Origin of the sequence: Pseudomonas oryzagri, from assembly GCF_020831405.1 — a bacterium.
GTDB classification, from domain to species: domain Bacteria; phylum Pseudomonadota; class Gammaproteobacteria; order Pseudomonadales; family Pseudomonadaceae; genus Geopseudomonas; species Geopseudomonas oryzagri.
The window spans coordinates 1-56211 of the sequence record NZ_JAJHPU010000002.1 but is presented as its reverse complement, the minus strand read 5'-3'; the positions used below and the strand labels follow the sequence as shown (position 1 = coordinate 56211).

Genomic DNA, 56211 nt, shown 5'->3' with positions numbered 1-56211 from the left:
TCGGGGAACACGCGCACCACCGCCTCGTTGAATACGAAGTCGGCGACCTGTCCCTGGGGACTGGCGTAGAGGCGGTCGGGGATCTGCTTCACGGCGCGCTTCCGGGATGGAAAGCCCGCCATTCTAGCGGAGTGCCGGGCTGCCTCGCAGCTCCTTCATTTCAGCTGGTCGGAAAGGTACTCGCCGGCGCCCTGCAGGGGACCGAGCGGGTTACGGTCGACCTGCATCTTGCGTATCTGCGGCTCGCCGTTGCTAACCTTGTGCACCAGCTTGTCGTCCACCATCACGAACACTGCGCGGAACGTCCAGCCCTTCAGCTCGCGGTTCTTGCGGAAGTTGAGCACGTCCGCCCAGAAGCTGCCGATGCGCTGGGTATCGGTCTGGTTGAATTCGAAGGCCAGGCCGGTGCAGCGCTCCTTGGCTTCGAGACAGGTCACCAGACTGTCCGGCAGATAGTCGATGGGAATGTTCGGCTGGACGAACATGGTGCGCACATCGAGGAACGACAGCATGCGCGCGTTGCCACCGGTCTGCGGGTCGAAGCCCATGGAGAACAGCTCGGGGCGGGTGGTTACGCCGGGTACCGCTTGGGAGAAGCGGCTCTCGGCATCCAGATAATCACGGAACGGCGACGAAATTTCCGCGCGCTGACTGGGGAGAAGGCTGCCACAACCGGCCAGCAAGACCAGCACGCTCATCATCAGATACCGCCCACAAAGGTCCATGATGTCCTCCTTCTGCTGTAGCCGGTGCTATTTGCTATAGGCGATTTACGGAGGAGTTGCCGTGCCGGAAGACGAACGGTGGAAAGCGCGGCACGAGGTCAGGGGGCTATTTGACGACCACCCGGCAGGTGAAGTTTTTCGCCGCTGCCACGCCGTTTTCCCAGGGGCGGCGGTAGTCCAGATCCAGTTGTCCCTCGCCGCTGGCGACCGCTCGAAAGCGCCAGGTCGACACCCCCGCACTGCCCACCACACCCGCTTCCTCCGGGGTGGAGTAGACCTCGGGACCGAGCAGATGGAGCACCGGTGCACCGCTCTCGCGCATCACCCAGCGAAAGCCGGTGGTGGGATTGCTGGGCAGGCGCAGGTTGAAGTCCTGGCCGGGGCGCAACTGCAGGGGATCGCAGTAGCGCGGTTGCTCCTCGAGGGTCAGGGTGCTCGGTGCCTGCTGCGCGCAGGCACCGAGCAGGACCAGGGCGGCGAGTGGCAGCAGGCGCAGAGGGGCAGGGAAGGGCATCGGCTGGCTCCGGCGGGCTATGAACGTTGGGCTATAGCCTAGCCGATGATTATGACTTTTCAGCCGCAGGGCGTGCCGCCGACGGCGGCACGGTTGCAGTTCGCAAGGCTTCAGGTGCCCGGGAACAACACCTTGGCCACGTCGGCGAAGCGCTGGGCGAAGTGCACGTTCAGACCTTCCCTGAGATAGCCCGGCAGTTCCTCGAAGTCGCCGCGGTTGGCTTCCGGGAGGATCAGCTCGGAGATCTTCTGCCGCCGCGCGGCGATCACCTTCTCGCGCACGCCGCCGATGGCCAGGACCTGGCCGGTGAGGGTCAGCTCGCCGGTCATCGCCACGTTCTTCTTCGGCGCCTGCTTGCGCGCCAGGGAGAGCAGCGCGCTGGCCATGGTGACACCGGCGCTGGGGCCGTCCTTGGGCGTGGCGCCCTCCGGCACGTGCAGGTGGACGAAGGCCTGGTCGAAGAAGGTCGGGTCGCCCTTGTACTTCTTCAGGTGCGAGCTGATATAGCTGTAGGCGATCTCCGCCGACTCCTTCATCACCTCGCCGAGCTGACCGGTCAGCTTGAAGCCGCGGTTGAGGGTGTGGATGCGTGTCGCCTCGATCGGCAGGGTGGCGCCGCCCATGCTGGTCCAGGCCAGGCCGGTGACCACGCCGACGCCCTCCAGATGCTTTTCCTTGCGGAACAGCGGCATGCCGAGGTAGCCCTCGAGATCCTTGGGACCGACCTTGACCGTCGCCTCGGGTTCCTCCAGCAGGCGGACCACCGCCTTGCGCACGATCTTGCCGAGTTGCTTCTCCAGCTGGCGCACGCCGGCCTCGCGGGCGTAGCCATCGATCACCGCCTTGAGCGCGCTGTCGCTGATCGTCAGGCGTAGCTTAGGCACCCCGGCCTTCTCCAGCTGGCGCGGCCACAGGTGCTTCCTGGCGATGGCCAACTTCTCCGCGGCGATGTAGCCGGACAGGCGGATCACCTCCATGCGGTCGAGCAAGGGACCTGGGATCGAGTCGAGGGTGTTGGCGGTGCACACGAACAGCACCTTGGACAGGTCCAGGCGCAGGTCCAGATAGTGGTCGAGGAAGGCGACGTTCTGCTCCGGATCGAGGGTTTCCAGTAGCGCCGAGGCGGGGTCGCCCTGGTAGCTGGCACCCATCTTGTCGATCTCGTCGAGCATGATCACCGGGTTCATCACCTCGACCTCCTTGAGCGCCTGCACCAGCTTGCCGGGCAGGGCGCCGATGTAGGTGCGCCGGTGGCCCTTGATCTCCGCCTCGTCGCGCATGCCGCCAACGCTGAAGCGGTAGAACGGCCGGCCGAGGGTTTCGGCGATCGACTTGCCGATACTGGTCTTGCCCACCCCGGGCGGGCCGACCAGCAGCACGATGGAGCCGGCGATCTCGCCTTTGAACGCGCCGACGGCGAGGAACTCGATGATCCGCTCCTTGATGTCCTCCATGCCGGCGTGGTGCTTGTCGAGCACCCTGCGCGCGCGCTTGAGGTCGAGCTTGTCCTTGCCCAGCACGCCCCAGGGCACGCTGGTCGCCCAGTCCAGGTAATTGCGGGTGACCGCGTATTCCGGCGAGCCGGGTTCGAGGACCGCCAGCTTGTTGAGCTCCTCGTCGATGCGCTTGCGCGCCTGCGCCGGCACCGTCTTGCCCTCCAGGCGCTTCTGGAACTCCTCGGCGTCGGCGCTGCGGTCGTCCTTGGTGATGCCCAGTTCGGTCTGGATCACCTTGAGCTGCTCGCGCAGGAAGAACTCGCGCTGGCGCTTGCCGATGGTGCTGTTCACCTCGGCGCTGATCTCGTTCTGCAGGCGCGCCACCTCCACCTCGCGACGCAGCAGCGGCAGCACCTTCTCCATGCGCTTGAGCACCGGCACGGTGTCCAGCACCGCCTGCAGGTCGCTGCCCGGCGCGGTGGTCAGCGCCGCGGCGAAGTCGGTCAGCGGCGAGGGATCGTTGGGGCTGAAGCGGTTCAGGTAGTTCTTCAGCTCCTCGCTGTACAGCGGGTTGAGTGGCAGCAGCTCCTTGATCCCGTTGATCAGCGCCATGCCGTAGGCCTTCACCTCGTCGCTGGGGTCGGAGGGCGTGCGCGGATAGTCGACTTCCACCAAGTACGGCGGCTTGCGGCTCAGCCAGCTGCGGATGCGCACCCGCGCCAGGCCTTGGGCGACGAACTGCAGGGTATCGCCCTGCTGGCTGGCATGGTGCACGCGCACCACGGTGCCGTGTTCGGGCAGGTTGTCCGGATCGAATTCCTCGGCGCTCTGCGGCGGATTCTCCACGTAGAACAACGCTACGCAGTGATGTGGCGTCTTGCCGACGCGGGCCAGGGTCTCCGCCCAGTGCTCCGGATTGATCACGATCGGCAGCACCTGGGCGGGGAAGAACGGACGATTGTGGACCGGCATGATGTACAGCTTGTCCGGCAGGGTCTGGCCCTGCAGGATCACTCCGGTGCTGCCGCCCTCGCCCTCTTCGACGACCTCGTGGGGAATTTCCTGCTCGCTCATGAATGAAGTTCCTGCACATTCGGGATTTCAGGCTACATGGGGCCGCAGACGGGCATTTCAACCATGCGTCGCATGCGCGCCGGGCGGGACTGGGCCCCTGGGACGAGCTTGAGTAAAATGCTCAATTACCTTGCCCTCCGGTCCGCCCGCCATGCTCGACATTCGCCTGGTGCGCCTGTCCGACCAGTCGCACACCCACACCCACGGCCACCACCAGATGGTGCTGTCGCTGTCCGGCCGCGCCGAATTCGAAGTGGCGGGCAAGGGCGGCGAGGTGTGCCGGATGCGCGCTTGCCTGCTGCCGGGCGATACCGCCCACGCCTTCGCCGGGGTCGGCGACAATCGCATGCTGATCCTCGATCTGGCCGACGCGGCCGCCTGCGACGACGCACCGGCGGCGGAGCGGGCGTTGCTCGGCGAGCTGTTCGACGTGCCGCGCTATCCGCTGCTGGATGCCGAGTTCCAGCATCTGCTCGCCTACGCCGGCGCCGAACTGGCGCGCTATGGCGACCAGCCCGAGCTCGCCCGGGCGCTCGGCGGCTTGCTGCTGCAGGCCCTGCACCTGCGCCTGCGTGGCGAGACGCGCAGCGTGCAGCGCACCCCACTCGACCGCGAGCGCATCGAGGCGCACATCGAGCGACATCTCGGCCGGCGCATCGGCGTCGCCGAGCTGGCCCAGGTCGCCTGCCTGAGCCCCAGCCACTTCCACCAGCAGTTCAAGGACTGCTTCGGCCTGACGCCGCACCAGTACCTGCTCAAGGCGCGTCTCGATCGCGCCAGCCGCCTGCTGCGCGACAGCCCGCTGCCCCTGGTGCGCATCGCCGAGGAGTGCGGCTTCTCCAGCCAGAGCGCGCTGACCACCGCCATGCGCCGCTACCTCGGCCTGACCCCGCGCGGCCTGCGGCGCAGCCACTGAGCCGCGACCAGCCGCTCCAGCCCTGATCCTCGTTGGCTGCCTGCGTTCCCGCGCAGGCGAGCGTCCTTCCCCACGCTACTGAGCACCCTGCACCTCGCTTGAGTCGAGCGCATGCAGCGTGGCGATTCGCCCTTGATTGTTACGTTATTACGTTTTAGATTCGCCACCCCGCGCCACCAGGGAGGCTGCGCGGCTGTCTGTTATCCGCCATTCCGGACGGACGCGAGGGAGCGTGTCGTCTCGCTCATTCGAGGTATGCATGAAAACGATCCGCCAACCGCTGGCCTGGGCTGTCGCCGTGGGTCTGGCGCCGGCTGCGCTGGGCAGCGAGGCTGCGCCGCTCGAACTCGACGCCAGCGTGGTGAGCGCCAGTGCGCTGGCCAGCAGCGTCCAGGAAATGACCGCCCCGGCCGCGATCCTGGAGGGCGACCAACTGGTCCTGCAGCGCGCCGCGACCCTCGGCGAGACGCTCGACGGCCTGCCCGGTGTGCAGGCGGCGAGCTTTGGCGCCGGTGCCAGCCGCCCGGTGATCCGCGGTCTGGACGGCGGGCGGGTGAAGGTGCTGAGCGACGGTATTGACGTGCTGGACGCGTCCACTGCCAGCCAGGACCATGCGGTGAGCATCGAGCCGCTGCTGGCCGAGCGTATCGAGGTGCTCAAGGGACCCGCGACCCTGCTGTACGGCGGCGGCGCCATCGGCGGCGTGGTCAATGTGATCGACAAGCGGGTGCCCACCCACGTGCCCGAGAAGGGCTACGAAGGCGAGCTGGAGCTGCGCGCCAACAGTGTGGCCAACGAGGGCGCGGGCCTGTTCGGCATCACCGCCGGAGCGGGCAACGTCGCCATGCGCGTCGAAGGCGTCAAGCGTCAGGCCGACGACTACGAGATCCCCCGCGCCGAGGGTATGCCCCGCAGCGACAAGCAGGTCGGTTCCCATAACGACACCGACAGCTACAGCCTGGGCGGCAGCTTTATCGGTGCGCGCGGCTATCTGGGCCTGGCCTGGAGTCGCCAGGAAAACCGCTACGGCCTGCCGGGCCACGAGCACGCCGACTGCCACCAGGACGAGGCGCTGTGGCACTGCGGCGAACACGGGCATGGAGAGGAGGAGCACGAAGACGAGGAGGGGGATGAGCACGAGGAGCATGGCGGGGCGGTGCCCTTCATCCGTCTCGAGCAGGACCGCTGGGACCTGCGCGGCGAGCTGGAGGATCCCCTGCCCGGCTTCGAGCTGGCACGCCTGCGCGCCGGTCACAGCGATTACCGCCACCGCGAGATCGAGGAGGAGGCGACTGCGGCGATCTACGACAACCAGGCCAGCGAAGCGCGGCTGGAGCTGACCCACCGGCCGTTCCATGGCTGGCATGGCGTGCTCGGCGGACAGACCAGCCGCCGCGACTTCGCCCGTTTCACGGCAGAAAACCCCATGCCACAGACGCTGACCGGCAACCACGCGCTGTTCCTCCTCGAGGAGTACGCGGTCGGCGCCTGGCGCTATGAGCTGGGCGCACGTCACGAGTGGCAGGACATCGAGGCCGACTCCGGAGCGCCGGATACCGACCACGCCGGCACCTCGCTGTCGGCGGGCGCGGTGTGGACCTTCGCCCCCGCCTACTCGCTGGGCCTGTCGCTATCCCGCGCGTAGCGCCTGCCCAGTGCCGAGGAGCTGTACGCCTTCGGCCCGCACGCCGCCAGTCGCACCATCGAGCTGGGCAACCCCGACCTCACGGAGGAAACCTCGCACAACCTGGAGGTCACCCTGCGCAAGTTCGCCGGCCCGACTACCTTTACCTTCAGCCTGTTCCGCAATCAGGTGGACGACTTCATCTACGCCGCCGACCTCGGCCTCGATACCGAAAGCGCCTTCCGGGTGGTCGAGTACCGCCAGGCCGACGCCGTACTCAGCGGCGGCGAGGCCGAGCTGCGCCACCAGTTCAGCGAGCGCTTTGCCGCCACCCTGTTCGGCGACCGCGTGCGCGGCAAGCTGCGCCACGGCGGCGACCTGCCGCGCATTCCTGCCGACCGCCTGGGCGTACGCCTCGAGCAGCGCTTCGGCGGAGCCCTGGATGGTCAGCTGGAGTTCTACCGGGTGCAGCGCCAGGACCAGTTGGCCGCCTTCGAGACCACGACCGCCGGCTACAACATGCTCGGCGCCGGCCTCAGCTACCACGGTCGCCTGAGCCAGGCCGACTATCAGCTGTATCTCAAGGCGGACAACCTGCTGGACGCCGAGGCGCGCCAGCACAGCTCACTGATCAAGGATGAGGTGCTACTGCCTGGGCGCAACCTCACCGTCGGATGGCGCCTCACGTTTTGATTGGTTGCACCTTGGCTGCATCTTGGTTGCACCTGTTCCGGAGTTTTTCGCAAAAACTCCGGAGTCTTTTGCAAGAAGCCGTCATCCGGGTGCCACTAGAGTCTGCCCACGTCTGCATGCATGGGCTAAACCATTATGTAGGCGGATTCTCTTCAAGGCAGTGGCGTGTCGCTACAGACCGGCTGCGGGCACTCAAGGGCGGGTGACCGCATGCTCGCCGGTCGGCGCTGGCCGCTGCCGAGTGCGTTTCGTCAGCGCAGACCGCTTCCGCTGTGCATCGGCACGGGAGCGGCGGCGTCTTTCCCGGCGCGGGGGAGCGAGCAGTGCGCGGCGCCAGTCCGCTCCTCGGGGCGGTTGACGTGCGCCTGTTCAGGAAAAGATGCGGCACCAGGGTGTGGGTGCGGCACGACAAAAACAATTGATGCAACCCGGGGAAAGGGCGTCATCCCTTTCCACAGCCGGATGGCACGGAGCCGCCGGTCCGCGGGTACCTGCTGCCACAGTGGGCGTGGCCACAAGCCGCTGCCTGGATAACAACATCGCTGGGATCCCCTCACATGAGCATGACCAACCCGACCCTGATCACCTTCGTGATCTACATCGCGGCCATGGTGCTGATCGGCTTCGCCGCCTATCGCTCCACCAACAACCTTTCCGACTACATCCTCGGCGGCCGCAGCCTCGGCAGCTTCGTCACCGCGCTGTCCGCCGGCGCCTCCGACATGAGCGGCTGGCTGCTGATGGGCCTGCCGGGCGCGGTCTACCTGTCCGGTCTGTCGGAGAGCTGGATCGCCATCGGCCTGATCGTCGGCGCCTACCTCAACTGGCTGTTCGTCGCCGGTCGCCTGCGTGTGCAGACCGAGCACAACGGCAACGCCCTGACCCTGCCGGACTACTTCACCAACCGCTTCGAGGACAACAGCCGCGTGCTGCGTATCCTCTCTGCGGTGGTGATCCTGGTGTTCTTCACCATCTACTGCGCTTCCGGCATCGTCGCCGGCGCGCGCCTGTTCGAAAGCACCTTCGGCATCTCCTACGAGACCGCGCTGTGGGCCGGCGCGGCGGCAACCATCTGCTACACCTTCGTCGGCGGCTTCCTCGCGGTGAGCTGGACCGACACCGTGCAGGCCAGCCTGATGATCTTCGCGCTGATCCTCACCCCGATCATCGTGATGGTCGCCACCGGCGGCATGGACCCGACCTTCGCCGCCATCGAGCTGAAGGACGCCGCCAACTTCGACATGCTCAAGGGTGCCAGCTTCGTCGGCGTGATCTCGTTGATGGCCTGGGGCCTGGGCTACTTCGGTCAGCCGCACATCCTCGCCCGCTTCATGGCCGCCGACTCGGTCAAGTCGATCCCCAACGCCCGTCGCATCTCCATGGCGTGGATGATCTTCTGCCTGGCCGGCGCGGTGGCCGTGGGCTTCTTCGGCATCGCCTACTTCTCCGCCCACCCGGACGTGGCCGGTGCGGTGAACCAGAACCACGAGCGCGTATTCATCGAGCTGGCCAAGATCTTGTTCAACCCGTGGATCGCCGGCGTGCTGCTGTCCGCCATCCTTGCCGCAGTGATGTCGACCCTCAGCTGCCAGCTGCTGGTGTGCTCCAGCGCCCTGACCGAGGACTTCTACAAGGCGTTCTTCCGCAAGAACGCCTCCCAGGTGGAACTGGTCTGGGTCGGCCGCGCCATGGTGCTGCTGGTCGCCGTGATCGCCATCGCCATCGCCGCCGATCCGGACAGCAAGGTGCTCGGCCTGGTGTCCTACGCCTGGGCCGGCTTCGGCGCCGCCTTCGGTCCGGTGGTGATCCTCTCCCTGCTGTGGAAGGGCATGACCCGCAACGGCGCGCTGGCCGGCATGCTGCTCGGCGCGGTCACCGTGGTGCTGTGGAAGAACTTCTTCGGCTGGACCGGCCTCTACGAGATCATCCCGGGCTTCATCCTCTGCACCCTGGGCATCCTGGTGTTCAGCCGCATCGGCAACGCGCCGTCGCCGGCCATGCTCAAGCGCTTCGACGAAGCCGAGCTGGAATACCGCAACGCCCACCTCTGATCCTCATCGGCCGGCGCGCCCCGTGGCGGCGCGCTCGGCAGCTCAACCAGGCACGGATCACTCCGTGTTTTACGGCTCGCGTTATGGCAAACGCGGGCCGTTTTTTTGCCCGCCATGCCGCTCCGCCCCCGTCCGTCCCTGCGCAGCCCCGCGATGTGCCAAGCAGTCCACACTCTGCTGTGACGCGCCCGGTTATCCTTCGCCGCGGCCATTATCCGGCCATCACCCGCCGGGAACCCGTCCCGCGTCTTCCTCCAACGCCCAGCCGGGAGCCTCCGCGAGCATGTCCATCACGCTACCCGTTCATAGCCTGGGATACGCGGCGCTGACGGTTGCCGGGCGAGTCCGCCCGCACAACGAGGACGCCATCCTCTGCTGCCCGTCGCTTCACCTGTGGGCGGTCGCCGACGGCATGGGCGGCCACCAGCGCGGCGAGGTGGCCAGCGCCCTGGCTGTGAAGACCCTGCGCAAGCTGAGCCAGCGCGGCGCCGGACTGGACGAGGCCGTCCACGGCGCCAATGCCGCCATCCTCGCCGCGGCGGCTGCCGACGAGGCTAGCTGCGGCATGGGCACCACCCTGGTGGCGGTGCGCTTCAGCGGCATGGATTTCGAGGTGGCTTGGGCCGGCGACAGCCGGGCCTACCGCATCGGCGCAACGGCCATCGAGCGGCTGACCCGCGACCACAGCCTGGTCCAGGCGCTGGTCGACGCCGGCCAGTTGACCGCCGAGCAGGCCAGCCGTCATCCGCGGCGCAATGTGGTGACCCAGTGCCTCGGTCGCGCCGAGGAAGAGCTGACGGTGGACCGGGTGCAGGGCACCCTGGGCCACGGCGAGCTGCTGCTGCTGTGCAGCGACGGCCTGACCGGCGAGCTTGACGATGCGCAGATCCAGCGGATCTGCCTTGACGCGGACACCCTCGACGCCCTGGTGAGCCAACTGGTCGAGGCAGCCAACCGCGAGGGCGGGCGGGACAACATCTCCTGCATCGTCCTCGGCCTCGCCGCCGCGCCGGTCGCCAGCGAGGCGCCGCGCGGCCTGTTCGACAAACTGTTCAAAACTGCCAAGACCTGACCGGCGCCGATCATGAGCGACAGTGCATTGCAAATTCCCGGCTACACCCTGCATGGCCCGCTGGGCCAGGGCGGCATGGCCGAAGTCCACCTCGCCACCCAGCAGTCGCTGCAGCGCAAGGTGGCGATCAAGATCCTCAGCAAGTCCGAGGACCAGGAGTTCATCCAGCGCTTCATCAAGGAAGGGCACCTGGTCGCGTCCTTGCACCACCCCTCGATCATCACCATCTACGACATCGACCAGCTCGCCGATGGTCGCCACTACCTGGCCATGGAATATCTGCCCGGCGGCGACCTGGCGCAGCACAAGGGCGAAGTGTTCGCCGCCGAGCGCGCCCTGGCCATCGTCCGCCAGATCGCCAGCGGCCTGGCGGTGGTCCACGACAAGGGCCTGGTGCACCGCGACGTCAAGCCGGCCAACATCCTGTTCCGCGGCGACGGCACCGCAGTGCTCACCGACTTCGGCGTGGCCAAGGACCTCGATCTCGACAGCGAGCTGACCCAGTTCGGCATCGCCGTCGGCAGCCCGGCCTACAGCAGTCCGGAGCAGGCGCAGTGCCAGCCGCTGGATGCGCGCAGCGACATCTACAGCCTGGGTGTGATCCTCCTGGAGCTGCTCACGGGCAGCAACCCGTTCCGCGCCAGCAACTACACGCAGACGGTGATGAACCACGTGCAGATGCCGACGCCCTTGCTGCCGACGCCGCTGGCCGCCTGCCAGGGCCTGCTGGCGCGCATGCTGGCCAAGGACCCCGAGCAACGCTTCGCCGACTGTCGCGCGCTGCTGGCGGCGCTGGAGCAGATCGAACTCGGCGATCCCGACGAGACCCGCATCGGCCCGGCCGTCGGCCTCAGCGCATCGCGTGTGGACGCGCTGCCGGCAGGGGGGGGCGAGAGCGCAGCCAAACCGCGCAAGGCGGTGTGGCCGATGGTGCTCAGCGTGCTGGCGCTACTGGTCACCCTGGCCGCCGGTGGCCTCTACTGGCAGCAGCAGAAGCGCATCGACGATCTGCTGGCCCAGGCCGAGCAGCGCCTTGCCGTCGGGCAACTGGTCGAGCCGGCGCAGGACAATGCCGAGTACTACTTCAACGAGGTGCTGCACATCGAAGAACGCAACCGCGCTGCCCTGGAGGGGCTGCAGCGGGTCACCGCGGCGCGCATCGCCGGCCTGCTCAGCGTCGGCGAGCAACGCCTGAGCGAGGGCCAGCTGCTAGAGCCGGCCGACGACAGTGCCGACCACTACTTCCGTGCCGCGCTGGCCCTGGACGGCCAGCATGCCGGTGCGCTCGACGGTCTGCGTCGTCTGCAGGAGGCGCGTATCGCCGGCCACCTGGCGCGTGCCGAGCAGAACCTCGCCGAGCAGCGGCTGCTGCAGCCCGAGGACGACAGCGCGGTGTTCCACTATCGGCAGGTCCTCGACCTGGAACCGGGCAACCAGGCGGCGCTGGACGGCCTGCAGCGGGTCGCCCTGCAGTACCGCGACATGGCCAGGGGCGCCTACCGGCGCGGCAACTTCCCCGAGGCCCTGGCCATGATCGAGCGCGGCCTGCAGGTGCAGCCGGACGACCCCGAGTTGCTCGCCATGCGCGACGAACACCAGGCGCTGCTCGCCGAGGCGCGCGCCGCGCAGGCCGCCCGGGCCAGCCGGCCGGCCCCGCAACGGTCGACCGGCAGCACCAGCCAGACGCAGGACAACAACCCGATCAAACGGGTGTGGAACAACCTTTTCGGTCAATGAGGGAGCCGCCCCGACCAGCGCGGCATACAGCACAGGACTCGTAGCCCCCATGCTCAAGTTGCACTTCAAGGACAGTCGACAGGCGCCCATCTGGCTGGTCGAAGAGCGCTTCGCCATCGGCCAGGATCGCCGCAACCAGCTGGTCCTCGGCGATCCCGGGATCAGCGCCTTCCATGCCGAGATCCTCCTCCAGGACGGTCGTCATTACCTGCGCGACTGCGACAGCGCGGGCGGCACCTTCGTCAACGACGAGCGCATCAGCGGCCAGTACCAGCTGCGCTCGCGCGATCGCGTGCGCCTGGGCAACGTCGAGCTGCTGCTGCTCGAACCCAGCAAGACGCCCAATGTGCGCCCCGACGCCACGGTGCGCTGGTTCCTCCAGGTCACCAGCGGCGAGCAGGTGGGCAAGAAGTTCCACCTCCAGCCGGGCGGCATCGGCTTCGGCCGCTCGCCCAAGAGCGAGCTGTGCTTCAGCGACCCGGAACTGTCGCGCCGCCACTGCGAGTTCTTCCTCAAGGACGACGTGCTGGAGGTCAAGGACCTGGCTTCGGCCAACGGGGTCTACGTCAACCACAAGAAGGTCGCCACCGCCGAGCTGCGTCCGGGCGACGAGGTGCGCATGGGCTCGGTGACCCTGCTGGTGATCGGCCCGCAGATCGACGGCCGCCCGGCGGTCGAAGAAGAGGAAGACAGCGACGCCACCCAGTTCGTCCGCGCCATCGACCTGCCCAAGCCGGTGGAAAAGCCGCAGACCGGCCGCGGCGGCGCCACCGCCAACCCGCTGCGCGCCGCCGCCCCGGCTGTGGCGGTGGCGGCCGCGGCGGACGAAGGCAACGCACTGAAGCGGGTGATCCTGATCGGCAGTGCCGTGCTGCTGGCGGTGGTGGGCGCGGCTCTGGTGTTGCTGCGTCACTGACAACGGCGGCGGGCGCCTGGGTTATCCTGCGCGCCCCTGTTCCGCTTCCCGGTCGAGTCCCCATGAGCCAAGCCCCGAAGAACCCCCTGCACGGCGTTACCCTCGAAGCCCTGCTCACCGAGCTGGTGGCCCACTATGGCTGGGACGGGCTGGCCCAGCGCGTCGACATCCGCTGCTTCAAGAGCGACCCCAGCATCAAGTCCAGCCTGACCTTCCTGCGCCGCACGCCCTGGGCGCGGGAGAAGGTCGAGGCGCTCTACGTCAAGCTGCAGCAGCGGCGCGGCTGATCACTCGCCGAGCACCACGCCCTCGCGACGCGGATCGGCGCCGCCGAACCAGCCCTGCGCGTTGCGCTGGATCGCCTGCAGACCGCTGGGCAACTCGCCTTCCTCGACCTCCTGGCCCAGCGCGCGCAGCGCCTCCAGGGTGCCCGTCGGGAAGCGCTCCTTCTCGAGCACCGTCGGCCCGTTGAAGTTGGTGAAATTGGGCAGGTCGATGGCGCGCTGGGCGTCCAGCCGCCATTGATAGAGACCGAGCAGGGTCTTGGCGTTGAAGTGGATGATCCCGGCGCCGCCCGGCGCGCCCAGGCTGGCCAGCAGGCTGCCGTTCCCCGCATCGAACACCAGGGTCGGACTCATGCTCGAGCGCGGCCGCTTGCCCGGCTCGACGCGGTTGGCCACCGGGCGGCCCTGGCCATCGCGCGGGGCGAGGGCGAAGTCGGTCAGCTGGTTGTTGAGCAGGAAGCCGCCCGGCAAACCGGTGCCGCCGTCGCTGAGCAGGCGGGCGCCGAAGGCCTGCTCGATACTGCTGGTCATCGCCAGCGCCTGGCCCTGGGCGTCGACGATGCTGATATGGCTGGTGCCGTACTCCTCCTGGGCGGCCTGCGGCGCCCAGGCCAGCGGCGTGCCGCCCGGCACTCCGGCGCTGGCGCTGCCCATGCTCTTCTCGCCGATCAGCGTGGCGCGCTGCTTGAGGTAGGCCGGGGCGAGCAGGCTGCGCCAGTCGCCGGCCGGCGGCGCCACGAAGTCCGGGTCGGCGATGTACTGGGCGCGGTCGGCGAAGGCCAGCTTGGCCGCCTCGCTGTAGCGGTGCAGGAACGCGGCGCTGGGGCGGCCGTTCTCCAACTCGTTATCCAGTGTGGGCAACTGCTCGAGCAGGCCGAGGATCTGCATCTGGGTCAGCTGGCCGGAGGAGGGCGGCGGGAAACCGCACACCCGGTACTGCGCCAGCCACAGCTGGCACAGCGCCTCACGGCGCAGCGGCCGGTAGCGTTGCAGATCGGCCAGCTGCAGGCGGCCGGGGCTGCGCGGGTCGCGGCGCACCCGGCTGACCAGATCCTCGGCGACCGCTCCGGTATAGAAGGCGGCGCTGCCCTGGCGGGCGATACGCCGCAGCACCTCGGCCAGCGCCGGGTTGCGCAGCCGTTCGCCGACCGCCAGTGGCGAGCCGTCGCTGTGGTAGTAGAAGGCGGCGGCGGCCGGATCGAGCCGCAGGTACTGGTCGGCGGCGAGCAGCTGGTGCAGGCGCGGGCTGACGGCGAAGCCCTGCTCGGCCAGGTCGATGGCCGGCACGAACAGCGCCGCCCAGGGCAGGCGGCCATGGGCGCGGTGCGCCGCTTCGAGCATCTTCAGCACGCCGGGCACGCCCACCGAGCGGCCGCCGAGCACCGCCTCCATGAACGGCACCGGCCGGCCGTCGCTGCCGAGGAACATCTGCTCGTCGGCGGCGGCCGGGGCGGTTTCGCGGCCGTCCCAGGCGTCCAGGCGCTGGCCGTCCCAATGCAGCAGGAAGGCGCCGCCGCCGAGACCGCTGGACTGCGGCTCGACCAGACCGAGCACCATCTGCACGGCGATCGCCGCGTCCAGCGCGCTGCCGCCGGCCTGCAGGACGGCGCGGCCGGCCTCGGCGGCCAGCGGATTGGCGGCGGCCACCGCGTAGTGCTTAAGCTGCCAGCCCGGCTTGGCCTGATAGCCGCTGGCGGCCTCCGGCTGAATGGGGCGGATCGGCAGCGACGGGCCGGATGGCGTTGCGGCGCAGCCGGCGAGCAGCAGGCCGAGGAGCAGGGCGGCGCGGCGCCAACCGGCGCCGACGCGGGCGCCGGAAGGGGCCCGGGTCATGGCGCCGGGGCCTTGCGGTTGACCAGCATCTCCGACGCGGTTTGGCTTTCGCCTGCCGGCGCCTGGCAGGCGGTAGCTTCGGCCAGCAGGTAGGGCTGCAGGATCGGCAGCATGCCCTTGAGGGTCTGCACCGGCAGCGCCGAGGTGAAGCTGAAGCGTTCCGCCTCGCGCCCGGCGACGTAGGCGGTGAGGGTGCCGAAGTGGCGCGGGCCGAGGTAGAACACGAAGGTGGCGGTACGGTTGCGCGCCGTGGAGCTGGTCACCCAGCCGCTGCGCGTCACGGTCTCGAAGCGGTTGTCGCCGGTGCCGGTCTTGCCGCCCATCATCATCGGCTGGCCGTCGGCCTGGGTCAGCAGGCCCTTCAGACGGCGCGCGGTGCCCTTTTCCACCACCTCGGAGAGCACGCCGCGCAGGGCGGTCGCCACCTCGCTGCGCATTACCCGTTCGCCTTCGGTCGGCAGGCGCTCGAAGCGGGTCTCGTAGGGCGTGTTGATGGCGAAGTCGAGGTTGTCGATGCGCACGGTCGGCAGGCGCACGCCGTCGTTGAGGATGATGCCCATCAGCTCGGCCAGCGCCGCCGGCCGGTCGCCGGAGCTGCCCAGCGCGCTGGCCAGCGACGGCACCATGTGGTCGAAGGGGAAGCCCAGGCGCAACCAGCGCTGGTGGATGTCGGTGAACGCCTCGACCTCCACCATGGTGCGGATGCGGCTGTCGCGGGCGCTGCGGTGACGGGTCTTGAACAGCCAGCCGTAGACTTCCTGACGCTCGTCGCGGCTGGCGGCGAGCGTCTCCTCCAGGGTGGCCTGCGGTTTTTGCAGGCGGTAGCCGATCAGCCACAGCTCCAGCGGGTGGACGCGGGCGATGTAGCCCTGGTCCGGCAGGCTGTAGGCGCCGGGACCGTAGCGGTCGTACAGCTCGTCGAGCTTCTTGGGCGGCGGCAGGCGGGTGCCCAGCTCGGCCTTCATGACCTGGGCGAATTCCTCCCGGCTGGCCTGCGGGAACAGGTAGCGGTGGATCGCCGCCAGGCGCGGCGGACTCAGGCGCAGGCCCTCCAGCAGGGTGTCGAGCATTTCCTGCGGGGACTTGTCGCGGTACTTGCGCCAGAAGCGCCGCTGGAACACGGTGCCTTCGTTGTCGGCGAAGCGGGCCAGGTATTCGAGGCGGCGCGGGTCCTTGTCGTCGGAGAGCAGTTGGGTGCTGCTCTCCATCTGATAGGTGCTGTAGCGCACCAGATCGCGCAGCAGACGCACGAACGGCAGGTTGATCGACTCGCGCAGGGCCTCGCGCATGGTCGGCCGGCGGCCGTTGTCCTCGCGGCGGAAGTTGTTGAAGACGTGCGCGCCGCCGCCGGTGAAGAAGGTTTCGCCGGGGCTGGCCGAGTATTCGCGCTCCAGCGCGGCATCGAGCATCTCGCTGAGGGTCGCCTGCGGATTGACCCGCAGCCAGTCCAGCGCCCAGCGGCTGAGGTTGTCGCGCTCGTGGGCGGCGTGATACAGCTCGCGCAACTCGGCCGGCGTCTTGCCGGCATTGCGCTGATGCAGCTCGGCGACCATCTCCAGGTAGGTGGCCATCACGCGCAGCTTGGCGGTGGAGCCCAGCTCCAGCTTGCTGCCCTCGTTGATGTCGAACGGCTGGCCGGTGGTGTCGGTCTGCACGCGCACCCGGTTGCCGTTGGCGCCGCGCTCGAACAGGGTGAAGCTGTAACGTACGTCGGCGGTCAGTTCGGGGCTGAGCAGGCGCTCGCCGAACAGGCCCATCTGCTCGGCGAAGGCCGGATCGACCAGCTTGTCCAGGTACTCGCTGACCGCCTGTTGCAACGGCTGGTTGAGCGTGGCGTCGACCGACAGATCGAGGCGGTCGAGATCGTACAGCGGCATGCCCAGTTGACGCACCAGCCGCGTGCGCACGGTACTGATGCCCTTGTCCGGCGGCACCGGCGGCAGCGCCGGGTCGGTGGCCGGGTTGCGGAACGCCAGCTGCTGCTGCAGCGCCGCGTCGCGCAGGGCGGGGGGGATGATCCCGGCATTGGCCAGTACGCGCAGATGGCTGTCGGTCAGCGTCGCCAGCTCGGCACGGCCGTCGGCCAGATACCAGGACGGGCGGCGCTGGGCGATCATCAGGGCGAGCACCTGGCGCAGCGCCAGACCCTGCTCGGCGAGATTGACCTGCGGCCCGCCGGCGAGCGCCCGGTTGGCCTTGGCGAAGTCGGCGGCGAACCACACCCACAGACCGTCGCCCAGGCCGTGCACCTCGCCATAGCCGGCCGCCGCCGACAGCGGCACGTTGTTGACGTAGTCGTGGACGATTTCCCGGCGCAGCGGCAGGGTCTCGCGCCCCTCGTGATAGGCGCGCACGCTCGCCGAGAGCATCTGGCGGAGCTTCTCGGCGGCGTTGGTCGTACGTCCTTCCGGCGAATGGCGAAACTTCTCGATCTGCGTGGCCAGGGTGCTGCCACCGGCCGAGTCGGTGTCCGGATTCAGCCGGCTTGCCAACTGGCTCCAGGCGGCCCTGAGAAAGCGCGGCCAGTCCACCGCCGGGTTCTGGTACACCTCGTCCTGGTCGAGCAGATGGCGGTTCTCGATGAACAGCAGGCTGGCCACCACCAGCGGCGGAATATCGCCGAAGCGGTCGTAGTGGCGCTGCGGGTGGCGGAAGTTGAACATCGGCTCGCCGCGACAGTCGCTGACGTCCAGGCCGGCGTGGGTCTTCTCGCGATAGGGCGGATACAGGCCGTGGTCGGTGTACTCCAGCAGCGCCGGCGAGAAGCGCGCCTGCCGCTCGATCACGTAGCCCTGACTGGTCAGCCGGCGGATGAACTCCGGCAGGCCGACGTAGCCCAGGCGCTGGTCGAACGGTCCCTGGCTGGGGAAGCGGATGGCGTCGCTCGGCCCGGGCTCGACGTCGAAGCCGAGCTTGCTCGACCAGTCGACGATCAGGCGCGACTGCCATTCGGCGGTGCGAGCCTCCTCCATCAACCACCGGCCGGCAACCACGGTCCCCGCCAGCAGGACGACGGCGAAGCCGGCACGCACTCGCCATAATCGCCGTTTGCTGGCCGCCGTGGCTTTCTGACGTGCAGGGGAACAAGCCGGTTGATCGGCAATTGCGGAGGATGGCTCGGAGGCACCCATGGCGGACCTATCCATGATTATTATCGAATGCTGACAACAGCTTAGCCGGATTCGCCAGCAGTCGCCTGCGAGACGCGGCACAGAGCGGCAGGGAGTTTGCCCGGACGAGCCAACCGGGCGACGAATGGCAAAGGCGAGCGAGGTGGCTTGGCCCGGGGGCCGGCAATATCGCTTCGAGCCTCAAGATCAACCGCTTGCGAATTGCCTTGGCGTCGAGGTGCTTGACGCGCCAGCGCCATGCGCGCGCCGGCCTTCGTCGTCTCCGTGGCCGGCCCTCCCTCCAGCGACGGCATCGCCTTCGGTAGGCGGATTGGCCGTCGCCGCCGGCGCACCTCCCTGTAGGCGCTTCTGTAGAGGGAACTCGTTCCCGGTGCACGTTCCACTAACGCAGCGACATCGACGAAAACCGCCTGATCTTCCGTTACACCTTGACCCTGTTCTGGCGGCTGGCGACGGTGGTGCGCTCGTCTCACCCCCGCGCCGCACTGACTCCTTCGAGGGTGGCGAACGAGGTGTCCTTGGCGGTGAGCAGGAAGTCGCGCATGAACGGGGCGTCCAGCATATCGGCGCGGATCCCCGCGTAGAGCGTGGCGTACAGCCCTTTTTCGCCGAGCTTCTTCGCCGTCACGTAGCCGCGCGAGCTGTACTCGTGCAGCGCCCAGTTGGGCAGGCAGCAGACCCCGCGGCCGCTGGCCACCAGCTGCAGCATCATCACCGTCAGCTCGGCGGTGCGGGTGCCGGCCGGCTCGACGTCGGCCGGGTCGAGGAAGCGGGTGAAGATGTCCAGGCGGTCGCGCTCCACGGGGTAGTGGATCAGCGTCTCGCCGGCCAGGTCCTCGGGCAGCACGCAGGGCTTGTTCGCCAGCGCATGCTGATTGGCCACGGCCAGCTGCGCCTCGTAGGTGAACAGCGGCACGTAGGTGATGCCGGCCAGCTCCACCGGATCGGAGGTCACCACCAGGTCGAGGTCGCCGCGCGCCAGCGCCGGCAGCGGAGCGAAGGAGAAGCCCGAGGCGAGGTCGAGCTCCACCTCCGGCCAGGCGTCGCGGAACTGGTCGATGGTCGGCATCAGCCACTGGAAGCAGCTGTGGCACTCGATGGCCATGTGCAGGCGCCCGGCGGTCCCCCCGGCCAGCCGCGCCAGGTCGCGCTCGGCGCCGCGCAGCTGCGGCAGCACCACGTCGGCCAGCTGCAGCAGGCGCAGGCCGGCGCTGGTGAAGCGCACCGGCTTGGTCTTGCGCACGAACAGCGGCAGGCCGAGGCGCTCCTCCAGCTCCTTGAACTGGTGGGAGAGGGCGGACTGGGTGAGGTGCAGGCGCTCGGCGGCCTCCACCAGGCTGTCGGATTCGCGCAGGGCGTGCAGGGTCTTCAGGTGACGCAGTTCGAGCATGGTGACCTCGGTGGTGCCGTAGGAGCCCGTTGGCCGGTGAGGCGTGCGGGCCATTGCCGGATGGAGCTCCTGCAGCCGGATCGGTAGGGGGCTGGTCCCCCGGAAAGTTCGCGCAGGCGATTCGCCGCCCGTCTCGCAGGGTGGATGGCCACCCCGTGGAAAACTCGCGCCAGCGATTTTCCACCGGCATCCGCGCCAAGGTGGAAAGACCTGCGGTCGTTTTCCACCCTACGGCAGGCGAGGCGCAGCGTGATCGTGAATAAATCTGTAGATCATCACGAATAGATTGAGTTTGTCTCACGTGGCGTCGGCTGTCGACAATAACGGCCATCCACCAGAGGAGACAGATCAATGGCACTGGCGCACAACCCCGGCTTTCCGCACGCAGGCCGCGAGCTGACGCAGGCTCGCGACGCCTACCGGCAGGGCGCCCTGGACGAGGCCGGGCTGCGCGCGGTCGGCCGCGAGCTGCGCGCCGCGCACTGGCAGGCACAGAAAGACGCCGGTCTCGATCTGCTGCCGGTCGGCGACTTCGCCTGGCACGACCCGCTGCTCAACCACTCGCTGCTGTTTGGCGTGGTGCCCGAGCATTGCCGCGACGCCGCTGGCCGCGTCAGCCTCGCCAGTCAGTTCGCCATGGCCCGCGGCGGCTGCAGCGACAGTGCGGGCAGCCAGGCGCTGGGCCTGTGGTTCGCCAGTCACGAGTACTATCGGGCCCCCGAATTCACCGTCGACCAGAAGTTCCGCCTCAGCTGGGAGCAGCTGTTCGAGGAGGTGGAGGAGGCGCTGGCGCTCGGCCATGCGATCAAGCCGGTGCTGATCGGCCCGCTCACCTACCTGTGGCTGGGCAAGGTGCGCGGCGCGGCCCGCGAGGACTTCGACAAACTGGAACTGCTCGAACGTCTGCTGCCTATATACGGCGAGGTGCTCGGCCGTCTGGCCGGCCTCGGCGTGGAATGGGTGCAGATCGACGAGCCGATTCTCGGCCTCGAGCTGCCGCAGGCCTGGCGCACCGCCTTCGAGCGCGCCTACAACCTGCTGCAAGCGCCCAAGCCGCAGAAGCTGCTGGCCACCCGCTTCGCCGGCACGAAGGACAATCTGGGCCTGGCCGCCAACCTGCCGGTGGCCGGTCTGCACGTCGATCTGGTGGGCGCGCCCGAGCAGCTCCCGGCGATCCTCGATCGCCTGCCGGCCTACAAGGTGCTTTCCTTGGGCGTGGTCGACGGCCGCGAGGTTTCGCGCGGCGAGCGGGCGCAGGTCCTGGCGGTATTGCATCAGGCGCAGGAGCGCGTCGGCGAGCGGCTGTGGATCTCGCCGTCGGGCGTGCGGCCTGGCTCGCTGGAAGACGCGGATCAGCCGGAAGCTGCGCCGCAAGACGGACCCGCCTGCGCCGTGCGCACGTGTCAGGAAGTAGCGCGGCTCGCCCGGGCCCTCGACCAGACGCAGGTCGAAGCGGCGTAAGCCGCTGCCCGACTACGGTGGACAACGCTGCGCGGTTGTCCACCCTACGCCTCGGGCATGGCGCTGATGATCGCGATAGCGCTGTAGGGTAGAAGACTCGCGCAGCGATCTTCTACCGTGCTTCTGCCTCCGGCCTTCCATCTGCCTCCGCTGGCCAACGCTGCACGGTTTTCCCCTACCCCTCGCGCAGGGACAGCGGGATCACGACAGCACGGGCCCCGCCTGCTCGCGTTCGCGGATGCCCTGTTCGACGATCGCGGCGAAGCGCTGCAGCGCCGGCAGGTAGCGCTGGGCGGCCTGTTCGATGGTCATCGCCTTGAGCACGTAGACCAGGTTGATGCAGCCGTACACGCGGCTTTCGCCACGGATCGGCACGGCGATGGAGGCGATGCGCTCCTCGGTGTTCCAGGTGCCGTAGTTCTCGCCGTAACCCAGGCGGCGGGTCCGGCGCAGCAGGTTGTCCAGCGCCACCGGGTTGCGCGCCAGGCGGCTCTCCTCGTCGTCGCGCTTGGCCAGCAGCTCGACAATGCGCTCGCGCTCGGCGTCCGGGCAGAACGCCAGGTAGGCCAGGCCGGTGGCGGTGATCAGCATCGGCAGGCGGCGGCCGACCATCGAGCGGTGGAACGACAGGCGGCTGAAACGGTGGGTGGTCTCGCGCACCACCATGGCGTCGACGTCCAGGGTGCACAGGTCGGTCGGCCAGTGCACCTCCTGCAGCAGCTCGGCGAGCAGCGGCGCACCCAGTTCGGAAATCCACTGCTCGTCGCGAAAGCCCTCGCTCAGCTCGCGCACCTTCAGGCTGAGGCGAAAACTGTCGTCCGATTCGCTGCGCCGCACGTACCCCTCGTCCTGCAGGGTTTCCAGCAGGCGGCGCACCGTGGTGCGGTGCAGGCCGGTCAACTCGGCCAGCCGGGCCGGGCTGGCGCCGCCGTCCACCCGGTTGAGGGCGTTGAGGATCTGCAGGCCACGGGTCAGGCCGCGCACGGTCTTGTATTCGGTTTCGCTGGTGGTCATCGCTCGCTACCAGGGCAGGTCTGCTGCGGATATTCAAACACGCCATGGCCGTGCACGCCCATATCGCCCCCGGCCGCGACCTCCTCGCCGGCGCCGTCGCGACGGAGACGGAAAAACCGGCAAAACCGCATGGTCATGCGTCTCTCCGCTCCTTCCGGCGATTCGCCACGCGCGTCGAATCGTCCCGCTACAGGATAAAAAATCCTTTTAAATCAGTGAAGTGCACATAGTGCACGCAAGGGCAGATAGTTTTTCAGCTTCTGCCGGCGCCTCCCTAGAATGGCCCCTGTCCGATCTGAACAAAAAACAACCAGGGGGCGAGCAGGCCCGTTGGCGAGTGGAGCAGGGCGAACGCCGCAGGTGCGGCGGCCGCCATCCAGAGCGCTGCGAACCTCCTGAAACGACACGCCTTGCCCGCCGGCGCGCAGCGCCGAGGGCCGCGGAGGTTTCATGACTGTCAAACTGAAATGCCTGTCGCACACCCCCCTGCGCGGTCTCAACGACCCGGGTGCCGCGGTGGTCGGCGAAGTCGATGCGGTGACCGCGAAACTGCGCGCCGAGGTCGAGGCCTTCGATCCCGAGCTGATCGTGATCTTCGCCCCGGACCACTACAACGGGCTGTTCTACGACCTGATGCCGCCGTTCGTGATCGCCACCGCCGCCGAAGGTGTCGGCGACTACCGGAGCCTGGCCGGTCCGCTGTCGATCCCGCGCGAGCTGGCCATGGAGATGACCCGCTTCATCCTCGACAACGACGTCGACATCGCCCTGTCGCACCGCCTGCAGGTCGACCACGGCTGCACCCAGACTCTCGAGGAGATGACCGGCGCCATCGACCGCTATCCGGTGATCCCGATCATCGTCAATTCGGTGGCCCCGCCGTTCGCCCCTTATCGCAGGGTGCGCATGCTCGGCGAAGTGGTCGGCCGCTTCCTCGCCACGCTGAACAAGCGCGTGCTGATTCTCGGCACCGGCGGGCTGTCCCACGAGCCGCCGGTGCCGCTGCTGGACAGCGCCCCCGAAGCCATCGCCGAGTTCCTGATCGCCGGGCGCAATCCGACCCCCGAGGCGCGCGCCGCCCGCCAGGAACGCACCATCGCCGCCGGCAAGATCTACGGCACCGAATTGTCCCAGCAGACCCCGCTGAACGCCGACTGGGACCTGGCCTTCGTCGACCTGCTGCTCAGCGGCCGTCTCGACGAGATCGACGAATTCAGGATCGAGGAGATCTCCAAGGCCGCCGGCCGTTCCGCCCATGAGGTGCGTACCTGGGTCGCCGCCTTCGCCGCACTGGCCGCCACCGGTGCCTATACCGCCCGCCTGGACTACTACCGGGCGATCAACGAATGGATTGCCGGGTATGGCGTGGTGAGCGCCGAGCAGGCCTGAGCCCGCCGGGGCCAGCGCCATCCACAACAAGAGTGCGTCAGCCGCAGCGCGTGCCGCGGCGCGAAAGAGGTCAGAGACATGAGCCACATCGAAACCCAGATCCCCAGCGAAGCCGAAATCGTCGCCCGTGCGCAGGCGCTGATCCCGCGCCTGCGCGAGCGCGCCGAGGCCTGCGAGAAGGCGCGCATGGTGCCGAAGGAAACCATCGCCGATTTCCAGGAAGCCGGCTTCTTCAAGATCCTCCAGCCCAAGCGCTGGGGCGGCTACCAGATGAGCCCCAACGTGCTCAACAAGGTGCTGATGGAGCTGGCCCGCGGCTGCCCGTCCAGCGCCTGGAACGTGATGGTGCTGGGCGTGCATCCCTTCGAGGTCGGCCTGCTCGATCCGCGCTGCGGCGACGAGCTGTGGGGCGACGACAACACCCGCCTGGTGTCCTCCTCCTACGCACCGTTCGGCACCGTCAAGCGCACCGAGGGCGGCTATGTGCTCAACGGCGAATGGCTGACCTCCAGCGGCTGCGACCACGCCGCCGGCGGCGCCTTCCTCGGCGGCCGGGTGGCCAACGACAAGGGCGAGATAGAATTCCGCTCGTTCTGGGTGCAGCGCAGCGACGTCGAGATCGTCGACGACTGGCACGTGGTCGGCCTGGCCGGCACCGGCAGCAAGAAGCTGCTGGTCAAGGAAGTCTTCGTCCCCGAGTACCGCAGCCACGTGATCGCCGCCTACGACGACGAATCCCACGGCCAGGTCGAGAACCTCTACAAGATGCCGTTCTTCTACGTGTTCTACGCCGCCGTGTCCTCGGTGATCATCGGCATGGCGCGCGGCATGGTCGATCTGTACATCGACCACATGGTGCCGCGGCAGAACCTCAACCAGGCGGTCGGCGCCGCGGTCAACGACCCGTTCATCAAGGGCCGTCTGGGCGAAGCCTACGCCAAGATCCTCGCCTGCGAGGCCCGCGTGCTGCACAACACCGAGGAGGCCTTCGCCTACGCCTCGCGCGGCGAGCTGGTGCCGCTGGACGTGCGCGTGCGCCACTTCGCCACCAACCAGTTCACCGGCGGCGAGTGCTTCGACGCCGCGCACATGATCTTCAAGAAGACCGCCACCCGCGGCGTCTGGCTGAGCAGCCCGATGCAGCGGCAGATGCGCGACATCCTGGTCGGCGCCAACCACATCACCCAGAACCAGGACAACATCGGCGACCTGCTCGGCGGCCAGCTGCTCGGCAACCCGCTGCCGGCGGCCAACCCGTTCGGCGTCAAAGCCTGAGGGACAGGCAGTCGCATGAAGCCGACCTCCCGGCCTGTAGGGGCGAATTCATTCGCCTCGACGGGGGAGTTGGCGATTGAATTCGCCCCTACAGCGGATTGGTCTGGCTCGGAAGCCCGCCCGTCCCCATCTGCCTGCTGCGTGAGAGATGAAGCCGTGAGCAAAGAAATCAACCAACTGCTGGACTGGATGCCCAACGCCGAACTGGCCGGCCTGCCGCTGGTGGGCGCCGACGACCACCGTGGCGGCATGCGCAACCTGGCCGCCGCGGTGACCATCATCACCGCCCGCGACGGCGAGACCCACCTCGGCCTGACCGCCACCGCGGTCTGCTCGGTGACCGCCGAGCCGCCGCGCCTGGTGGTGTTCGTCAACAAGAAGGTCGCCGCCAGCGAGGCGATCCTGGGCAACGGCGCGCTGTGCGTGAACGTGCTGGCCGCCGACCAGGAACACGAGGCCAGGGTGTTCGCCGGGATGGTCGAGGGTGTGCACGGCGAGGCGCGCTTCCAGCATGGCCAGTGGCGCGATCTGGCCAGCGGCGTGCCGGTGCTCGACGGCGCCCTGGCCAACTTCGATTGCCGGGTGGTCAAGGTGTTCGACGAGAGCACCCACCACGCCTTCCTCTGCGAGGTCCTGGCCACCCGCGGCCAGCAGGGCGGCGAGCCGCTCCTCTACCTCAACGGCGCCTTCCGCCGCCTCGCCCCCCAGGCCTGAATTCGAGAGACACGTTCATGACTGCACAAGCACTGACCGAAGCGTCCACCAGCCAGTTCGTCCGCATCCAGGACGGCGAACTGGATCTGAACATCCACTACAACGACTGCGGCGAAGGCTCCGAAACCGTGGTCATGCTGCACGGCTCCGGTCCCGGCGCCAGCGGCTGGGCCAACTTCAACCGCAACGTCGAGCCCTTGGTGAACGCCGGCTACCGGGTGATCCTCATGGACTGCCCGGGCTGGAGCAAGAGCGACTCCATCGTCTGCACCGGCTCGCGCTCCGACCTCAACGCCCGCGTACTCAAGGGCCTGCTCGACGCCCTGGACATCGACCGCGCGCACCTGATCGGCAACTCGATGGGCGGCCACAGCGCGGTGGCGTTCGCCCTGAGCAACCCGCAACGCGTCGGCAAGCTGATCCTGATGGGCGGCGGCACCGGCGGCGCCAGCCCGTTCGTGCCGATGCCCACCGAAGGCATCAAACTGCTGCAGGGCCTGTACCGCGAGCCGACCATCGACAACCTGAAGAAGATGATGAACATCTTCGTCTACGACACCAGCGACCTCACCGAGGAGCTGTTCCAGGCGCGCCTGGACAACATGCTGGGTCGTCGCGACCACCTGGAAAACTTCGTCAAGAGCCTCGAGGCCAACCCGAAGCAGTTCCCCGACTTCGGCCCGCGCCTTTCCGAGATCAAGGCGCAGACCCTGATCGTCTGGGGCCGTAACGACCGCTTCGTGCCGATGGACAGCGGCCTGCGCCTGCTCGCCGGCATCGCCAACTCGGAGCTGCACGTGTTCAACGCCTGCGGCCACTGGGCGCAGTGGGAGCACGCCGACAAGTTCAACCGCATGGTGCTCGACTTCCTCGGCCACTGAGCGGCGACCGTCCCGTTCCGCTTCCCGGCTTGAGCGCGCCGACGGGCTGGCGCGACAGGCCTTTGCGAGCCACCCGGCACCTCTGCGGTGCCGGGTTTTTTTATTGCCGCCAGAACGCGACGGGAAGGCGGGCTGCACCGCGGCGCGCGCCGGTCCGTGTGGCGGAGTTTTATTAAAAAATCCTTATAAAACAACGATGTGCACTATGTGCCCATCACGCCGGTTTTTCGTTGTCGGGGTTTTCCGCGCCTTCCTATACTCGCCCCGACAACAAAGGCCCCACGGCCGCTGCGGACAAGCCTCCCCGGCTTTTGCCCGCCGCCGGCTCTGCGACCACCGACAGCCACCGGCCGCGATCCGCTCGCGGTCGACCGGCGGACTCCGATCTGCGCGCACCCCGAGGTAAGCCATGAGCGTGACCCAACAGACCCTGGAACAACTGGCCGCCGCCCTGCGCGGCGCCGAGGCGAGCGGGGAGGCCGTCGAGCCGCTGCGCGGCCTGATCGGCGAGGACAACGGCGCAGCCGCCTACGCCATCCAGCGCCTCAACGTCGCCCACGGCATCGCCAGCGGGCGCCGCGTGGTCGGTCGCAAGATCGGCCTGACCAATCCCAAGGTGCAGGCCCAGCTCGGCGTCGACCAGCCGGACTTCGGCACCCTGTTCGCCGACATGGGCTACGGCGACAACGAGGTGGTGCCGTTCGGCCGCGTGCTGCAGCCGAAGATCGAGGCCGAGATCGCCCTGATCCTCGAGCGCGACCTGCCGCGCGCCGACACCACCTTCGCCGAGCTGCTGGATGCCACCGGCTGGGTGCTGCCGGCGCTGGAGATCGTCGGTTCGCGCGTGCAGAACTGGAACATCCGTTTCGTCGACACCGTGGCCGACAACGCCTCCAGCGGCTGCTACGTGCTCGGCGGCCCGGCGCGCCGCATTGCCGATGTCGACCTGCGCCAGGCGGCCATGCGCATGACCCGCAACGGCGAGGTCGTCTCCAGCGGCAGCGGCGCCGAGTGCCTCGGCCATCCGCTGAATGCCGCGGTGTGGCTGGCGCGCACCATGGCCCGCCTGGGCGAGCCGCTCAAGGCCGGCGACCTGATCCTCACCGGCGCCCTCGGCCCGATGGTCGGCGTGGCCGCCGGCGACCGCTTCGAGGCGGTGATCGACGGCATCGGCCAGGTCGCCGTCAACTTCTCGGCCGAGTGATCGGCGCGCTGCGTGCCCCTAGAGAGCAATCCCATGAAAAAACTCAAAGTCGCCATCGTCGGCTCGGGCAACATCGGCACCGACCTGATGATCAAGATCCTCCGCCATGGCCAGCACCTGGAAATGGGCGCCATGGTCGGCATCGACCCGGCCTCCGACGGCCTGGCCCGCGCCGCGCGCCTGGGCGTGGCCACCACCCACGAGGGCGTCGAAGGCCTGACCCGTCTGCCGGTGTTCCAGGACATCGACTTCGTCTTCGACGCCACCTCGGCCTCCGCCCACGTCAAGAACGACGCCTTCCTGCGTAGCCTGAAGCCGAACATCCGCCTGATCGACCTGACCCCGGCGGCCATCGGCCCGTACTGCGTGCCGGTGGTCAACCTGGAGGACAACCTCGCCGCGACCAACGTCAATATGGTCACCTGCGGCGGCCAGGCCACCATCCCGATGGTTGCCGCGGTGTCGCGCGTGGCCAAGGTGCACTACGCCGAGATCGTCGCCTCCATCGCCAGCAAATCCGCCGGCCCAGGCACCCGCGCCAATATCGACGAGTTCACCGAGACCACTTCCAAGGCCATCGAGGTGATCGGCGGCGCCGCCAAGGGCAAGGCGATCATCGTCATGAACCCGGCCGAGCCGCCGCTGATCATGCGCGACACCGTGTTCGTGCTGTCCGAGGCAGTCGACCAGGCCAAGGTCGAAGCCTCGGTCGAGGAAATGGCCGCCGCCGTGCAGGCCTACGTGCCGGGCTATCGCCTCAAGCAGAAGGTGCAGTTCGACGTGATTCCCGAAGACAAGCCGCTGACCATCCCGGGCCACGGCCAGTTCTCCGGTCTGAAGACTTCCGTGTTCCTCGAGGTGGAGGGCGCCGCCCACTACCTGCCGGCCTACGCCGGCAACCTCGACATCATGACCTCCGCCGCGCTGGCCACCGCCGAGCGTATGGCGCTGTCGATGCTGAACAACGCCATGAACAACGGCTGAGGAGCGCTGCCATGACCTTCGACCCGAGCAAGAAGCTGTACATCTCCGACGTCACCCTGCGCGACGGTAGTCATGCCGTGCGCCACCAGTACTCGCTGCAGAACGTGCAGGACATCGCCCGCGCCCTGGACGAGGCCAAGGTGGATTCCATCGAGGTGACCCACGGCGACGGCCTGCAGGGTTCCTCGTTCAATTACGGCTTCGGCGCGCACACCGACCTGGAGTGGATCGAGGCCGCCGCCGACGTCATCGAGCACGCCCGCATCACCGTGCTGCTGCTGCCCGGCATCGGCACGGTGCACGACCTCAAGGCCGCCTATGAAGCGGGCGCCCGTTCGGTGCGTATCGCTACCCACTGCACCGAAGCGGATGTGTCGAAGCAGCACATCGAGTACGCGCGCAGCCTGGGTATGGACACCGTGGGTTTCCTGATGATGAGCCATATGATCCCGGCCGAAGAGCTGGCGAAGCAGGGCAAGCTGATGGAGAGCTACGGCGCCCAGTGCATCTACATGGCCGACTCGGGCGGTGCGATGAACATGAACGACATCCGCGACCGCATGCGCGCCTTCAAGGCCGTACTCGATCCGGCCACCCAGACCGGCATGCACGCCCACCACAACCTCAGCCTCGGCGTGGCCAACTCCATCGCCGCCGTGGAGGAGGGTTGCGATCGCATCGACGCGAGCCTCGCCGGCATGGGCGCCGGCGCGGGGAACGCTCCTTTGGAGGTGTTTATCGCCGCCGCCGAACGGATGGGCTGGAACCACGGCACCGACCTCTACCGCCTGATGGACGCCGCCGACGACCTGGTGCGTCCGCTGCAGGACCGTCCGGTGCGCGTCGACCGCGAAACCCTCGGCCTCGGCTACGCCGGGGTCTACTCGAGCTTCCTGCGCCACGCCGAGGTGGCGGCCGCCAAGTACGGCCTGAAGACCCTCGACATCCTCGTCGAGCTGGGCCGCCGCCGCATGGTCGGCGGCCAGGAAGACATGATCGTCGACGTGGCACTGGATCTGCTGGCGGCCGGCAAGGGCCACTGATCCGCAGGACAGCGATTCCCCCAAGGAAAAACCGGGCTGTGCCGGCGACCGCGAGGTCGCTGGCCGGCCTCGTACATCCCCGAAAACCACAGGTAAAACAATAATGACTACTTGCACTGTGCCGAATACCGAGGCTCCTGCCGTGGAACACGATAGCCGCCGCACCTGGCTGACCATCGCCCTGTGCTTCACCGTCGCCCTGCTCGAGGGCATCGACTTCCAGGCCCCCGGCATCGCCGCGCCCGGCATGGCCGCCGCCTTCGGCCTCGACAAGCTGCACATGGGCTGGGTGTTCAGCGCCGGTATCCTCGGCCTGCTGCCCGGCGCCTTGGTCGGCGGCTGGCTGGCCGACCGCATCGGCCGCAAGGGCGTGCTGATCGGCTCGGTCGCGCTGTTCGGCATCTTCTCCATCGCCACCGCCCACGCCTGGGACCTCAACAGCCTGCTGGCCGCGCGCCTGCTCACCGGCGTCGGCCTCGGCGCGGCGCTGCCCAACCTGATCGCGCTGTGCTCGGAGGCGGCCGGCGTGCGCCTGCGCGGCACCGCGGTGAGCATGATGTACTGCGGCGTGCCGCTGGGCGCGGCGCTGGCGGCGACCATCGGCATCGCCGGCTATACCGCCGACTGGACGGTGGTCTACTACGTCGGCGGCGTGCTGCCGCTGCTCGTAGTTCCGCTGCTGGCCCTGTGGCTGCCGGAGTCGGCGGCCTTCCGCGCCCGCAAGCAGGCCGCCAGCGTCGAAGCCCGCGTGCCGGTGGTCGACGGACTGTTCCGCAACGGTACCGCGCTGCCGACCGTGCTGCTGTGGGGCGCCTACTTCTTCACCCTGATGGTGGTGTACATGCTGATCAGCTGGCTGCCGAGCCTGCTGGTCGGCCAGGGCTTCACCGGCAAGCAGGCCAGCTGGGTGATGTTCTCCCTGCAGATCGGCGCCGCCGTCGGCACCCTGATGCTCGGCGTGTTGATGGAGCGCCTGCGCCCGCTGGCGATGGCCGCTCTGGTCTACGGCGGCCTGCTCGCCGCGCTGGCCGCCCTGGGCATGGCCGAAGCATTCGGCGCCATGGTGCTGGCCGGCTTCGCCGCCGGCATGTTCGCCACCGGCGGGCAGGGCGTGCTGTACGCCCTGGCGCCGGTGTTCTACCGCACCGAAGTACGCGCCACCGGCGTCGGCAGCGCGGTGGCGGTCGGTCGCCTGGGCGCGATGAGCGGCCCGCTGGTGGCCGGCAAGATGCTGGCCCTGGGCTTCGGCAGCGCCGGGGTGATGCTGGCCTCGGCGCCCGGCCTGGTGCTGGCCGGTGTGGCGGTGTTCTACCTGTTCGGTCGCAAGCCGCGCGGCTGATCCTGCGCCGCGCGGACTCCGCTCCGCGCGGCCTTCGCTCGTCTCCCAGCCAGCCATCGGCCGGTGCCCTGTCTCGTCAAGGGCGCCGGGACGCTGGCTGCCCACAACAAAAACAACGCACGGACCCTTACATGAAAAAACATTCCTTGGCGGCGGCCATCGGCCTCGCCATCGTCCATGGCGCTCCGGCTCAGGCCGGCGGCTACGTCGACAGCCTGCCCGCGGCTGCGGGTTGGCCGGCAGCAAAGGTGGCGCAGGCCCAAGGGGGCGGCTTCGTCGAAGACAGCAAGGCCAGCCTGACCCTGCGCAACTACTATTTCGACCGCGATTTCCGCTCCGACAACCCGCGCCTCCCGGCTCGGATCAACGACGTATCGCAGAGCCAGGCCTGGGCGCAGGGCTTCATCCTGCGCATGGAGTCCGGCTTTACCGAAGGCCCGGTAGGCTTCGGCCTCAACATGCTCGGCACCGCGGGCTTCAAGCTCGACGGCGGCCCCGGCCGCTCCCCGCTCGGTAGCGATCTGCTGCCGTCCGATCCGGCTACCAACGAGCCGGTCGACAACTACTCCGAGCTGGGGCTGACCGCCAAGGCGAAGATTTCCGCCAGCGAGCTGCAGGTCGGCACGCTCGCCCCGGTGTTGCCGGTGCTCCTGTCGGTGCCGACCCGCCTGTTCACGCCGACCTTCCGCGGCGCCTACCTGCGCTCGGACGACATCGACAACCTGAGCCTGCATCTCGGTCACATCGACCGCATGAATGTGCGCAACTCGAGCAACTACGAGCCGCTGCGCATCAACGGTCCCTACGGGCGCTTCAACGAGGCGGCCGAGTCGAACCGCTTCGACTTCGCCGGCGGCGACTATCGCTGGTCGGAGCGCTTGGCCACCAGCTACTACTACGCCCAGCTCAAGGACATCTACCAGCAGCACTACTTCGGCCTGGTGCACACCCAGCCGCTGGGCGAGGGCAGCAAGCTGAAGACCGACCTGCGCTATTTTGCCAGCGGCGAGGATGGCAGCGCACGCGCCGGCGAGGTGGACAACCGGAGCCTGGGGCTGCGCTTCACCTGGATGACCGGCCCGCACTCGCTGATGGTCGGCTACATGCAGCAGAGCGGCGCCAGCGCGCAACCCTTCGTCTATCGCACCGACGTGCACGTGCACAGCGAGCTGGCGATGACCTCCGACTTCGTCAACCCCGACGAGCGCACCTGGGGGGCCCGCTACGACTACGACTTCGGCTCGCTCGGCGCCCCGGGGCTGCGCGGCATGCTGCGCTACATCCACGGCGACAATATCGAGCTGCCGGGCGTCGATCACCGCGCCAGCGAGATCGAGCGCGGGGTCGAGCTGGCCTACACGGTGCAGTCCGGTCCGCTGAAGGATGTCGCGCTGCGCTGGCGCTACGCGAGCAATCGCAACGACTACTTCCGCGACATCGACGAGACGCGGATCAACATCGACTACACCCTGAAGCTCTGGTAACGGCAGGCCGGGCTCGCCGTACGGACGAGCCCGGCGTCCCGCTCAGCGCGTCGGGCGCTGCAGCAGGGGATTGCCGGCGGGCGTCTCGATCGGCGCGCGCAGCGGCGCCAGCCGCTCGTGGACGACAGGCGCGGCGGGGTTGGCGCAGCGCTTCTGCAGGTAGCGCGCCAGCTTCTGCTGCTGCATCGGGCCGAGCACCAGGCCCAGCTTGGTCCGCCGCCAGAGGATGTCCTCGGCGCTGGCGGCCCATTCCTCCTCGCACAGGTAGTCCACCTCGCGGGCGTACAGGCCGGCGCCGAAGTTCTCGCCCAGGTCCATCAGGCAGTGCGCGTCCTCCAGCAGGCTCCAGGCGCGCGTGCCGTAGCTGGCGGCCCAGCGCCGCGCCAGGTCGTCGGCCAGCCAGCCATGGGCGTCGCACAGGTTCTCGGCCAGCTTGCGCACCGAGTCCAGCTCCTCGGCGCCGGGCAGCTTGCTGGTCGCGGTCCAGGCCGGTCCCATCTGCGGGAAGAACGTGGCCAGTTGCTCCAGCGCCGCCTCGGCCAGCTTGCGGTAGGTGGTCAGCTTGCCGCCGAACACCGACAGCAGCGGCGCCGCGCCATGCTCGCTGGACAGCGCCAGGTGGTAGTCGCGGCTGATCGCCGAGGGATTGCCGGTGGCGTCGTCGTACAGCGGACGCACCCCGGAGAAGTGGCTGACGATGTCGGCGCGTTCGATCTGCCGGCGGAAGTGGGCGTTGACCACGCCCAGCAGGTAGTCGATCTCCTCGTCGCTGATGCGCGCCGCCGCCGGATCGCCTTGATATTCGCGGTCGGTGGTGCCGATCAGGCTGAAGCGCTTCTGCCAAGGAATGACGAACACGATGCGCCCGTCGGTGTGCTGCAGGATGTAGGCGTGCTCGTCGTCGTGCAGGCGCGGCACCACGATGTGGCTGCCCTGCACCAGGCGCAGGTGCTGCGCGCCGGGCTGGTGCAGGCCCTGCTGGAGAAACTGCTCGACCCACGGGCCGGCGGCGTTGACCAGGGCGCGGGCGCGCAGCGACAGGCGGCTGCCGTCCGCGCGCTCCAGGTGCAGGTGCCACAGGCCCTTGCTGCGCCGCGCGCTGATGCAGCGGGTGCGCGGATGGATGTGCGCCCCGTGCTCGTGGGCGCTGATCGCGTTGACCACCACCAGGCGGGCGTCGTCCACCGCGCAGTCGGAATACTCGAAGCCCTGCTCGATGTCGGCCTTCAGCGGGCAGCCGGGGCCGAAGGTCAGGTGGCGCGAGCCGGCCAGGCTGTGCCGCGCGCCGAGGTGGTCGTAGAGGAACAGGCCGGCGCGGATCATCCACGCCGGGCGCAGGTGCGGGCGGTGCGGCAGGATGAAGCGCAGCGGGCGTACCAGGTGCGGCGCCATGCCGAGCAGCACCTCGCGCTCGCCGAGCGCCTCGCGCACCAGGCGGAATTCGTGGTGCTCCAGGTAGCGCAGGCCGCCGTGGATCAGCTTGCTGCTGGCCGAGGAGGTGTGCGCGGCCAGGTCGTGCTGCTCGCAGAGGAATACCGACAGGCCGCGACCGGCCGCATCGGCGGCGATGCCGCAACCGTTGATGCCGCCGCCGATCACGGCCAGATCGTAGACTTCGGCCAGCGGAGTAAAGGGCAAGGATGCTGTCATGATGGTCACGCCTGTTGTTGTGCGTCCGCGATCCCTGGGCCGCTCCGTGGCCCTGGCTGCCTGACTTTCGACTCTTGCGTTACCCCCGGGTTCGCCCGCAAAGTGCCGATCCTCGGCGTCCGTTGCGTGCGCCTTCGATTTCATTCTCGACCCTTTTCGTGAAACCAGCATGACCCCCGCCATAGATCTGTTGAAGAAAGTTCGTGCAGACCACGCAGTTCACAGTTACAGCCACGATCCCAAGGCGCCGTCCTACGGTCTGGAGGCGGCGGAGAAGCTCGGCCTGGAACCGGCGCGGGTGTTCAAGACACTGCTCGCCGCCAGCGAGAAGGGCGAGCTGCTGGTGGCGGTGGTGCCGGTGGCCGGCACCCTCGACCTCAAGGCGCTGGCGCAGGCGGCCGGGGTGAAGAAGGCCGACATGGCCGATCCGGCCGCGGCGCAGCGCGCCACCGGCTACCTGCTCGGCGGCATCAGCCCGCTGGGCCAGAAGAAGCGCCTGCGCACCTTCATCGACGAGTCGGCGCAGGGCTTTGCGACCGTGTTCGTCAGCGCCGGACGGCGCGGGCTGGAGGTGGAGCTGGCCGCCGCGGTGCTCGCCGAGCACACTCAGGCGCGTTTCGCGGCGATCGGCCGCGGCTGAGCCGCGGTTTGTCTGCGATGCTGTAGGGGCCGCATCGCCAATGATGCGAGTCCCGGCCTCGGCCGGCCAGCCGGTCGCCCGCACGGAGGTAGCTCATGTCCGCCCATCTGCTCGCCATCGACCAGGGCACGACAAGCAGCCGCGCCATCATCTTCGACGCCGCCGGCCGGGTGCTGGCCCAGGCCCAGCAGGAATTCCGCCAGTATTTCCCCCAGGACGGCTGGGTCGAGCACGACGGCGAGGAGATCTGGCAGGGCGTGCTGGCGGTGTGTCGCTCGGCGCTGAGCCAGGCCGGCCTCGACGCCCGGCAGATCGCCGCCATCGGCATCACCAACCAGCGCGAGACTACCCTGGTGTGGGACGCCGCCACGGGCGCGCCGATCCATCCGGCCATCGTCTGGCAGGACCGCCGCACCGCCGCCGAATGTGCGGCGCTCAAGGCCGCCGGCCGCGAGGCGCAGGTGGCGGCCAAGACCGGCCTGCTGCTCGATCCGTACTTCTCGGCGACCAAGCTGCGCTGGATCCTCGACCATGTGCCCGGCGCCCGCGAGCGCGCCGCGCGCGGCGAGTTGCGCTTCGGCACGGTGGACAGCTTCCTGCTCTGGCGCCTGACCGGCGGCCGCGTGCACCGCACCGACGCCAGCAACGCCGCGCGCACCCTGCTGTTCGATATCCACCGCCAGCAGTGGGACGACGAGCTGCTGGCGCTGTTCGACATCCCGGCCAGCCTGCTGCCGGAGGTGCTGGACTGCGCCGCCGAGTTCGGCGCGACCGACCCGGCGCTGTTCGGCGCGCCCATCCCGATCCGCGGCATGGCTGGCGACCAGCAGGCCGCGCTGTTCGGCCAGGCCTGCTTCGCGCCGGGCATGCTCAAGAGCACCTACGGCACCGGCTGCTTCATGATCCGCAACACCGGCGCCACGCCGCTGGTGTCGCGCCATCGCCTGCTGACCACGGTCGGCTATCGCCTGCAGGGGCAGACCAGCTACGCCCTGGAGGGCAGCATCTTCGTCGCCGGCGCGGCGCTGCAGTGGCTGCGCGACGGCATCCACCTGATCCGGCACGCCAGCGACAGCGAGGCGCTGGCCGAGCAGACCGATGCGGCCAGCGGCGTGTACCTGGTGCCGGCCTTCACCGGCTTGGGCGCGCCCTGGTGGGATCCGCTGGCGCGCGGGGCGATCCTCGGCCTGACCCGCGACACCGGAATCAAGGAGATCGTCACCGCCGGCCTGCAGGCGGTGTGCTACCAGAGCCGCGACCTGCTCGAGGCCATGCGCCTGGACGGCGCCGGCGAGCCGACCGCGCTGCGGGTGGACGGCGGCATGGTGGCCAACAACTGGCTGATGCAGTTTCTCGCCGACATCCTCGGCGTGGCGGTGGAGCGCCCGCAGGTGATCGAGACCACCGCGCTCGGCGTGGCCAGCCTGGCCGGCCTGCAGAGCGGGGTGTACCAGGGGCTCGACGAGCTGGCGGCGCGCTGGCAGGCCAGCCGGCGCTTCCTGCCGGCAATGGCCGCCGAGCGCCGCGAGGAGTTGTACGCCGGTTGGCAGGACGCGGTGCGCCGGGTGCGCAGCGGCGCGGCGGGCTGAGCGCGCCGCGTCGTCAGGGAGGGGGAGCCTTGGGCACCGGGCAGGCCGGCGCCGAGGCGCTGGCGATCAGGACTCGCTCTGCATGCGCGCGGTATAGGCCGCGGTCAGCTCCTGCATCTGGCCGAGCAGGGTTTCGGTGGTGATGGCGATCACCGTCGGCACGTAGCGGCCGTCGGAGGACAGCTCGAAACCGGCGCGCGAGTACTGCCACTGGGCGTCGGCCTTGCTCAGTGCCGCGCTGATCTCGCTGGTGTTCTGCTTGGCGCCCTGCAGTTCGTTGAGAGCCTGGCCGAACTCGTTCACCGCCTGGTTGAACTGCTCGTCGAGGCCGTTGACCGGCAGATTCCAGCTGCGCGCCAGGTACAGCTTGGCAATACGCTGGCTGAGCATGCGCTGGCTGCCGCTGCGGTTGACCAGCCAGGCGCTGCCGCTGCCGGTGTGCCGCTCGATCATCTGCACCACCTTCTCGCACTGGGCGAGCAGCTCGTCGCTGAGGGCCAGCACCTCGACCGCGTGCTGCTTGTCCGGGGTGCTCAGGGCCAGGGCGCGGTAGCGCTGCCACAGCTCGCCGGCCTTGGTCAGCTCGCCGCGGATCGCCTCGGTGGGCGCGTATTCGACCAGCGCCAGGTGATTCTTCTCGAAGGTCGCCATGCTCTGGTCGAGCTGGGTGTTGGCCTCGTCGGCGCGCACCTCGGTGCCGATCATCAGATAGCTCTTGGCGATGCGCTGGCTGAGCATGCGCTGCATGCCGGACAGGTTGACCGCCTCGGCGTTGCCGATGGCGGCCTGGGCCAGGGGACTGCTCAGACCGAGGGCGAGCAGCAGGGGGAGGGCGAGGCGTTTCAGCATGGTTGGTCTCCTGCAACCTGGAGGGCGGTGGGCCGCCATTTACGGAGGGCTCCTCCGGAGCCCGCTGGACCAGCTGTGGACTGCCTGTATCGCCGCAGCACAGCGCTTCGGCGGCCCGAAAACGAAAACGTCACGGCTTCCCGCCCGTAAAGGGGGAAAGCCGTGACGTCGTTGTCGGGGGAGCAGGCACGCCGTTGTGCTGATCGGGGGCGGTGACAGAGCAAGGTGCGTGCCAACGTTGGCGAAATGCCGCGGGCGGCGTGAATTTGCCCGTTTCCGGCGTGGCCTGGCGGTGCGGAGCGGCCGTGCCGCGGGCTCACGGCAGGCCGGCGCGCACCACTGGGGGGCGGCCTGCCTGCTTGCAGGGCGGCCTCAGGCGTGGCTGAGGATCAGGACTCTTTCTGCATGTGCGCGGTGTAGGCCGCGGTCAGCTCCTGCATCTGGCCGAGCAGGCTTTCGGTGGTGATGGCGATCACCGTCGGCACGTAGCGGCCGTCCGCGGACAGCTCGAAGCCGGCGCGCGAGTACTGCCACTGGGCGTCGGCCTTGCTCAGTGCCGCGCTGATCTCGCTGGTGTTCTGCTTGGCGTTCTGCAGCTCGCTGAGGGCCTGGCCGAACTCGTTCACCGCCTGGTTGAACTGCTCGTCGAGGCCGTTGACCGGCAGATTCCAGCTGCGCGCCAGGTACAGCTTGGCGATACGCTGGCTGAGCATGCGCTGGCGGCCGCTGCGGTTGACCAGCCAGGCATTGCCGCTGCCGGTGTGCCGCTCGATCATCTGCACCACCTTCTCGCACTGGGCGAGCAGCTCGTCGCTGAGGGCCAGCACTTCGACCGCGTGCTGCTTGTCCGGAGTGCTCAGGGCCAGGGCGCGGTAGCGCTGCCACAGCTCGCCGGCCTTGGCCAGCTCGCCGCGGATCGCCTCGGTGGGCGCGTATTCGACCAGCGCCAGGTGGTTCTTCTCGAAGGTCGCCATGCTCTGGTCGAGCTGGGTGTTGGCCTCGTCGGCGCGCACCTCGGTGCCGATCATCAGGTAACTCTTGGCGATGCGCTGGCTGAGCATGCGCTGCATGCCGGACAGGTTGACCGCCTCGGGGTTGCCAATGGCGGCCTGGGCCAGGGGACTGCTCAGACCGAGGGCGAGCAGCAGGGGAAGGGCAAGGCGTTTCAGCATGGTCGTTCTCCGTCAACCTGGGGGAAGGCGGCGCGCGGCGCCGCCCGGGGTGGACTCCTGCAGAGCCCGGTGGATCAGTACACGTATTGCAGTTGCAGCCACAGCTTGTCGGTATCGACGGCGAACTCGTCGGCGTCGTAGCCGGCGTACTTGACCAGCCCGGTCAGCCCCTTGATGCCGGGGATCGGGTGGGCGTAGGACAGGTCGATCTCCTCGCCGTACTGGCTGCTGCCTTCGTCGGCGCGGAAGTCGTGGTACCAGGCCTGCAGGGTGCCGCCCAAGAGCGGGGCGGTGACACCGAAGTAGGCGTCCTTGACGCCGGCGGCCGGGGTGGTGAGGAACTGGTCGGCCCAGCCCTGGAAGATGTGCTTGGTGGCCAGCGGGGTCTGGAAGGCGCGGTTGCCGGGGCCGTCGTCGCCGCCCAGCACCTCGTAGCCGGCCTTGAGCTGCACGCCCTGGAGGGTGTAGCCGAGCTCGGCCAGGTAGTAGTCGCTGTCCAGCTGTTGCGGATTGTCGGCGTAGTCCTGCTGCTGGGCGTACTCCAGCACGTAGCTGACGCCCTGCACGGCGCCGTTCAGACGCAGGCCGCTGGTCTTGCTGGACAGTGTGCCGTAGGCGCCGGCGGCGGTCAGGGCGAGGTTGTCGAGGCCGAGCAGGTAGTGGTACGCGGTGACGGTCAGCTCCGGGCGCAGCACGTACTGGGCGTTGAGCAGGTGGCTGTGGCCCTCGATGTTGGCCGGATTGGTGCGGTTGTCGAAGCGACCGTTGTCGGGGCCGAAGATGGTGTTGATGTTGTCGAGATAGGCGTAGGTCAGGGTCAGGCCGTCGAGCGGCTTGAGCTGGCCGAGCACGGCATCGAAGGTCTGCTCGTTCTGCCGCCAGGCGACGCCGCCGACGAAGCGCTGGTTGTCGAGGTTGATGCGCTGGCGGCCCACCACCGCGCTGCCCAGCTTCTGGTCGTAGCGCAGCAGGGCCTGGTTGATTTCGCTGCCGTCCGGATCGGCGACCAGCGAGCGATCGGTCTGGCCGTTGCGGGTGTCGTTGTAGGCGGCTTCGCCCAGGCGCGCAACGTTGTCGGCCTCGACCAGCGCGGACAGGCCGTACCACTTGCCGCTCTGCAGGGTCAGGCGGGTGCGCAGGGTCTGCGCGTTGGCGTGGTCGAGGGCGTTGTCCTGGTCGACGTGTTCGTAGCGATAGCGGGCGTCGATACCGACCTTGCCCTGGCTGATCAGGTTGCCGAAGTCCTCGGCGGCGAAGGTGGCGTGGCTGAATGTGCCGGCGGCGATGGCGAGCGACAGCAACGAGGGGTTCATCATGCGCATTCCAAGCTTTCCTTATGACCCAAAACGAAAAAACGCCACGGCTTCCCGCCCTGATCGGGGGGATGCGGTGACGTCGTTGTCGGAAGTTGGCAGACACGCCGTTGTGCTGACCGGGGACAGTCTCAGCAAGGGGCGTGCCAGGAGTCGGAATAAGCGGGCGGCGCGTTATGCGGCGGGGGCTTAGGCGGTCAGCACCTCGGCGGTTGCACCGATTTGAGACCGCCTGCCTTGTCCGGGGGCAGGAGAGGGCCCCGGCGCGGCGTCAGACGTGGGCGTGCGACTCGCTGCGCGACAGCTGGGTGGCCACGCTGCCCTCGGCGGGGAAGGCGACCAGGTGCTCGGCGCAGACGCGGATGCCGACGTCCTGGCCGATACGATGATCCTCGTGGCTGGGGAACAGCGCTTCCAGACGGCTGCCGGTGGGCAGCTGCAGGCGGTAAAGGGTGGCGGCGCCGAGGAACGACTTGCCAACGATACGGGCCTTGAGGGTGCTGTCCGGCGCGTGGACGATGTCGTCCGGGCGCAGCAGCATGTCCACCGCGCTGCCCGGCGCCCACTGGTAGGCGCGGTTGCCGCGGATCACGCCCAGCTCGGTCTGCACGGTGTCGTGGCTGAGCATCTGCCCGCGCACGAAGTAGCCCTGGCCGACGAAGCTGGCGACGAAGGGCGTCAGCGGCTCGTGGTAGAGGTTGTAGGGGGTGTCCCACTGCTCCAGGTGGCCGTCCTTGAACACGCCGACCTGGTCGCACACGGCGAAGGCTTCCTCCTGGTCGTGGGTGACCAGGATGGCGCTGGTGCCGCGCGACTTGAGGATGTCGCGCACCTCGTGGCTGAGGCTGTGGCGCAGCTTGACGTCGAGGTTGGAGAACGGCTCGTCGAGCAGCAGCAGCAGCGGTTCGGGAGCCAGCGCACGGGCCAGCGCGACGCGCTGTTGCTGGCCGCCGGACAGCTCGTGGGGATAGCGCCTGGCCAGGTGGCCGAGCTGCACCAGTTCGAGCATCTCGACGGCGATGCGCTCGCGCTCGGGATGCTTGGCAATGCCGAAGGCGACGTTCTCGGCCACCGTCAGGTGGGGGAACAGCGCGTAGTCCTGGAACACCATGCCGATGCGGCGTTTTTCCGGCGCGAGGGTGAAGCCGGGGCGGGAAATCGTCTCGCCGGCCAGCTCGATGCTGCCGCTGTGGATCGGCTCGAAGCCGGCGATGGCGCGCAGGGTGGTGGTCTTGCCGCAGCCCGAGGGGCCGAGCAGGCCGCCGATGTCGCCGGCGTTGAGGTGCAGGTTGAGGTTCTGCACCACCCGCTGTTCGCGGTAGCCGCAGGCCAGGTCACGCAGTTGCAGCAGCAGGTTGTGAGTCATCGCCGGGCTGGTCCTTGTGCGTTAGGCGGGATAGGCGTGTTCGACGAGGAACTCCAGCAGCGCCTTCTGCGCGTGCAGGCGGTTCTCCGCCTGGTCCCAGGCCACCGCGCGCGGGTCGTCGAGCAGGTCGACGCTGATCTCCTCGCCGCGGTGCGCCGGCAGGCAGTGCATGAACAGCACGTCGTTGGCGGCCAGATCGAGCAGGGCGCGGCTGACCTGGTAGGGGGCGAAGCGCTGCATGCGCGCCTCGGCTTCCTCTTCCTGGCCCATCGACGCCCACACGTCGGTGCTCACCAGGTGGGCGCCGGCCACCGCCTCGCGCGGATCGCGCAGCACGGTGACGCGGCCGTCGGCCTGGTCGAGGAACTCCTGCTTGGGCTCGTAGCCCTCCGGGCAGGCGACCTTGAGCTGGAAGTCGAACTGCACCGCCGCCTGGGCGTAGGTGTTGCACATGTTGTTGCCGTCGCCGATCCACACCACGGTCTTGCCCTGGATGGAGCCGCGGTGCTCGTGGAAGGTCTGCATGTCGGCCAGCAGCTGGCAGGGGTGCAGGTCGTCGGTCAGGCCGTTGATCACCGGCACCCGTGAGTTGGCCGCGAAGTCGAGGACGTTCTGGTGGGCGAAGGTACGGATCATCACCGCGTCGAGCATGCGCGACATGACGATGGCCGAATCGCCGATCGGCTCGCCGCGACCGAGCTGGGTATCGCGCGGCGACAGGAAGATGGCCTGGCCGCCGAGCTGGATCATGCCGGCTTCGAAGGACAGGCGGGTACGGGTCGAGGCTTTCTCGAAGATCATGCCGAGCACCCGGCTCTTCAGCGGCTCGTAGAGTACGTTGCGCTGGCGCAGGTCTTTCAGCTCGATGCCTCGGCGAATCAGGCTGGCCAGCTCCTGCGGCGTGCAGTCCATCAACGAGAGAAAGTGCCGTACACTCATTATTCACTACCTGATCAAGACAGGCCGCAGAAATGACCGGCTTCGAATAAAAACGGGCGGGAACTGCGGCGGGACCGCACTGTGCGGTACTCGAGAAAAGAAACCGATCTTATAAGGAAATTGCGCGCTCGCGCAAACCGCCGCCGCTGATTGCACAAAACGTCAGTCCCGGCTGTGCGCTGCGCGATTCTGCTGCGCCTGCGGGTACGCGGCGGTCGCCGCAAGACCGAGCGATGCGCACGGGTTTCCGATACAATCGGCCCATCCCGCCGGTCGGCGACCGGTGCAATCTTCCAGCCGAGGTAGACCATGGACATCATCGACACCATCAAAGAGCAGATCGCCAACAACCCTGTCCTGCTGTACATGAAGGGTTCGCCCAACGCCCCGCAGTGCGGCTTCTCCGCGCGCGCTTCGCAGGCGGTGATGGCCTGTGGCGAGAAGTTCGCCTATGTCGACATCCTGCAACATCCGGAAATCCGCGCCAACCTGCCGAAGTACGCCAACTGGCCGACCTTCCCGCAACTGTGGGTCAACGGCGAGCTGGTCGGCGGTAGCGACATCATCCTCGAGATGCAGCAGAAAGGCGAACTGCAGCCGCTGATCAAGTCCGCGGTACACAAGGGCGAGTGATCGTTCCTCGTCCGCGGAAATGAAAAAGCCCCTCGCATGCGAGGGGCTTTTTCGTTGCGCCGTTCTTACTCTTCCATGTGCGACTGCAGGTAGTTCTGCAGGCCGACCTTGCCGATCAGGCCGAGCTGGGTTTCCAGCCAGTCGATGTGTTCTTCCTCGGACTCGAGGATGTCTTCCAGCAGTTCGCGGCTGCCGTAGTCGCCGATGCTCTCGCAATAGGCGATGGCTTCCTTGAGGTCAACCAGGCCCTTCTGTTCGAGCTTGAGGTCGCACTCGAGCATTTCCTGGGTGTTCTCGCCGATCATCAGCTTGCCGAGATCCTGCAGGTTGGGCAGGCCTTCGAGGAACAGGATGCGCTTGATGAGCTTGTCGGCATGCTTCATCTCGTCGATGGATTCCTTGTACTCGTGCTTGCCGAGCTTCTCGAGGCCCCAGTCCTCGTACATGCGCGCGTGCAGGAAGTACTGGTTGATCGCCACCAGCTCGTTGCCGAGGATCTTGTTGAGGTGCTGGATGACTTTCAGGTCGCCTTTCATGCCGGGGTCCGCCTTGACTGGGGTTGATGACGAACAGTCTGTGTTCGCCATCGGAAGCTGTCAAATAGCGATCCGGGCAAATATGCGAAGCGGGAAGAGGGGAGAAGCAGGCTCCGGCAGCGGGGCTGCGGAGCGATGGCCCGAAGCCGACTGCTTCGGGCGGGAAGGCGGGGCGCTCAGGCGGCGGCGAAGGCCACCGGCTGGGCGAGGGCGAGCTGCGCCTGGTGCACGTCGTGGATGGTCTGACGCACCAGCTTCTTGGCTTCGCAGGCGCACTTGCCGCACTGGCTGCCCAGGCCGGTGGCCTCGCGCACCTGGCGATAGCTGCAGCAGCCTTCGTAGATGGCGTCGCGAATCTGGTGGTCAGTCACACCCTGGCAAAGACAGACGTACATGGCGCTACCTGCGAGCAGTCGGTTGATGGAGTCGATCCTAGTTTTAATGAGAAGTATTGTCAAACACGAGAGATGACCATTTATCGCCTGGCGCGATGTTCGGCCTGCAGATTGCAGAGATAAAAAAACCCGGCCGAAGCCGGGTTCTTGCAGAGCGCCTGAGGCTCAGTCCTCGAAGTCGATCCAGCCGCCCAGTTCCTTCCAGCGGTTGACGATGCCGCAGAACAGCTCGGCGGTCTTCTCGGTGTCGTAGCGGGCGTTGTGCGCCTCGCGGTTGTCGAACGGGATGTCCGCCGCCTGGCAGGCCTTGGCCAGCACGGTCTGGCCGTAGGCGAGGCCGGCGAGGGTGGCGGTGTCGAAGCTGGAGAACGGGTGGAACGGGTTGCGCTTGATGCCGGTGCGATTGACCGCGGCATTGAGGAAGCCGAGGTCGAAGCTCGAGTTGTGGCCCACCAGCACCGCGCGCTTGCAGCCGCTGGATTTCAGCGACTTGCGCACGCCCTTGAAGATCTCGCCGAGCGCCTGCTCCTCGCTGACCGCCATGCGCAGCGGGTGGCCGAGCTTGATGCCGGTGAAGTCCAGCGCGGCCTGCTCGATATTGGCGCCCTCGAACGGCTCGACGCGGAAGAAGTAGGTGTGCTCGGGGTAGAGGAAGCCGTCGTCGTCCATGGCGATGGTGGTGGCGGCGATTTCCAGCAGGGCGTCGGTGGCGGCATTGAAGCCGCCGGTCTCGACGTCCACCACTACCGGCAGGAAGCCGCGGAAACGGCGCGCCAGCGGCGGCTTGAAGCCGCTGCTGCCGGGTTCCTGTTCGTAGTCTTCGTAGTCGATCTGCTCGCTCATGCCTCGCCCTCCAGCACGCGCCAGTGCAGTTTCTCGCCGGCGCGCAGCGGCACCAGTTGGTGGTCGCCGAAGGCCAGCTCGGTGGGGGCCACCCAGTCCTCGCGCACCAGGGTGATGCGGTCGGTATTGCGCGGCAGGCCGTAGAAGTCCGCGCCGAAGCAACTGGCAAAACCTTCCAGCTTGTCGAGCGCGCCGCGGCTGTCGAAGGCCTCGGCGTACAGCTCGATGGCCGCATAGGCGGTGTAGCAGCCGGCGCAGCCGCAGGCGGCTTCCTTGGCGTGACGGGCGTGCGGCGCCGAGTCGGTGCCGAGGAAGAACTTCGGATTGCCGCTGGTGGCGGCGTCCAGCAGGGCCTGCTGGTGGGTGTTGCGCTTGAGGATCGGCAGGCAATAGAAGTGCGGACGGATGCCGCCGACCAGCATGTGGTTGCGGTTGTACAGCAGGTGATGGGCGGTGATGGTGGCGCCGACGTTGGCCGGCGCCTCCAGCACGAACTGCGCGGCATCGCCGGTGGTGATGTGCTCGAACACCACCTTGAGGGTCGGGAAGCGCTCGACCACGCGGCGCAGGTTCTCGTCGATGAAGCGCTTCTCGCGGTCGAACACGTCGATGTCGGCGTGGGTCACCTCGCCGTGCACCAAAAGCGGCAGGCCGACCTCGGCCATCGCTTCCAGCACCGGGAAGATGTTGTCGATGGAGGTCACGCCCGAATCGGAGTTGGTGGTGGCGCCGGCCGGGTACAGCTTGGCGGCGTGCACCAGACCGCCGGCCTTGGCCGCGCGGATTTCCTCGGGGCTGGTCTTGTCGGTGAGGTAGAGCACCATCAGCGGCTCGAAGCGGCTGCCGGCCGGACGTGCGGCCAGGATGCGCTCGCGGTAGGCGGCGGCCTGCTCGGCGTTGCGCACCGGCGGCACCAGGTTGGGCATGATGATGGCGCGACCGAAGGTGCGCGCGGCGTCGGGCACGGTGTGCGCCAGGGAGGCGCCGTCGCGCAGATGGATGTGCCAGTCGTCGGGACGCAGCAGGGTCAGGCGGTCGGACATGCGGGGAATTCCAGGCGGGATGACTCGTGGGGCACGATGCTACCGAAAAGCCGCCGGACGGTCACGCGGCGCCCCGTCGAGCGGTCCGTTCCCCTGTAAATTCACGGGAGGCGGGGCTAGAATGCCCTTTTTCGTAGCAACCCCCCCGTGGAGTAACGAATGGCGGACGTGAAAAAGGTAGTTCTGGCCTATTCCGGTGGCCTGGACACCTCGGTGATCCTCAAGTGGCTGCAGGATACCTACAACTGCGAAGTGGTGACCTTCACCGCTGACCTGGGTCAGGGCGAGGAAGTGGAGCCGGCCCGTGCCAAGGCTCAGGCCCTGGGCGTCAAGGAAATCTTCATCGACGACCTGCGCGAAGAGTTCGTACGCGACTTCGTGTTCCCGATGTTCCGCGCCAACACCATCTACGAAGGCGAGTACCTGCTGGGCACCTCCATCGCCCGCCCGCTGATCGCCAAGCGCCTGATCGAGATCGCCAACGCCACCGGCGCCGACGCCATCTCCCACGGCGCCACCGGCAAGGGCAACGACCAGGTGCGCTTCGAGCTGGGCGCCTACGCGCTGAAGCCGGGCGTCAAGGTGATCGCCCCCTGGCGCGAGTGGGACCTGCTGTCGCGCGAGAAGCTGATGGACTACGCCGAGAAGCACGCCATCCCGATCGAGCGCCACGGCAAGAAGAAGTCGCCGTACTCCATGGACGCCAACCTGCTGCACATCTCCTACGAGGGCGGCGTGCTGGAGGACACCTGGACCGAGCACGAAGAGGACATGTGGCGCTGGACCAAGTCGCCGGAAGCCGCACCGAACACCCCGACCTACCTCGAACTGACCTATCGCAACGGTGACATCGTCGCCATCGACGGCGTCGAGCTGACCCCGGCCCAGGTGCTGACCCAGCTGAACAAGGTCGGCGGCGAGAACGGCATCGGTCGCCTGGACATCGTCGAGAACCGCTACGTCGGCATGAAGTCGCGCGGCTGCTACGAGACCCCCGGCGGCACCATCATGCTGCGCGCCCACCGCGCCATCGAGTCGATCACCCTCGACCGCGAAGTGGCTCACCTGAAAGACGAGCTGATGCCCAAGTATGCCAGCCTGATCTACAACGGCTACTGGTGGAGCCCGGAGCGTCTGATGCTGCAGCAGATGATCGACGCCTCCCAGGCCAACGTGAACGGCGTGGTGCGCCTGAAGCTGTACAAGGGCAACGTCATCGTGGTCGGCCGCAAGTCCGACGACTCGCTGTTCGACGCCAACATCGCCACCTTCGAGGACGATGCCGGCGCCTACAACCAGGCCGACGCCGCGGGCTTCATCAAGCTCAACGCGCTGCGCATGCGCATCGCCGCCGGCAAGGGTCGCAGCCCGCTCTGATCGGCTGCTTGTCCCGCGCCTGAATATGACCCCGGCCCGCGCGCCGGGGTCATGCTTTCCGCACCGTGAAAAGCCAAGGAGATTCCTGATGAGACTGCTGCACACCATGCTGCGCGTCGGCGACCTGGACAGATCGATCGCCTTCTACACCGAAGTGCTGGGCATGACCCTGCTGCGCCGCAAGGACTACCCGGACGGCCAGTTCACCCTGGCTTTCGTGGGCTACGGCGACGAGGCGCACAACAGCGTCATCGAGCTGACCTACAACTGGGGCGTGGACAGCTACGAGCTGGGCACCGGCTACGGCCACATCGCCCTCGAAGTGGAGGACGTCTACAAGGCCTGCGAGGACATCCGCGCCCGCGGCGGCAAGATCACCCGCGAGCCGGGGCCGATGAAGCACGGCACCAGCATCCTCGCCTTCGTCGAGGACCCGGACGGCTACAAGATCGAGTTGCTGTCGCCGCAGCGCCGCGACTGAAGCGTCGGAAAACAAAAAGCCCCGCCAGATGCGGGGCTTTTTCATGGACCGAGGCTTACAGGTCGAAATCGTAGTCGGACAGTTGCTTCTTCAGGCGGCGCTCTTCGAGCATGTTGTCGATCACGCGGCGCTTGGCCAGGTTGGTCTTGGCGGTGGGGGTGTCCTTGGCTTCGGCGTCTTCCGGTTCGGCGTCGACGACGAAGTCTTCTTCCAGGTCGAGGTCGGTCTTGGCTTGTGCCATGGCGTGCAGCTCCACTAAAAAATCAGAGGGCGTTTCGCGGACCTTATAGCGACAAAGCCGGGAGGGGTAAAAAAGATTTTATTTATCGCTTGAGAAAAAATTTTTTATCGACTCAATCGTCCGAGGTCTTGTGCTTGTATTCGCACAGGTCCTCGATCCGGCAGCTGCCGCAGCGCGGCTTGCGCGCCTGGCACACGTAGCGGCCATGCAGGATCAGCCAGTGGTGGGCGTCGAGCAGGTATTCCCTGGGCACGAACTTGAGCAGTTTCTTCTCCACCTCCAGCACGTTCTTGCCGGGGGCGATGCCGGTGCGGTTGCTGACCCGGAAGATGTGCGTGTCCACCGCCATGGCCGGCTGGCGGAAGGCGGTGTTGAGCACCACGTTGGCGGTCTTGCGACCGACGCCGGGCAGCGCTTCCAGCTCCTCGCGGGTGCTCGGCACCACGCTGTCGTGGCGTTCGACGAGCAGCCGGCAGGTCTCGATGACGTTCTTCGCCTTGCTGCGATACAGGCCGATGGTCTTGATGTACGCCTCGAGGCCTTCGACGCCCAAGGCGTGGATGGCCGCCGGGGTATTGGCCACCGGGAACAGCTTCGCCGTGGCCTTGTTGACCCCCACGTCGGTGGCCTGGGCGGAAAGGATCACCGCCACCAGCAGCTCGAAGACGCTCTGGTATTCCAGCTCGGTGGTCGGCTCCGGGTTGTCTTCCTTGAGACGGCGGAAGATTTCCGCGCGTTTGACGGCATTCATTCGATGACTCCGGTGACCCGCACGCGGCGGCTCGGCACGGCTTCCGGCGCCGGCGCCAGAGCTTGGGCGCGCGCCTCGGCGCGCTCGTCGAGGATGTTCTTGGCGGCGATCAGCAGGCCCAGCACCAGGAAGGCGCCGGGCGGCAGGATGGCGAGCAGGAAGCCCTTGTAGTCGCTGCCGAACACCTCGATCCGCCAGCCCTCGGCGATCGGGCCGAACAACAGGTGCATGTTGGCCAGCAGCGTGCCGCTGCCGAGCAGTTCGCGGATGGCGCCGAGGGTCACCAGCACCAGGCCGAAGCCGGCGCCCATCATCAGGCCGTCGAAGGCCGAGCGGGCGACGCCGTGCCTGGCCGCGAAGGCGTCGGCGCGGCCGAGGATGATGCAGTTGGTGGTGATCAGCGGGATGAAGATGCCGAGGATCTGGTAGAGCTCGTAGGTGAAGGCCTGCATCAGCAGCTCGATGCAGGTGGTCAGCGCGGCGATGATCATCACGAACGCCGGCAGGCGCACGGCGCTCTGGGTCACCCCGCGGATCAGCGACACCGCGGCGTTCGAGCAGGTCAGCACCAGGGCGGTGGCCAGGCCCAGGCCGAGGGCGTTGACCGTCGAGTTGCTGGTGCCGAGCAGCGGGCACAGGCCGAGCAGCTGGACCAGGCCGGGGTTGTTCTTCCACAGGCCGTTGACGGCGATCTCGCGGTAGCTCTGGCTCATTGGGCGCGCTCCTCGGCGGGCGCCGAGGCAGTCGCCGCAGCGGCCGCCCCGGCGAAGAGTTCGGTCTTGTGGGCATCGAAGTATTGCAGGGCGCGGTGCACGGCCTTGACCACCGCACGCGGCGTGACGGTCGCGCCGGCGAACTGGTCGAACACGCCCTGATCCTTCTTGACGCCCCAGTGGGCCTCGTCGGGATCCTGCAGCGATTTGCCGGCGAACGCCAGCACCCAGGGGCTCTTGGCCAATTCGATCTTGTCGCCCAGGCCCGGGGTCTCCTTGTGGGCGAGTACGCGCACCCCGGCCAGGCGGCCGTCGGTGTGGATGCCGACCAGCACGTGGATGCTGCCGCTGTAGCCGTCGGGGGCGATGGCCTGGAGGATGATCGCGCTGGGCTGGCCATCCTTGAGCGCTAGGTAGGCCGGCAACGCGCGGTCGCCGAGCAGCGGGTCGCGGAGCTGCAGCTCGTTGTCCAGCAGGTGGTTGTTGTAGCTGCCCGCCGGCAGCACCTGGGCCAGGGCGCGGATCTGCGCCTCGCGTTCGGCGACCTGGATCCGCTCGACGGTGGCCTGCCGGGTGATGGCCACCAGGCCGACCGTGACGACGGCGAACAGGCCGAGGATCAGGGCGTTGCGCAGCATCGAGCGCGACATTTCCGGCAGCATGGCCTCAGTCTCCCAGTTTGAAGCCGCGTTCCGGCTTGCTGTGGCCATAGGTGCGCGGACGGGTGTAGTAGTCGATGGTCGGCGCCGCCAGGTTCATCAGCAGCACGGCGAAGGCCACGCCGTCCGGATAGCCGCCCCAGGCGCGGATGACGTAGGCCAGCACGCCGACGCCGGCGCCGAAGATCAGCCGGCCGCGCAGGCTGGTTGCGCCGGAGACCGGGTCGGTGACGATGAAGAAGGCGCCCAGCATGGTCGCGCCGCTGAGCAGGTGGAACAGCGGCGAGCCGTTGGAGTCCGAGCCGGAGCCGTTCCAGAACAGCAGGCTCATCAGCGCCAGCGCGGCGAGCATGCCGAGCGGGGCGTGCCACGTGAATACCCGCTTGTAGAGCAGGAACAGACCCCCGGCGAGGAAGGCCAGATTGACCGCCTCGCTGCCATAGCCGCCGACGCTGCCGAAGGCCGGATTGCCGGCCCACAGCTCGGCGATGGTCAGGCTCTTGTTGACCTTGAGGACGTCCAGCGCGGTGGCTTGGGTCCAGGCATCGGGCAGGCCGGCGCTGAAGCCGAGGATGCGCTGCAGTCCCTCGACAAGGCCGAGGGTCGGGCTGACCGCCTCGAAGCCGCGCGGCGCCGGCCAGTTGGTCATTTCCACCGGGAAGGAGACCAGTACCACCACGTAGCCGATCATCGCCGGGTTGAACGGGTTCTGGCCGAGTCCGCCGAACAGTTGCTTGCCGAACACGATGGCGAAGGCGGTGGCCACCAGGGTCAGCCACCAGGGCGAGTAGGGCGGCAGGGCCAGCGCCAACAGCACGGCGGTGAGCACGGCGGTGCAGTCGCGCAGGAAGAAGCCGACCGGGCGCCGGCGCAGGCGGAGCACCGCCGCTTCGCAGCCGAGGGCGACGGCGCTGGCCCATAGAATGTTGATCAGGGTGCCGAAGCCGTACAGCCAGGTCAGGACCAGCACGCCCGGCAGGGTGGCCAGCAGCACCAGCTGCATGATCTTCCGGGTCCGGTTGCTGCCCGTGGCGTGGGGCGAGGTGATGCGCGGCAGGGCCATTGATGCTCCGTGGTGTACTTGCCGGGGAGGCTGCCCTCCGCCTGCCGGCCGCAGCCGGCGATGGTCTGGATTCCGTAGGCTGGGTTAGCCGCCTGCGGCGTAACCCACCGATACCGGCGCGAGCCGGCACATCCTGGTCGACCTTGCGGTCGGCTGGCGGGTTGCGGCCTGCGGCCTAACCCACCCTACGGTCGTTGCTGTTCCGCCAGCTTCTGCTCGGCCTCGGCCAGCCGCTCGCGGGCGGCGGCCAGCGCCGCCGGCTCGGCGTTTGCGTCGCGCTCCAGCTTGCGCAGGTCGGCGCGGGCGAAGGCGACCGTGGTCTTCAGCGTGCGGGTGGTCTCGTCGATCGGCCGCTTGTCGGTGCGCACCAGCTGCGGCGCCGGCTTGCCGGAGGCGTCCTCGGCGGCGTGCAGGGCCTGCTCGGCGCCGGCCAGCGCATCGCGCAGCCTGGTCAGCTCGGCCTCGTCGGCACCGGCTTTCTCGGCCTTCTTCAGCTCGCCGCGCTTCATCGCCAGGTCGATCTTGGCTTTTTTCAGCGCCTCCTCGCCCGCCGGCCTGGGCGCGGGGGCGGGCACGTTGCTGGGGGCGGCGGCCAGCGTCCGCTCGACTGCCGCCAGGCGCTCGCGCAGGCTGGTCAGCTCGGCCTGCTGCTCGTCGTCCGGCGCTTCGAGCTTCTCCAGCTTGCGGATCTGCACGCGGAGCATGGCGGCGTCGATCTTGGCCTTCTTCAGCGCCGCATCGTCGGCGACCGGCGGCGCGGCACTCTGCGCAGCGTCGGCCTGGGCGCCGGCCAGAGCCTGCTGCGCGGCCTCCAGCGCGGCGCGCAGTTCGGCAACCTGGGCGTGCAGCGCGGCGGTGTCGTGCTGGGCCAGCTGCTTCTCGGCCTTCTTCAGCGCCACCTGGGCCATGCTGGCCTCGATCTTCAGGCGCTTGAACTCCTCGTTGGCCGCCGGCGCGGCCGGCGTGCCGGGCCCGGCGGCGGCCTCGGTCGGCGCGGCCTTGGCGCGCGCGGCCCGCTCGGCGCGCGCCTTGCGTTCCTCTTCCTTGCGTTCCTCCTCGCGGCGCAGGCGCTCCTCGCGCAGCTCGAAGCGTTGCCGGGAGTGCTCGGCCTTCTGGTGCTTCTGTTCCAGTTCGCGGATATCCGCCTTGGCTGCGCGGTAGTACTGCACCAGCGGAATGGTCGACGGGCAGACGTAGGCACAGGCACCGCACTCGATGCAATCGAACAGGTTGTACGCCTTGAGCTGCTCGTGCTCCGCGCCGAGCGCGAAGAAGTGCAGTTGCTGCGGCAGCAGGCTGGCCGGGCAGACCAGCGCGCACTCGCCGCAACGGATGCACGGCAGCGCCGGCGGCGGCGGCGGCAGCTCGGCGCGGGTCGCGGCCAGCAGGCAGTTGGTGGTCTTGACCAGCGGGACTTCGAGCGCGGGCAGGGTGAAGCCCATCATCGGTCCGCCCATGATCAGGCGGTCCATCTTCTGCGCGTCGAGGCCGGCGAAGGCCAGCAGGTCGGCCACCGGGGTGCCGAGCAGCGCCTCGACGTTCATCGGTCGCGCCAGCGCCTCGCCGGTGAGCGTGGTGATCCGCGCGATCAGCGGCTTGCCGAGCACCACGGCATCGTGCACGGCCACCGCGGTGCCGACGTTCTGGCAGAGGATGCCGATGTCCGCCGGCAGACCGCCGGACGGCACCTCGCGGCCGGTGAGGATCTGGATCAGCTGCTTCTCGCCGCCGGAGGGGTACTTGGCGGGGAATACCCGCAGCTGATAGGTGCGCTCGCCGAGTGCCGCGCGCAGCGCGGCGATGGCTTCGGGCTTGTTGTCCTCGATGCCGATCAGCACCTCGGCGGGCTCGATCAGCTTGGCCAGGATGTCGATGCCGACCATCAGCTCGGTGGCCTTTTCGCGCATCAGCAGGTCGTCGGCGGTGATGTACGGCTCGCACTCGGTGCCGTTGATCACCAGGGTGTGGATCTTCTGCTGGGGCCGCGCGGTGAGCTTGACCGCGGTGGGGAAGCCGGCGCCGCCGAGGCCGCTGATTCCGGCGTCGCGGATCCTGTCCAGCAGGGCCAGCGGCTCCAGGCTGCGGAAGTCGGCGCAGGGCGCCAGCGCGCACCACTCGTCCAGCCCGTCGGTGTCGATGACGATGGCCGGGGAGAGCATGCCCGAGGTGTGCGGGTAGGGCTGCGGGCCGATGAAGGCGACGCTGCCCGAGGTCGGGGCATGCACCGGAACGCTGACGAAGCCGCTGCCCGCGGCGATCTTCTGGCCCTTGAGCACGCGCTCGCCGACCGTCACGCAGGGCTCGGCGGTGGCGCCGATGTGCTGGCTGAGCGGCACGGTCAAGCGCCTGGACAGCGGCGGTTGCTGGATCGGCGTGCGGTTGGACAGATCCTTGCGCTGCGGCGGGTGGATGCCGCCGGGGAAGTCCCAGATCTTGGTTTCGGCGCTCATGCGGCCTGCTCCCGGTCGGTGGCGATCAGTTGGCCGGGTGGAAGCGGCAGCTCCCATTTCCAGTTCTGCACGCTGGTGCCCACCACGAGCATGTCGATGCAGTCCACCGGGCAGGGCTCGACGCACAGGTCGCAGCCGGTGCACTCGTCCTTGATCACCGTGTGCATCTGCTTGGCCGCGCCGACGATGGCATCCACCGGGCAGGCCTGCAGGCACTTGGTGCAGCCGATGCATTCGGCCTCGCGGATATAGGCGACCATGCGCGGCTTCTCGCCCTCGGGGGCGTCCAGCGGTTCGGCCTCGACGTCCAGCAGATTGGCCAGCGCCTGCACGGTCGCCTGGCCGCCGGGCGGGCACTTGTTGATCTTGTCGCCGTTGGCGATCGCCTCGGCGTAGGGCTTGCAGCCGGGGTAGCCGCACTGGCCGCACTGGGTCTGCGGCAGCAGGTCGTTGATCTGCTCGACGATGGGGTCGCCCTCGACGCGAAAGCGCACCGCGGCATAACCGAGGATGGCGCCGGCGACCAGGCAGATCGCCGCCAGGGCGGCGACCGCGCTGAGGATCAGGCTCATAGCTTGATCAGCCCGGTGAAGCCCATGAACGCCAGCGACATCAGGCCGGCGGTGACCAGGCCAATGGCGGCGCCGCGGAACGGTTTGGGCACGTCGGCGATGGCGATGCGCTCGCGCATGGCGGCGAACAGCACCAGCACCAGGGAGAAGCCCAGGCCGGCGGCGAAGCCGTTGGCGGTGGCGGTGAGGAAGGTGAACGCGGTCTTGTGGGCGTTGATCAGGACCACGCCGAGCACGATGCAGTTGGTGGTGATCAGCGGCAGGAAGATGCCCAGCACGCGGTACAGCATCGGGCTGGTCTTGTTCACCACCATCTCGGTGAACTGCACCACCACGGCGATCACCAGGATGAAGGTGATGGTCCTGAGAAACTCGAGGTCCAGCGGCTTGAGCACGTACTGCTGGACCAGGTAGCAGCTCATGGCGGCCAGGGTCAGCACGAAGGTGGTGGCCAGCGCCAGGCCGATGGCGGTCTCGATCTTCCGGGAAACGCCCATGAACGGGCAGAGACCGAGGAACTGCACCAACACGAAGTTGTTGACCAGAATGGCGCTGACCAGGATGAGGGCGAATTCGGTCATGGGCAGGTAGGGGCCGCGCGGCGATGAATCGGAACCATCTATTATCGTGGACCCGCTGATAGCGTACAAGCCGAGGGCCGCCCGGGCCCCGCGCAGCCCCGGCAGAACGGGCTCAGTAGACCATGCAGGCGGCGTTGAGCAGGCCGATGCACAGCGCGCTGCCGCCGAGGAACAGGCCGTGGGCCAGATGGCCGGCGGCGATGCCTTCCTTGAGTTCCGGCATCAGGCGCGCAGCGCCGAGGAACACCAGCCCCTGCACCAGCATGGCGATGGCGCCCCACACCAGCATGTCGAGCAGGCCGGTGCTGTGGGCGATGCTGCTGGCCAGCGGCAGCGCGAAGCCGAGCAGCGCGCCGAGCAGGGCGACGGCGGCGGCCAGGTTGCCGGCGCGGATCAGCCGCAGTTCGGCGTAGGGCGTCAGGCGCAGGTACAGGCTGGCGAACAGGCCGAACAGGGCCAGCGCGGTGGCGAAGTAGGCGAGGAAGTTGGGCAGGGTTTGCAGCAGGTCCACGACGGGGATCTCCTTGAAGTCGCTGGCTCAGGCGTTGCGGAAGAAGTGCGGCACGAAGCGGCTGCTGTCGCGGGTGATCGGTCCGGCATCCTCGCGGATGCCGAGGCCCGCGGCGCGCTCGCCGACCATCCAGCAGCCGAGCACCGGATAGCTGCCGTCGAAGCAGGGCAGCGGCGCGCAGGCCTGCCAGATGCATGGCGCCTGCTCGTGCGGGCCGTCGCTGGCCAGGGTGCCGTCGGCGCTGACGATGCGGATGTTCTCGCCCTCGCGCGAATACAGCGGCTTGCGCACTTTGGGCAGCGGCAGGTCGTCCTCGAAGCTGGCCGGCAGCAGGTTGGGATGTTCCGGGAACAGCCGCCAGAGGATCGGCAGCAGCGCCTTGCACGACAGCAGCAGTTTCCAGGCCGGCTCGAGGAAGCGGATGCCGCTTTCCGCCACGTGGCCGGCGAAGTCGTCCGCCAGCAGCCATTCCCAGGGGTAGAGCTTGAAACAGTGGCGGATCGGCCGGCCGTCCTCGTCGACGAACGCGCGGCGCGCGGCGTCGAAACCGATCCGCTCGATCGGCAGGTAGTCGGTGGCCAGACCGGCCTGGTGGGCGGTGTCGAGCAGGTACAGGGCGTTGCCGGTGTCCTCCTCGTGGCCGGCGAGGGCGGCGAAGTGCACGGGGCCGCCGGGATCGAGCTGTCGCCAGCGCTCGATCAGTTGCTCGTGCAGCGAGTTGAACTGGTCGGCGGCCGGCAGCACGTCCTGCAGCCAGAACCACTGCGCCACGCTGGCTTCCAGCAGGCCGGTGGGCGTGTCGGCGTTGTACTCGAGCAGCCTGGGCGCGCCCGCGCCGTTCCAGGAGAAGTCGAAGCGCCCGTACAGGCTCGGCTCCTGATTCCGCCAGGAGTCGACGATCAGCTCGCGAGCGCGCGGCGGCAGGGCGAAGGGGGCGAAGTGCTCATGGGCGATCACCCAGTCCACTGCCTCCAGGCAGCGCTGGTGCAGGTCCTCGCTGGCGCTTTCCAGCGTCTCGATCTGCTCCAGCGAGAATTCGTAGGCGACCGACTCGTCCCAGTAGGTGCCGTCGATGCTGTGGAAGGTGAAGCCGAGCTGCTCGCACTGGGCGCGCCAGTGCGGGCGCGGGGTGAAGGCGCGGCGCTGCATCAGCCGCCTCCCGAGTAGCGCGCGCCGGAGTGGCCGAAACCGCCGCTCGTGACCCGCTCGCGAGCCACCACCAGGTCCGGGCGGGTGGTGCGCGGACGCGAGCCGTCCTCGTAGGTAGGGCCGCGGTGACGGCCTCTGCCGGCCGAGTAGATCGAGCTGCCGCTGCCGCCACTGCTGCTGGTTTCGCAGTGGTAGGGAGAACTGGTCCAGTCGGCCTGGCAATTCTCGCGACTGGCGTAGATGTCCCGGTAGACGGCGTCGTGGTGCAGCATGGCCATCAGCACGCCACCGGTGAGCACGCTGGTGAATACGACGTTGGATTTCTTCATGCGTCCGTGCAAGCCAAGTGTAGGGGGCGATCGTGCCCACGCTCCGGCGTAGGCACGCAGTACGGGCCGCTCCTGCGGCTGGACGCGGAGCGTCCATGGCAATGGCTCCCGCGCGGGGCGCTCGGCGTTATACATAAGTCGCGTGAACTCGAGAGGTAGTAATGAGCTGGGCGACAGAAGAG

Annotated in this window: 49 protein-coding genes and 2 pseudogenes (1 of these 51 only partly in view); 22 read left to right on the top strand and 29 right to left on the bottom strand. The window is 68.3% G+C overall.

The annotated features are described in order from the left end of the window. The 4 genes from cmoA to lon all read right to left on the bottom strand — a co-directional run. Positions 1–122 carry the 5' end (the start) of a carboxy-S-adenosyl-L-methionine synthase CmoA gene (cmoA, locus tag LMJ29_RS00260; RefSeq protein WP_229602763.1) on the bottom strand. 652 nt of this gene lie to the left of the window's left edge, so only the first 122 of its 774 coding nucleotides appear in the window; its start codon is at positions 120–122; its stop codon lies beyond the left edge, outside the window. A gap of 33 nt (positions 123–155) precedes the next feature. Next, positions 156–725 (bottom strand): hypothetical protein, encoded by a 570-nt coding sequence (locus LMJ29_RS00255; protein ID WP_229602762.1) that lies wholly within the window; start codon positions 723–725, stop codon positions 156–158. A gap of 106 nt (positions 726–831) precedes the next feature. Continuing rightward, on the bottom strand, positions 832–1239 hold the full coding sequence (locus LMJ29_RS00250; RefSeq protein WP_229602761.1) for a protease inhibitor I42 family protein: 408 nt from the start codon (positions 1237–1239) through the stop codon (positions 832–834). A gap of 110 nt (positions 1240–1349) precedes the next feature. Further along, positions 1350–3749, bottom strand: a complete 2400-nt coding sequence (lon, locus tag LMJ29_RS00245; protein ID WP_229602760.1) for an endopeptidase La — start codon at positions 3747–3749, stop codon at positions 1350–1352. 151 nt (positions 3750–3900) lie between these two features. On the opposite strand from lon, the gene LMJ29_RS00240 reads away from it, so the two are divergent. The 7 genes and pseudogenes from LMJ29_RS00240 (at position 3901) to LMJ29_RS00210 (ending at position 13045) form a co-directional block, all read left to right on the top strand. After that, complete coding sequence (locus LMJ29_RS00240; protein WP_229602759.1) at positions 3901–4665, top strand: AraC family transcriptional regulator; 765 nt, start codon at positions 3901–3903, stop codon at positions 4663–4665. A gap of 259 nt (positions 4666–4924) precedes the next feature. Next, a pseudogene (locus LMJ29_RS00235) lies at positions 4925–6982 on the top strand (TonB-dependent receptor). 557 nt (positions 6983–7539) lie between these two features. Then, positions 7540–9033 (top strand): sodium/proline symporter PutP, encoded by a 1494-nt coding sequence (gene putP, locus LMJ29_RS00230; protein WP_229602758.1) that lies wholly within the window; start codon positions 7540–7542, stop codon positions 9031–9033. A 283-nt stretch (positions 9034–9316) separates the two neighbouring features. Next, positions 9317–10105 carry a PP2C family protein-serine/threonine phosphatase gene (locus tag LMJ29_RS00225; protein ID WP_229602757.1) on the top strand — a complete coding sequence of 263 codons (789 nt, stop codon included), beginning with the start codon at positions 9317–9319 and terminating at the stop codon, positions 10103–10105. Positions 10106–10117: 12 nt separating this feature from the next. Continuing rightward, the gene (locus tag LMJ29_RS00220) at positions 10118–11842 is read left to right on the top strand and encodes a serine/threonine-protein kinase (RefSeq protein WP_229602756.1); all 1725 of its coding nucleotides are present in this window, start codon (positions 10118–10120) and stop codon (positions 11840–11842) included. Positions 11843–11891: 49 nt separating this feature from the next. Next, complete coding sequence (locus LMJ29_RS00215; protein ID WP_229602755.1) at positions 11892–12758, top strand: FHA domain-containing protein; 867 nt, start codon at positions 11892–11894, stop codon at positions 12756–12758. A 62-nt stretch (positions 12759–12820) separates the two neighbouring features. Next, positions 12821–13045, top strand: coding sequence for a VF530 family protein (locus LMJ29_RS00210; RefSeq protein WP_229602753.1), 225 nt, complete (start codon positions 12821–12823; stop codon positions 13043–13045). On the opposite strand, the gene LMJ29_RS00205 is transcribed toward LMJ29_RS00210, so the two are convergent. From LMJ29_RS00205 to metR, 3 genes are all read right to left on the bottom strand, one after another. Next, entirely contained in the window at positions 13046–14875 is a 1830-nt protein-coding gene (locus tag LMJ29_RS00205) for a gamma-glutamyltransferase family protein (RefSeq protein ID WP_229602751.1), read from the bottom strand. It lies immediately after the preceding gene. Beyond that, entirely contained in the window at positions 14872–18006 is a 3135-nt protein-coding gene (locus LMJ29_RS00200; protein WP_377656270.1) for a transglycosylase domain-containing protein, read from the bottom strand. The genes LMJ29_RS00205 and LMJ29_RS00200 overlap by 4 nt, the downstream gene beginning before the upstream one ends. 469 nt (positions 18007–18475) lie before the next feature. Continuing rightward, positions 18476–19396, bottom strand: coding sequence for a transcriptional regulator MetR (gene metR, locus LMJ29_RS00195; protein WP_229602944.1), 921 nt, complete (start codon positions 19394–19396; stop codon positions 18476–18478). A 351-nt stretch (positions 19397–19747) separates the two neighbouring features. Between metR and LMJ29_RS00190 the strand changes: the two are divergent. Next, positions 19748–20851: pseudogene (locus LMJ29_RS00190) on the top strand (5-methyltetrahydropteroyltriglutamate--homocysteine S-methyltransferase); the annotation flags it as partial. 207 nt (positions 20852–21058) lie between these two features. On the opposite strand, the gene LMJ29_RS00185 reads toward LMJ29_RS00190, so the two are convergent. Further along, positions 21059–21871 carry a DNA-binding transcriptional regulator gene (locus tag LMJ29_RS00185; protein ID WP_229602749.1) on the bottom strand — a complete coding sequence of 271 codons (813 nt, stop codon included), beginning with the start codon at positions 21869–21871 and terminating at the stop codon, positions 21059–21061. A 450-nt stretch (positions 21872–22321) separates the two neighbouring features. Here LMJ29_RS00185 and LMJ29_RS00180 point away from each other — a divergent pair, with 450 nt between their 5' ends. The 9 genes from LMJ29_RS00180 (at position 22322) to LMJ29_RS00140 (ending at position 32184) form a co-directional block, all read left to right on the top strand. Next, the gene (locus tag LMJ29_RS00180; protein ID WP_229602747.1) at positions 22322–23260 is read left to right on the top strand and encodes a 3-carboxyethylcatechol 2,3-dioxygenase; all 939 of its coding nucleotides are present in this window, start codon (positions 22322–22324) and stop codon (positions 23258–23260) included. A 78-nt stretch (positions 23261–23338) separates the two neighbouring features. Further along, the gene (locus tag LMJ29_RS00175; RefSeq protein ID WP_229602745.1) at positions 23339–24535 is read left to right on the top strand and encodes an acyl-CoA dehydrogenase family protein; all 1197 of its coding nucleotides are present in this window, start codon (positions 23339–23341) and stop codon (positions 24533–24535) included. Positions 24536–24691: 156 nt separating this feature from the next. Further along, complete coding sequence (locus tag LMJ29_RS00170; RefSeq protein ID WP_229602744.1) at positions 24692–25249, top strand: flavin reductase family protein; 558 nt, start codon at positions 24692–24694, stop codon at positions 25247–25249. A gap of 17 nt (positions 25250–25266) precedes the next feature. After that, positions 25267–26130, top strand: a complete 864-nt coding sequence (locus LMJ29_RS00165) for an alpha/beta fold hydrolase (RefSeq protein ID WP_229602743.1) — start codon at positions 25267–25269, stop codon at positions 26128–26130. Positions 26131–26539: 409 nt separating this feature from the next. Then, positions 26540–27334, top strand: coding sequence for a 2-keto-4-pentenoate hydratase (gene mhpD, locus LMJ29_RS00160; protein ID WP_229602742.1), 795 nt, complete (start codon positions 26540–26542; stop codon positions 27332–27334). 33 nt (positions 27335–27367) lie between these two features. Further along, a complete protein-coding gene (locus LMJ29_RS00155) occupies positions 27368–28318 on the top strand; it encodes an acetaldehyde dehydrogenase (acetylating) (RefSeq protein ID WP_229602741.1) in 951 nt (316 codons plus the stop codon). Between the two features lie 11 nt (positions 28319–28329). Beyond that, positions 28330–29361, top strand: a complete 1032-nt coding sequence (gene dmpG / locus LMJ29_RS00150) for a 4-hydroxy-2-oxovalerate aldolase (protein ID WP_229602740.1) — start codon at positions 28330–28332, stop codon at positions 29359–29361. Positions 29362–29464: 103 nt separating this feature from the next. After that, a complete protein-coding gene (gene mhpT / locus LMJ29_RS00145) occupies positions 29465–30700 on the top strand; it encodes a 3-(3-hydroxy-phenyl)propionate transporter MhpT (protein WP_229602739.1) in 1236 nt (411 codons plus the stop codon). A 131-nt stretch (positions 30701–30831) separates the two neighbouring features. Then, positions 30832–32184 carry an OprD family porin gene (locus tag LMJ29_RS00140; RefSeq protein ID WP_229602738.1) on the top strand — a complete coding sequence of 451 codons (1353 nt, stop codon included), beginning with the start codon at positions 30832–30834 and terminating at the stop codon, positions 32182–32184. A gap of 42 nt (positions 32185–32226) precedes the next feature. Here LMJ29_RS00140 and glpD read toward each other — a convergent pair whose 3' ends face one another. Then, positions 32227–33837: a glycerol-3-phosphate dehydrogenase gene (gene glpD, locus LMJ29_RS00135; RefSeq protein WP_377656316.1), complete on the bottom strand. Its 1611-nt coding sequence runs from the start codon at positions 33835–33837 to the stop codon at positions 32227–32229. 166 nt (positions 33838–34003) lie between these two features. On the opposite strand from glpD, the gene ybaK reads away from it, so the two are divergent. Then, positions 34004–34474 (top strand): Cys-tRNA(Pro) deacylase, encoded by a 471-nt coding sequence (gene ybaK / locus LMJ29_RS00130; RefSeq protein WP_229602736.1) that lies wholly within the window; start codon positions 34004–34006, stop codon positions 34472–34474. Between the two features lie 95 nt (positions 34475–34569). Then, positions 34570–36063, top strand: a complete 1494-nt coding sequence (gene glpK, locus LMJ29_RS00125) for a glycerol kinase GlpK (protein WP_229602735.1) — start codon at positions 34570–34572, stop codon at positions 36061–36063. Between the two features lie 66 nt (positions 36064–36129). Here glpK and LMJ29_RS00120 read toward each other — a convergent pair whose 3' ends face one another. The 5 genes from LMJ29_RS00120 to argF form a co-directional block, all read right to left on the bottom strand. Then, on the bottom strand, positions 36130–36912 hold the full coding sequence (locus LMJ29_RS00120) for a type IV pili methyl-accepting chemotaxis transducer N-terminal domain-containing protein (protein WP_229602734.1): 783 nt from the start codon (positions 36910–36912) through the stop codon (positions 36130–36132). Between the two features lie 389 nt (positions 36913–37301). Next, positions 37302–38084, bottom strand: coding sequence for a type IV pili methyl-accepting chemotaxis transducer N-terminal domain-containing protein (locus LMJ29_RS00115; protein WP_229602733.1), 783 nt, complete (start codon positions 38082–38084; stop codon positions 37302–37304). 74 nt (positions 38085–38158) lie between these two features. After that, positions 38159–39406 (bottom strand): alginate export family protein, encoded by a 1248-nt coding sequence (locus LMJ29_RS00110; protein WP_229602732.1) that lies wholly within the window; start codon positions 39404–39406, stop codon positions 38159–38161. Positions 39407–39668: 262 nt separating this feature from the next. Further along, entirely contained in the window at positions 39669–40763 is a 1095-nt protein-coding gene (locus LMJ29_RS00105) for an ABC transporter ATP-binding protein (protein ID WP_229602731.1), read from the bottom strand. A gap of 21 nt (positions 40764–40784) precedes the next feature. Further along, positions 40785–41702, bottom strand: coding sequence for an ornithine carbamoyltransferase (argF, locus tag LMJ29_RS00100; protein ID WP_229602730.1), 918 nt, complete (start codon positions 41700–41702; stop codon positions 40785–40787). Between the two features lie 309 nt (positions 41703–42011). On the opposite strand from argF, the gene grxD reads away from it, so the two are divergent. Next, positions 42012–42335 carry a Grx4 family monothiol glutaredoxin gene (grxD, locus tag LMJ29_RS00095; RefSeq protein ID WP_229602729.1) on the top strand — a complete coding sequence of 108 codons (324 nt, stop codon included), beginning with the start codon at positions 42012–42014 and terminating at the stop codon, positions 42333–42335. 65 nt (positions 42336–42400) lie between these two features. Here grxD and bfr read toward each other — a convergent pair whose 3' ends face one another. The 4 genes from bfr to pyrC form a co-directional block, all read right to left on the bottom strand. Beyond that, entirely contained in the window at positions 42401–42871 is a 471-nt protein-coding gene (bfr, locus tag LMJ29_RS00090; protein WP_229602728.1) for a bacterioferritin, read from the bottom strand. A 176-nt stretch (positions 42872–43047) separates the two neighbouring features. Next, on the bottom strand, positions 43048–43266 hold the full coding sequence (locus LMJ29_RS00085) for a bacterioferritin-associated ferredoxin (RefSeq protein WP_229602727.1): 219 nt from the start codon (positions 43264–43266) through the stop codon (positions 43048–43050). A gap of 165 nt (positions 43267–43431) precedes the next feature. Next, positions 43432–44109: a ribonuclease T gene (gene rnt, locus LMJ29_RS00080; protein WP_229602726.1), complete on the bottom strand. Its 678-nt coding sequence runs from the start codon at positions 44107–44109 to the stop codon at positions 43432–43434. Beyond that, positions 44106–45152 (bottom strand): dihydroorotase, encoded by a 1047-nt coding sequence (gene pyrC / locus LMJ29_RS00075; protein ID WP_229602725.1) that lies wholly within the window; start codon positions 45150–45152, stop codon positions 44106–44108. The genes rnt and pyrC overlap by 4 nt, the downstream gene beginning before the upstream one ends. Before the next feature lie 159 nt (positions 45153–45311). On the opposite strand from pyrC, the gene LMJ29_RS00070 reads away from it, so the two are divergent. Both LMJ29_RS00070 and gloA read left to right on the top strand, forming a co-directional pair. Continuing rightward, positions 45312–46529, top strand: a complete 1218-nt coding sequence (locus tag LMJ29_RS00070) for an argininosuccinate synthase (RefSeq protein WP_229602724.1) — start codon at positions 45312–45314, stop codon at positions 46527–46529. Between the two features lie 88 nt (positions 46530–46617). Continuing rightward, on the top strand, positions 46618–47010 hold the full coding sequence (gene gloA, locus LMJ29_RS00065) for a lactoylglutathione lyase (RefSeq protein WP_229602723.1): 393 nt from the start codon (positions 46618–46620) through the stop codon (positions 47008–47010). A gap of 55 nt (positions 47011–47065) precedes the next feature. On the opposite strand, the gene LMJ29_RS00060 is transcribed toward gloA, so the two are convergent. From LMJ29_RS00060 to LMJ29_RS00010, 11 genes are all read right to left on the bottom strand, one after another. After that, positions 47066–47251 (bottom strand): PA3496 family putative envelope integrity protein, encoded by a 186-nt coding sequence (locus LMJ29_RS00060; RefSeq protein ID WP_229602722.1) that lies wholly within the window; start codon positions 47249–47251, stop codon positions 47066–47068. Between the two features lie 112 nt (positions 47252–47363). Further along, a complete protein-coding gene (gene nth, locus LMJ29_RS00055) occupies positions 47364–48002 on the bottom strand; it encodes an endonuclease III (RefSeq protein WP_229602721.1) in 639 nt (212 codons plus the stop codon). Continuing rightward, positions 47999–48715 (bottom strand): electron transport complex subunit E, encoded by a 717-nt coding sequence (locus LMJ29_RS00050; RefSeq protein ID WP_229602719.1) that lies wholly within the window; start codon positions 48713–48715, stop codon positions 47999–48001. The genes nth and LMJ29_RS00050 overlap by 4 nt, the downstream gene beginning before the upstream one ends. Further along, positions 48712–49377 (bottom strand): electron transport complex subunit RsxG, encoded by a 666-nt coding sequence (gene rsxG, locus LMJ29_RS00045; RefSeq protein WP_229602717.1) that lies wholly within the window; start codon positions 49375–49377, stop codon positions 48712–48714. The genes LMJ29_RS00050 and rsxG overlap by 4 nt, the downstream gene beginning before the upstream one ends. A gap of 4 nt (positions 49378–49381) precedes the next feature. Then, on the bottom strand, positions 49382–50437 hold the full coding sequence (locus tag LMJ29_RS00040) for an RnfABCDGE type electron transport complex subunit D (protein WP_229602715.1): 1056 nt from the start codon (positions 50435–50437) through the stop codon (positions 49382–49384). A gap of 185 nt (positions 50438–50622) precedes the next feature. Next, positions 50623–52887: an electron transport complex subunit RsxC gene (rsxC, locus tag LMJ29_RS00035; protein WP_229602713.1), complete on the bottom strand. Its 2265-nt coding sequence runs from the start codon at positions 52885–52887 to the stop codon at positions 50623–50625. Then, positions 52884–53459, bottom strand: a complete 576-nt coding sequence (gene rsxB / locus LMJ29_RS00030) for an electron transport complex subunit RsxB (RefSeq protein ID WP_229602712.1) — start codon at positions 53457–53459, stop codon at positions 52884–52886. Before rsxB ends, rsxC begins: the two co-directional genes overlap by 4 nt. Next, positions 53456–54040, bottom strand: coding sequence for an electron transport complex subunit RsxA (rsxA, locus tag LMJ29_RS00025; protein WP_229602710.1), 585 nt, complete (start codon positions 54038–54040; stop codon positions 53456–53458). The genes rsxB and rsxA overlap by 4 nt, the downstream gene beginning before the upstream one ends. 112 nt (positions 54041–54152) lie before the next feature. After that, on the bottom strand, positions 54153–54551 hold the full coding sequence (locus tag LMJ29_RS00020; RefSeq protein WP_229602708.1) for a DUF350 domain-containing protein: 399 nt from the start codon (positions 54549–54551) through the stop codon (positions 54153–54155). 27 nt (positions 54552–54578) lie between these two features. Further along, positions 54579–55700, bottom strand: a complete 1122-nt coding sequence (locus tag LMJ29_RS00015) for a glutathionylspermidine synthase family protein (protein ID WP_229602706.1) — start codon at positions 55698–55700, stop codon at positions 54579–54581. After that, on the bottom strand, positions 55700–56029 hold the full coding sequence (locus LMJ29_RS00010) for a hypothetical protein (RefSeq protein ID WP_229602704.1): 330 nt from the start codon (positions 56027–56029) through the stop codon (positions 55700–55702). Before LMJ29_RS00010 ends, LMJ29_RS00015 begins: the two co-directional genes overlap by 1 nt. Between the last annotated feature and the right edge of the window lie 182 nt (positions 56030–56211).

What these genes read in the sequence shown, in the direction of transcription:
- LMJ29_RS00255 (WP_229602762.1), bottom strand. Translation starts at nt 725, where the DNA reads ATGGACCTTTGTGGGCGGTATCTGATGATGAGCGTGCTGGTCTTGCTG.
- LMJ29_RS00250 (WP_229602761.1), bottom strand. Translation starts at nt 1,239, where the DNA reads ATGCCCTTCCCTGCCCCTCTGCGCCTGCTGCCACTCGCCGCCCTGGTC.
- lon (WP_229602760.1), bottom strand. Translation starts at nt 3,749, where the DNA reads ATGAGCGAGCAGGAAATTCCCCACGAGGTCGTCGAAGAGGGCGAGGGC.
- LMJ29_RS00240 (WP_229602759.1), top strand. Translation starts at nt 3,901, where the DNA reads ATGCTCGACATTCGCCTGGTGCGCCTGTCCGACCAGTCGCACACCCAC.
- putP (WP_229602758.1), top strand. Translation starts at nt 7,540, where the DNA reads ATGAGCATGACCAACCCGACCCTGATCACCTTCGTGATCTACATCGCG.
- LMJ29_RS00225 (WP_229602757.1), top strand. Translation starts at nt 9,317, where the DNA reads ATGTCCATCACGCTACCCGTTCATAGCCTGGGATACGCGGCGCTGACG.
- LMJ29_RS00220 (WP_229602756.1), top strand. Translation starts at nt 10,118, where the DNA reads ATGAGCGACAGTGCATTGCAAATTCCCGGCTACACCCTGCATGGCCCG.
- LMJ29_RS00215 (WP_229602755.1), top strand. Translation starts at nt 11,892, where the DNA reads ATGCTCAAGTTGCACTTCAAGGACAGTCGACAGGCGCCCATCTGGCTG.
- LMJ29_RS00210 (WP_229602753.1), top strand. Translation starts at nt 12,821, where the DNA reads ATGAGCCAAGCCCCGAAGAACCCCCTGCACGGCGTTACCCTCGAAGCC.
- LMJ29_RS00205 (WP_229602751.1), bottom strand. Translation starts at nt 14,875, where the DNA reads ATGACCCGGGCCCCTTCCGGCGCCCGCGTCGGCGCCGGTTGGCGCCGC.
- LMJ29_RS00200 (WP_377656270.1), bottom strand. Translation starts at nt 18,006, where the DNA reads ATGGGTGCCTCCGAGCCATCCTCCGCAATTGCCGATCAACCGGCTTGT.
- metR (WP_229602944.1), bottom strand. Translation starts at nt 19,396, where the DNA reads ATGCTCGAACTGCGTCACCTGAAGACCCTGCACGCCCTGCGCGAATCC.
- LMJ29_RS00185 (WP_229602749.1), bottom strand. Translation starts at nt 21,871, where the DNA reads ATGACCACCAGCGAAACCGAATACAAGACCGTGCGCGGCCTGACCCGT.
- LMJ29_RS00180 (WP_229602747.1), top strand. Translation starts at nt 22,322, where the DNA reads ATGACTGTCAAACTGAAATGCCTGTCGCACACCCCCCTGCGCGGTCTC.
- LMJ29_RS00175 (WP_229602745.1), top strand. Translation starts at nt 23,339, where the DNA reads ATGAGCCACATCGAAACCCAGATCCCCAGCGAAGCCGAAATCGTCGCC.
- LMJ29_RS00165 (WP_229602743.1), top strand. Translation starts at nt 25,267, where the DNA reads ATGACTGCACAAGCACTGACCGAAGCGTCCACCAGCCAGTTCGTCCGC.
- mhpD (WP_229602742.1), top strand. Translation starts at nt 26,540, where the DNA reads ATGAGCGTGACCCAACAGACCCTGGAACAACTGGCCGCCGCCCTGCGC.
- LMJ29_RS00155 (WP_229602741.1), top strand. Translation starts at nt 27,368, where the DNA reads ATGAAAAAACTCAAAGTCGCCATCGTCGGCTCGGGCAACATCGGCACC.
- dmpG (WP_229602740.1), top strand. Translation starts at nt 28,330, where the DNA reads ATGACCTTCGACCCGAGCAAGAAGCTGTACATCTCCGACGTCACCCTG.
- mhpT (WP_229602739.1), top strand. Translation starts at nt 29,465, where the DNA reads ATGACTACTTGCACTGTGCCGAATACCGAGGCTCCTGCCGTGGAACAC.
- LMJ29_RS00140 (WP_229602738.1), top strand. Translation starts at nt 30,832, where the DNA reads ATGAAAAAACATTCCTTGGCGGCGGCCATCGGCCTCGCCATCGTCCAT.
- ybaK (WP_229602736.1), top strand. Translation starts at nt 34,004, where the DNA reads ATGACCCCCGCCATAGATCTGTTGAAGAAAGTTCGTGCAGACCACGCA.
- glpK (WP_229602735.1), top strand. Translation starts at nt 34,570, where the DNA reads ATGTCCGCCCATCTGCTCGCCATCGACCAGGGCACGACAAGCAGCCGC.
- LMJ29_RS00120 (WP_229602734.1), bottom strand. Translation starts at nt 36,912, where the DNA reads ATGCTGAAACGCCTCGCCCTCCCCCTGCTGCTCGCCCTCGGTCTGAGC.
- LMJ29_RS00115 (WP_229602733.1), bottom strand. Translation starts at nt 38,084, where the DNA reads ATGCTGAAACGCCTTGCCCTTCCCCTGCTGCTCGCCCTCGGTCTGAGC.
- LMJ29_RS00110 (WP_229602732.1), bottom strand. Translation starts at nt 39,406, where the DNA reads ATGCGCATGATGAACCCCTCGTTGCTGTCGCTCGCCATCGCCGCCGGC.
- LMJ29_RS00105 (WP_229602731.1), bottom strand. Translation starts at nt 40,763, where the DNA reads ATGACTCACAACCTGCTGCTGCAACTGCGTGACCTGGCCTGCGGCTAC.
- argF (WP_229602730.1), bottom strand. Translation starts at nt 41,702, where the DNA reads ATGAGTGTACGGCACTTTCTCTCGTTGATGGACTGCACGCCGCAGGAG.
- grxD (WP_229602729.1), top strand. Translation starts at nt 42,012, where the DNA reads ATGGACATCATCGACACCATCAAAGAGCAGATCGCCAACAACCCTGTC.
- bfr (WP_229602728.1), bottom strand. Translation starts at nt 42,871, where the DNA reads ATGAAAGGCGACCTGAAAGTCATCCAGCACCTCAACAAGATCCTCGGC.
- LMJ29_RS00085 (WP_229602727.1), bottom strand. Translation starts at nt 43,266, where the DNA reads ATGTACGTCTGTCTTTGCCAGGGTGTGACTGACCACCAGATTCGCGAC.
- rnt (WP_229602726.1), bottom strand. Translation starts at nt 44,109, where the DNA reads ATGAGCGAGCAGATCGACTACGAAGACTACGAACAGGAACCCGGCAGC.
- pyrC (WP_229602725.1), bottom strand. Translation starts at nt 45,152, where the DNA reads ATGTCCGACCGCCTGACCCTGCTGCGTCCCGACGACTGGCACATCCAT.
- LMJ29_RS00070 (WP_229602724.1), top strand. Translation starts at nt 45,312, where the DNA reads ATGGCGGACGTGAAAAAGGTAGTTCTGGCCTATTCCGGTGGCCTGGAC.
- gloA (WP_229602723.1), top strand. Translation starts at nt 46,618, where the DNA reads ATGAGACTGCTGCACACCATGCTGCGCGTCGGCGACCTGGACAGATCG.
- LMJ29_RS00060 (WP_229602722.1), bottom strand. Translation starts at nt 47,251, where the DNA reads ATGGCACAAGCCAAGACCGACCTCGACCTGGAAGAAGACTTCGTCGTC.
- nth (WP_229602721.1), bottom strand. Translation starts at nt 48,002, where the DNA reads ATGAATGCCGTCAAACGCGCGGAAATCTTCCGCCGTCTCAAGGAAGAC.
- LMJ29_RS00050 (WP_229602719.1), bottom strand. Translation starts at nt 48,715, where the DNA reads ATGAGCCAGAGCTACCGCGAGATCGCCGTCAACGGCCTGTGGAAGAAC.
- rsxG (WP_229602717.1), bottom strand. Translation starts at nt 49,377, where the DNA reads ATGCTGCCGGAAATGTCGCGCTCGATGCTGCGCAACGCCCTGATCCTC.
- LMJ29_RS00040 (WP_229602715.1), bottom strand. Translation starts at nt 50,437, where the DNA reads ATGGCCCTGCCGCGCATCACCTCGCCCCACGCCACGGGCAGCAACCGG.
- rsxC (WP_229602713.1), bottom strand. Translation starts at nt 52,887, where the DNA reads ATGAGCGCCGAAACCAAGATCTGGGACTTCCCCGGCGGCATCCACCCG.
- rsxB (WP_229602712.1), bottom strand. Translation starts at nt 53,459, where the DNA reads ATGAGCCTGATCCTCAGCGCGGTCGCCGCCCTGGCGGCGATCTGCCTG.
- rsxA (WP_229602710.1), bottom strand. Translation starts at nt 54,040, where the DNA reads ATGACCGAATTCGCCCTCATCCTGGTCAGCGCCATTCTGGTCAACAAC.
- LMJ29_RS00015 (WP_229602706.1), bottom strand. Translation starts at nt 55,700, where the DNA reads ATGCAGCGCCGCGCCTTCACCCCGCGCCCGCACTGGCGCGCCCAGTGC.
- LMJ29_RS00010 (WP_229602704.1), bottom strand. Translation starts at nt 56,029, where the DNA reads ATGAAGAAATCCAACGTCGTATTCACCAGCGTGCTCACCGGTGGCGTG.